The sequence below is a fragment of the Streptomyces sp. NPDC045998 genome (assembly GCF_056430285.1).
Map to the genome: position 1 here is coordinate 1 of NZ_JBWKLJ010000012.1, position 57,671 is coordinate 57,671.

A 57,671-nucleotide genomic window follows, 5' to 3' on the forward strand; every position below is an offset into this window, starting at 1 on the left:
ACGCCCGGTTACATTCCGAACCCGGAAGCTAAGCCTTTCAGCGCCGATGGTACTGCAGGGGGGACCCTGTGGGAGAGTAGGACGCCGCCGAACAAATATTGAGCCCCGGCCCCCGCACTTTGTGCGGGGGCCGGGGCTTTTTTGCGTTCGATCGGAAGTCGGCAGCGTGCATGACCGGCCGGTGAATGCCGACCGGTCACGGTGCTGTTAGAGGCGGCCTGCAGCCTTCAGCGCCAGGTAGGCATCGGCGAGGGCGGGGGCGAGGTTGTCCGGGGTCGCGTCCACGACGGTGACGCCGTGGCGCTGGAGCTGTTCTGCGGTGCGCTGGCGCTGAGCTTGGGCCTGGGCGCCGGCTGCGGCCTCGTATACGGCGTCGACGGAGCCTCGGGCGCGGGCCATCTGTTCCGTATGCGGGTCGGAGACGGAGGCGACCAGAACGGTGTGGCGCTGGGTGAGCTGGGGCAGTACGGGCAGCAGTCCTTCTTCGATGGGTGCCGCTTCCAGACCCGTCAGAAGAACGATGAGCGAACGGCGGGGCGCGGTTGCCAGGGCCGTGGAGCTGAGGCCGCGGGCGTCGGTTTCGACGAGTTCGGGCTCCACAGGGGCCAGGGCGTTCACCACGGCGGGCAGGATGTCGCCCGCGGAACGACCCTGGACGCGCGCGCGGACAGCGCGGTCGTACGCCAGGAGGTCCACACGGTCGCCCGCCCTGGTAGCCAGCGCGGTGAGGAGCAGTGCGGCATCCATGGCGGCGTCGAGGCGGGGTACGTCGCCGACGCGGCCTGCTGACGTGCGGCCGGTGTCGAGGACGATGAGGATGTGGCGGTCGCGTTCGGGGCGCCACGTTCGCACGGCGACGCTGGAGTGGCGGGCTGTTGCGCGCCAGTCGATGGATCGGGTGTCGTCGCCTGGGACGTACTCGCGGAGACTGTCGAACTCGGTGCCCTGGCCGCGAATGAGCACGCTCGTGCGGCCGTCGAGCTCACGCAGGCGGGCGAGCCTGGACGGCAGGTGCTTGCGGCTGGTGAAGGGCGGGAGGACGCGGACCGTCCAGGGGACCTTGTGACTCCCTTGGCGGGCGGCGAGACCGAGCGGACCGTAGGACCGCACGGTGATGCGCTCGGCATGGCGATCGCCGCGGCGCGTCGGGCGCAGAACCGTAGTGAGGCGTCGACGTTCGCCGGCCGGGATCGTCAGCTTGTGCCGGGACGCGGGCTGCTCCGTGCCCGGCAGCCAGCTGCTGGGCGGCCAGGCGTCGCGGAGCTGGGCCCGGAGGCGGCGCCGGGAGGGGTTGGTGACCGTCAGCTGGACTTCCGCGCTGTCACCGAGCCGAACGTTTGTGTCACCGCTTCGGGTGAATCGGAGCGTTCGCACTGGCGCGGCGAGCGCGTAGTCGCACAGAATTGCGAGTGAAAGGGGCGCGTTGACGGCCAGCATCCCCGTCCAACTGGGGGCGAGGATGCCGACGGGGAGAGAGCCGAGGGCCGCGAGCAGCGCGGTTCGTCCGGTGAGGGCCACGGGTCACTGCCTCATCGGGGGACGGGGACGTGGGCGAGGATCGAGGTGATCACGGAGTCGGCGGTGACTCCCTCCATCTCGGCCTCGGGCCGCAGCTGGATGCGGTGGCGGAGGGTGGGGAGGGCGAGGGCCTTCACATCGTCCGGGATCACGTAGTCGCGGCCGGTGAGCCAGGCCCAGGCGCGAGCGGTGGAGAGCAGGGCGGTGGCGCCTCGGGGTGAGACGCCAAGGGTGAGTGAGGGGGATTCACGGGTGGCACGGCAGATATCGACGACGTAGCCCGCGATTTCGGGGGATACCGACGTCTTGGCGACGGCCGCGCGGGCGGCCTCGAGGTCAGCGGGGCCGGCTACGGGGCGTACTCCGGCGGCCTGGAGGTCGCGAGGGTTGAAGCCTTCCGCGTGGCGGGTCAGGACGTTGATCTCGTCCTCGCGTGAGGGCAGCGGGACCGTCAGCTTCAGGAGGAAGCGGTCGAGTTGGGCTTCCGGAAGCGGATAGGTGCCCTCGTACTCGACGGGGTTCTGTGTGGCTGCGACGAGGAAGGGCTCCGGCAGCGGGCGGGGGGTGCCGTCGACGGTGACCTGACGCTCCTCCATCGCCTCCAGGAGGGAGGACTGGGTCTTGGGCGGTGTGCGGTTGATTTCGTCGGCCAGGAGGAGGTTGGTGAAGACGGGGCCGGGCTGGAAGGAGAACTCGGCGGTGCGGGCGTCGTAGATCAGCGAGCCCGTGACGTCACTCGGCATCAGGTCAGGGGTGAACTGCACGCGCTTCGTGTCGAGTTCGAGGGATGCGGCGAGGGCGCGGACGAGCAGCGTCTTGGCGACGCCGGGGACGCCTTCCAGCAGCACATGGCCCCGGCAGAGCAGCGCGACCACAAGACCGGTGACAGCGGGGTCCTGCCCGACCACGGCCTTCGCGATCTCGGTGCGCAGGGCTTCCAGGGAAGCGCGGGCGCTGTCCGAGTTCTCAGGGGTCTCGGGGGTCGGGGCACTCATGAGGTGCGTACCTCTCTTTCGAGGGCGTCGAGTTGGTCTGCCAGAAGGATCAGAGTGGTGTCGTCCGTGGGGGCCGGGCCGAAGAGAAGGGTGCGCAGGTCCGTCTCGCCGGAAGCGCCTTGGCCGGCGCCGGAGAGGCGGGCGGAGACGGCGGGCAGCAGGGAGTCGGGGGCGTGGGCTTCCGTCGGTGGGACACCCAGGAGGGGAGCGAGGCGGGTTCGGGTCGCCGTACGCAGGACGGTGGCCGCGCGGTCACGGGCGTTGGCCTTGCGGTAGAGGCGGGCGCGGCCTTCGGTGGATTCGGAGGCGCGGATGGCCACGGGAAGGCGTTCGGTCACGAGGGGACCGAGGCGGCGGGCGCGCCAGATGGCGGCGAGGACGGCGGCGAGGGCGAGTTGGAGGGTGCCCCAGAGCCAGCCGGACGGAATCAGGCTGAGGAACGACGTCTTGCCGGCGCCCCGGCCGTCCTCACGGTCACCGCCGCCTTCGGTGGCAGAGGGGTCACTCAGCGAGGGGAGGTACCAGACGAGATGGGTCCGGGAACCGAGGAGCTGGAGAGCGAGCGAGGCGTTGCCCCGCTTGTCGAGGCGGTCGTTGTACAGGATGTCGGGGGCGCCGAGGAGGACGGTGTCGTCTCCGGCGCGGCCTTGGGTGCGGAGGAGCGTGGGCAGGCCGTCGCTGCGGTAGCAGGCGTCCGTGTCGGGGAGCGTGGTGACATAGCGCTCGCCGCCCATGTCGGCGTCGCCGGCGCGCTCGGCGGCGGGAAAGGAGCACTGAGGAGACAGGGCCTCGGTCTCAGCGGGTGTTTCCGTGCTGACCCCGGGAGCCAGGGTCTCAAGGGAGGCGGGGCCGGCGGAAACCAGAACCGTGCGGCCGCCGGACGTGTCCATGGAGGCCCGGAGGGTTGTCTGCTGATGGTCGGTCAGCAGGTCCGGGGTGGCGACGAGGAGGGTGGAGTCGGGGCCCGTTGCGGCGACCGCTTCGTCGAGGGTGGTCACCACGCGGGTGGTGACTCCATGGCCCTTGAGGAGTTCGGCCACGGCGCGGCTGCCGTAGCGGTCGGCGGAGCGGGGGTCGAGGCGGCCGTGCTGCTCGCCGGAGCGGAGGAGGGCCATGAGGATTCCGGCCACGATGAGGATGGCGAGCGCGATCAGCAGTCCGCGGGCCCTGTTCCAGACGTGGCGCGGTGTCAGTGCGAGCGAGGTGGGTGTGCCGGTCATTCGGCGGCTCCTCCGCCCGCTGGTCCTGCTCCTGCCGGGGCCGCTTCATTCAGCTGTGGCTTCGTCCGCTCCAAGGCGCCGTCCAGCTCCTTGAGGCGCTGGTACACGCGCTGGTCGGCGGTGCGGCCACCGTATGTGACGTCGTCGAAGGCGCGGGCCGCCGCGCGCAGTTCGTCCGCGTGCGCCGGCAAGGGGCGGCCCGCCTCGGCCGCGGCCTCGTCCGCGGTGCGGCCGGGGCGCGGCTCCAGGAGGGCGCGTTCCTCCAAGGAGCGGACGATGGCGCGCATCCGTTCCTGGGTGGCCTCGTTCCAGCGGCCGGCGGTGGCGTGGGCCTCGGCGGCGGCGCGGTGTTCGGCGGCGCTGCGGGGGCGGTCGTCGAAGAGGGAATCCGACGACACGGCGGCGCGCTGGGGAGTTCCCAGGCGCCACCACAAGGCGCCGACGAGCGCCACGACGATCAGCGCGATGACCACGATGCCGAGCAGCCCTCCCGGGGTGGCCGCGGAGGCGGAGGCGAAGAGGTCGCCCACCCACTCCCAGAACCGGTCGAGACCCCGCTGCAGGAGGTTCGGATCGTCCTCGTGGTACATCGGCTTGGACAGTTCCCGCTCGGCCGCCTCGCGGGCGGGCACGCGTGGGATGTCCACCGGTACGTCGTCAGTGGCGCGGTTCAGCGCCCATGCCGTCGTCGGTCCCCCCGTGACGAGCACCGCATCAGCTCCTGGACGTGGTGTCGTCGGGCGCGGAGCCGTAGCCGGGGATGCCGGCGGCGCGGGCGAGTTCCAGGTCGAGGGCCTCGCGGCGGATGCGCTGGTCCACGTAGAGCAGGACGGTGACCCCGGAGGAGATCGGGTACGTGATCGACGCGCCGATCACGGAGCCGATGCCGGTGATGATCAGGAACGGCCATCCGTATTCCGGAGGAGTTCCGGTGAGCAGGCCGCTGAACCCGTCGCCGTCGACGGCCAGGGCGATGATGCTGAACGGGATCGCGATGATCATCATGACCAGGAAGAGCAGCAGAGCGGTCAGCAGCAGGATGCCGAAGATCCGCCACCACGCGCCCCGGACCAGCTTGGCGGAGCGGCGCAGGGAGGGGATGACCCCCTGCCGCTCCAGCATCAGCGCCGGCGAGGCGAGGCTGAAGCGCACCATCAGCCAGACGACGACCAGGACGGCACCGAGACCGCCGAAGACGGCGAGGGCGACTCCGGCGGCGGAACCGAGGAGTATCCCGGGCAGTACGCCCACCAGCATGATCGTCACGCTTATCAGCGGCAGCAGCAGGGTCAGCCCGAAGAGCTGGGGCAGCCGGGGGCGGGCCTCGCGCCAGGCGTCGGAGAGGTTCACCTGACGACCCAGCACCGAACGGCTGATCACGACGGTGAGCAGCGCGGTCGTGAAGAGCGTGCCGATGAGGCTGATGAGCATGGTCGGGGCCAGGGACACCATGCTCGCCTGGGTGGCCTCGACGGACTGGTTCAGGGCCTCCGACGGCGTCGCGTTGGGGTCGACCGTCGGCGGGGCCGGAAGCAGGAAGCGCTGGACGAGGATGTCGGCGATCTGCGTGACCACGGCGACGGTGATCGTGATGCCGAGGACGGTGCGCCAATGGGCCCGCAGGGTGGAGACCGCGCCGTCGAGGATCTCACCGACGCCGAGGGGGCGCAGCGGGATCACGCCGGGCTTGGCGGCCGGCGGCCGACCCCATCCGCCCTGGTGCTGGCCGCCGCCCCACTGCGGGGCGGGGGGCGGAACGGGTCCGGTGGGATGGGGCGAGCCCGGTGGGGACCACTGGGCGCCGGGCGGCTGCTCCTTGGACCACTTGGAAGCGGCGCCGTCCCCGTCGGAGGGCCCGGCGGGGCGCGGGACGCCGGCGCCCTGGCCGTCGGAGGGTGCGGACCCGGGCGAGGCCCAGCCCGGAGTGTCGTTCACGGTCGTCCACCTCGTGAATCTGTCGCGGGGCCGGCTCGTCGAGCCGGCTCGGTCGGGGTGCCGGGCCGCTCGGCTTGGCGGCAGGTTGGCAGCCATCGTGCCACGCGCCGCCCCTGGCCGGGCCAGGGCCTGTATCTCATCGGCACCTTCATTGTCGGTCGTTCAGCGGGCAGACTGGGCGGATGGCTGATCAGTACGCACACACGCCGTCCGGTACCGAGCCGTCCGCGTTGCCCGCACTGCGGTGGGAAGAGCCACCGGAAGGACCGGTGGTCGTACTCCTCGACCAGACGCGGCTGCCCGCCGAGGAGGTCGAGCTCGTCTGCACGGACGTGCCGGCGCTGGTGCGGGCGATACAGACCCTCGCCGTGCGGGGCGCGCCGCTGCTGGGCATCGCCGGCGCCTACGGGGTCGCGCTGGCCGCCGCGCGCGGCTACGACGTACAGGAGGCGGCCGCCCTGCTGGCGGGGGCGCGGCCCACCGCGGTGAACCTCGGGTACGGGGTGCGGCGCGCGGAAGCCGCCTACCGGGTGGCTCTGGAGAAGGGCGCGGGCCGGGACGAGGCGGCCGGTGTCGTCCTCGCGGAGGCGCGGGCGCTGCACCGCGAGGACGCCGAGGCGAGCGCGAGCATGGCGCGGCACGGGCTGACGTTCCTCGACGAGCTGCTGCCGGGCGGTGGGCACCGCGTCCTGACGCACTGCAACACCGGGGCGCTCGTCTCCGGAGGCGAGGGCACCGCCTTCGCGGTGGCGCTCGCGGCGCACCGGGCGGGTCGGCTGCGGCGGCTGTGGGTGGACGAGACACGCCCGCTGTTGCAGGGCGCCAGGCTCACCGCGTACGAGGCGGCCCGGCACGGGCTGGCGTACACGCTGCTCACCGACAACGCCGCGGGTTCGCTGTTCGCGGCCGGGGAGGTCGACGCCGTCCTGATCGGGGCCGACCGGATCGCCGCCGACGGATCGGTGGCCAACAAGGTGGGAAGCTATCCGCTCGCGGTGCTCGCCAAGTACCACCACGTGCCGTTCATCGTGGTCGCGCCCGTCACGACGATCGATTTGAACACCCCGGACGGGGCGTCCATCGAGGTGGAGCAGCGTTCCGGGCAGGAGGTGACGGAGCTCACGGCGCCGCCGCAGGTCATGCTGGCGCATGGTGGATCGGGTGGAGGGCTGCCGGTGGCCCCGCTCGGAACGCAGGCGTACAACCCCGCCTTCGACGTCACGCCGCCGGAGCTGGTGACGGCGATCGTCACCGAGGAGGGCGTACTCTCGCCCGTCACCGCAACAGGAATCGCCGAGCTGTGTGCCAGGTCACGCCAGGTAACGATTAGCTAATGGGATGATGTCGATTATGAAGGGACGCGTCCTTGTCGTCGACGACGACTCCGCACTGGCCGAGATGCTCGGGATTGTGCTGCGTGGTGAGGGTTTCGAGCCGTCGTTCGTAGCGGACGGCGACAAGGCCCTTGCCGCATTCCGGGAGGTCAAGCCGGACCTGGTGCTGCTGGACCTCATGCTTCCCGGACGGGACGGCATCGAGGTGTGCCGGCTGATCAGGGCCGAGTCCGGGGTGCCGATCGTGATGCTCACCGCCAAGAGCGACACGGTCGATGTGGTGGTCGGGCTGGAGTCCGGTGCCGATGACTACATCGTCAAGCCGTTCAAGCCGAAGGAGCTGGTGGCCCGGATCCGGGCCAGGCTGCGGAGGTCGGAGGAGCCCGCGCCGGAGCAGCTGACCATCGGTGACCTGGTCATCGACGTGGCCGGCCACTCGGTCAAGCGGGACGGTCAGTCGATCGCGCTGACGCCGCTCGAGTTCGACCTGCTCGTCGCGCTGGCCCGCAAGCCGTGGCAGGTGTTCACCCGCGAGGTGCTGCTGGAGCAGGTCTGGGGCTACCGCCACGCCGCCGACACGCGGCTGGTGAACGTGCATGTCCAGCGGCTGCGCTCCAAGGTCGAGAAGGACCCGGAGCGGCCGGAGATCGTCGTGACCGTCCGTGGTGTCGGTTACAAGGCCGGACCGAGCTGACATGTCCCGCGGCAGTGCTGCTCCGAAGCCCGGGAAGCCGGGAGTCCGTGCGGGGCGGGCTGCCGGTCCGGGGCGTGCCCCCTCGCGCGTCGGCCGCCTGTTCCACGGCGGCCCGCTGCTCCAGGACGGGGCGCCCGGTGGCCGGGTGCTCCGGCTCCTGGCGCGCTGGGTGCGCCGTCCGCTGCTGCCCGCCGTACGGCTGTGGCGGCGCAACATCCAGCTGCGGGTGGTCGCCGGCACGCTGCTGATGTCACTCGGCGTGGTGCTGCTGCTCGGCATCGTCGTCATCGGGCAGATGCGCAACGGTCTGCTGGACGCCAAGGAGAGGGCGGCGCAGAGCCAGGCCTCCGGTGGTTTCTCCGCGGCACAGGACCAGGCCAGTGCGCCGCGGCCCGGGCAGGTCGGCGGCGGCAGCCCGACGGCGCCCTCGTCGCTGAACTGGCGCTCCGACCTGGTCGTGCAACTCGCCAGTGGCGGGCAGAGCGCGTTCAACGTGGTGGCGCTGAGCTCCGACTCGGCGGGCACGGCCCCCAGCCGCGGCGCCCGGGCCTCCGGGGGCGTGGAGCCGGCGACCAGCATCCCGGCCGCGCTCCGCGACTCGGTCGCACAGGGGACCGGGACCTTCCAGACGTACACCCGCATCCACTACACCGACGGCAAGGCGTCCGAGGCCGGGCTGGTGATCGGCAAGCGGCTCAACGACGTCGAGGGCAATTCCTACGAGCTGTACTACCTCTTCCCGCTGACGCAGGAGGAGGACTCGCTCTCCCTGGTCAAGACGACGCTGGCGACGGCCGGGCTGTTCGTCGTCGTCCTGCTGGGCGCCATCGCGTGGCTGGTGGTGCGGCAGGTCGTCACGCCGGTACGGATGGCGGCGGGCATCGCCGAGCGGCTGTCGGCGGGCCGGCTGCAGGAGCGGATGAAGGTCACCGGCGAGGATGACATCGCCCGCCTCGGCGAGGCCTTCAACAAGATGGCGCAGAACCTCCAGCTGAAGATCCAGCAGCTGGAGGACCTGTCGCGGATGCAGCGCCGGTTCGTGTCCGACGTCTCGCACGAGCTGCGTACGCCGCTGACGACCGTGCGGATGGCCGCCGATGTGATCCACGAGGCGCGTGGGGACTTCGACCCGGTGACGGCACGCTCCGCGGAGCTGCTGGGCGACCAGCTGGACCGGTTCGAGTCGCTGCTCGCCGACCTGCTGGAGATCAGCCGGTTCGACGCGGGCGCGGCGGCGCTCGAGGCGGAGCCGATAGACCTGCGGGAGGTCGTGCGCCGCGTCATCGGCGGCGCCGAGCCGCTCGCGGAGCGCAAGGGCGGCCGGATCCTGGTCGTCGGCGACGAGCAGCCGGTGGTCGCCGAGGCCGACCCGCGGCGCGTCGAGCGCATCCTGCGCAACCTCGTCGTCAACGCCGTGGAGCACGGCGAGGGCCGTGACGTGGTGGTCCGGATGGCCGCCGCGGGCGGCGCCGTGGCCATCGCCGTACGCGACTACGGAGTCGGCCTCAAGCCCGGCGAGGCGACGCGGGTGTTCAACCGGTTCTGGCGCGCCGACCCCGCGCGGGCCAGGACGACCGGCGGGACCGGCCTCGGCCTGTCGATCGCGCTGGAGGACGCCCGGCTGCACGGCGGCTGGCTGCAGGCCTGGGGCGAGCCCGGCGGCGGCTCGCAGTTCCGGCTGACGCTGCCGCGCACGGCGGACGAGCCGCTGCGCGGTTCCCCGATACCCCTGGAGCCGGAGGACTCGCGGCGCAACCGCGAGCGGGCCGCCGCCGAGGGGCCGGAAGGCCCCCGGCCGGCGACCGTGCCGGGACAAGGGGGCGCGGGCCAGCCGCCGATACCGCCGCGCCACGCACCGGCACAGGCGACAGCGGACCCCACGGCCCTGCCCGGTACTGGAGCCCGGGTGGTGGCACGACAGACCGGGGAGCGGACCGGCGAGGGCGCCGTACCGGCGCGGGAAGCGGATCGCGAAGCGGATACCGGCGGGGACGCGGGCGGGGCCACAGGCGGGCACGGGGGCTGGGACACGGAGCGGGAGGGCATGGCTCGTGGGCGCTGAGCGTCATCGGTACGGGCGGGGACGTACGGCGCGGAGGGCCGCGCTGCTCGGCTGCGCCACACTGGTCGCCGGGTGCGCCTCGATGCCGGACAGCGGAGACGTATCCGCGGTGAAGGCCTCCAAGCCGGGCGATTCGCAGGTGCGGGTCTACCCGGTGACACCCCGGGACAACGCCGCGCCGGACGAGATCGTCGACGGTTTCCTGGAGGCGATGACCGGCGACGACCCAGGCTTCGCGACCGCCCGGAAGTACCTGACCAAGCAGGCGGCGCAGACCTGGAAGCCCGAGGAGCGCACCACGGTCCTCGCCGCCGCGCCCGAACCGCAGCCCGAGCGCACCGCCGGGCAGGAGGGTCCCGGGCTGCTCTACCGGCTGTACGGGCAGCCGGTCGCGGCCGTGGACGCCCATCAGGCCTATCAGCCGCTCGGCCCGTCCAACTACAACGGCACGATCCATCTGGTGCAGGTCGCCGGTCCGGAGGGGAAGGGCAAGGAGTGGCGTATCGACAGTCTGCCGCCGGGCCTCGTCCTCGGTGAGTCGGACTTTCTGCGCAACTACCGGTCGGTCAACAAGTACTACTTCGCGAGCGGGCGGGTCGTGGCCGACCCCGTGTACATCCGGCAGCGGCAGGATCCGGTGACCCGGATGGACCCGGTGGCGCAGACCGTCAAGGCGCTGCTGGAAGGGCCGACGAACTGGCTGAAGCCGGTGGTCGATTCGCGTTTTCCCACGGGTACGGCGTTGAAGGAGGACGTGAAGTCGCTGACGCCGGACGACCAGAACTCGCTGAAGGTGCCGCTGAACGAGAAGGCCGACAATGTCGGCCAGGACCAGTGCCGAAAGATGGCGGTCCAATTGTTGTTCACCGTGGGGGATTTGGCGTCCACCAGGGTCGAGCAGGTGGAGTTGCAGCGGTCGGACGGTTCGCGGCTCTGCGTGCTGGGTGAGGGCCAGAAGGAGGACTTCATGGCCGTCCCGACCGCCGTCGCCCCGAAGAATCCGTACTTCATCGACGCGAACGGACAGCTGGCCGAGCTCGACGCCACGGCGAAGGACGTCGGGGGGCCGCGGCATGTGCGGGGACCGTTCGGCAACGGCGCGGCGAAGGTGGGTTCCGTCGCGGTGTCGCGGGACGAGCGGTACGCGGCCGGTGTGTCGCAGGACGGCCGGTACCTGAGGGTGGCGTCGATCACCTCGGAGGGGCAGCTGCCGGCGCCGATCCTGCGCAGCGACGGCGGCACGCCCGAGGACGGCCTGTCGGCGCCGAGCTGGGACGGGCGCGGCGATCTGTGGGTGGCCGACCGCAATCCGGCCAAGCCGCGGCTGCTGCTGATCCCGGGCGGTTCCGGCGCGCCACTGCCCGTGACGGCGCCGTGGCTGACCGACGGCGTGCGGATCAAGGCGCTGCGGGTCTCCGAGGACGGCGTGCGCATGGCGCTGCTGCTGGAGAAGAACGGCAAGACCACGCTGCACATCGGCCGGGTCCAGAGGGACGGGGCGGGCACGCAGCAGACGGCCGCCGTGGTGGAACTGCAGTCGGCCGCGCCGCGCATGGACTCGGTGAGCTCGGTGTCCTGGGCCGGGCCGAGCCGGCTGGTGGTGCTCGGCAAGCTGGCCGGAGGCGTGCAGCAGGTGCGCTACATCCAGACGGACGGCTCCACCTCGGCCGCCGGGATTCCGGGGCTCAACCAGGTGAAGGCGGTCGCGGCGGCCAGCGACGAGCGGGCGCCGCTGGTGGCGGCCTCGGCCGACGACGGCATCGTGCGGCTGCAGGCCGGCGGCAACTGGCAGCCGATGGCCGAGAAGGGCACGTCACCGGTCTACCCCGGCTGATGCCGGCCCCGCCCTTCCGTCCGTGTGCACGGTTGTCCACAGGGGTGGCGGGGGCGCCGTGCCGGTCGGCACAGTGGGGGCATGCGGGGATGGTGGCGGGAGATCGCCGGGCTCGTGCTGCCCGTCGCCTGCGGAGGCTGCGGCCGTGCCCGTACGCAGCTGTGCGAGGAGTGCGGGCGCGCCCTGTACGGGCGTCCGCCCGGCCGGGTGCGACCCGTGCCCGAGCCCGCGGGCCTGCCCGTGGTGCATGCCGCCGCGCCGTACGGCGATGCGGTACGCGCGGTGCTGCTGGGGCACAAGGAGCGCGGCGTGCTGGGACTGGCCCGGCCGCTCGGTCTGGCCCTGGCAGGGGCCGTCAGAGCGGCCGCTGCGCCCTCGGCGGGGCTCGGGGCCGGGCCGCTGCTGCTGGTACCGGTGCCGTCGTCACGGCGCGCGGTGCGGGCGCGCGGGCACGACGCGGCGCGGCGGATCGCGTGGGCGGCGGCGGCCGAGTTGCGGCGTACGGGAACGGCGGCGCGGGTCCTGCCCGTGTTGCGGCAGCGGCGGTCGGTGTCGGACCAGTCGCGGCTGGACGCCCGGCAGCGGCTGGTGAACATGGCGGGGGCGCTGGAGGTGGTGGCGGGCGGCGGCCGGGTACTGGCGGGAGGCAGGGCCGTACTCGTCGACGATCTCATGACGACTGGGGCCTCGCTCGTCGAGGCGGCCAGGGCCGTGCCCGGACACGTGGGGGCCGCGGTGGTGGCCGCCCCGCCGTCGTCCTTCACCGCGCCGCCGTCGTAAGCGCGTGGCCGTCGAGGCCGTCGTGTCCGCCACCGTCGTCCTCCGGCATCCGTTCGACGTATGCGAAATAACGTGGAACTCAGCCGTGGCCTGCTTCGTTGCAGTCAGTGACGGAGTAAAAGCACTCGATCGGACGTACGTGCTGGTATCGGGTGCCGACATCCGTCCGAGCGAGCTATGTTCGGTTGTGAGGAATGGCGAAGGCCGCGCTTCACCGAATGCACTGCCACGCTTCCGGGTGTTTACCGGAATCCGGTCAGGACATGAAATCGGTTGGGGTGGGGATCTTGTCCACTGGGGAGGAGGAGGTGAACGTCGCCAAGTCCGAGGCTCCGGTGCTCACCGGGGTCTGGTGCAAAAGGGAGATGCTCGCCGGCCGGTGAGCCGGCGGGGCGATCCGGGAACGGAGTTCTGCGTGGACATCGTCGTCAAGGGCCGCAAGACCGAGGTGCCCGAGCGGTTCCGCAAGCACGTGGCCGAGAAGCTGAATCCGGAGAAGATCCAGAAGCTCGACAGCAAGGTGATCAGCCTCGACGTCGAGGTGTCCAAGGAGCCCAACCCGCGGCAGGCCGACCGGTCCGACCGCGTGGAGATCACCCTCCACTCCCGCGGTCCGGTGATCCGGGCGGAAGCAGCGGCAGGCGACCCGTACGCAGCGCTTGATCTAGCGACGAGCAAGCTGGAGGCGCGGCTGCGCAAGCAGCACGACAAGCGCTTCACCCGCCGGGGCAGCGGCCGGCTGTCGGCAGCCGAGGTGCCCGCGGCGATTCCGGGCGTGGCCAGGATGAACGGAAACGGCGCCACCGCGACCGAGGAGCAGCAGGACGACATCCCGACCACCAAGGTCGGCCCGCTCGAAGTCCGCGGCGAAGGACCGCTGGTGGTGCGTGAGAAGACGCACAAGGCCGCCCCGATGTCGCTCGACCAGGCGCTCTACGAAATGGAGCTGGTCGGCCACGACTTCTATCTCTTCGTCGACTCCGAGAACAAACTGCCCGCCGTGGTCTACCGCCGTCACGCCTACGACTACGGCGTGATCCACCTGGAGACCGACCCGCTGGCCGGTTCCGAAGCGGGCGGCGCCGGTGGTGCGCTCGGCGGCTGACCGTAGCCGACCCCGTCCCGAGACGGTGCCCCTGGAGCGCCTCGTGCGCCCCCAGGGGCACCACCGTGCGACCGGAGGAGCACCGCTCCGCCGCGCGGGCATGAAATCATGGCGTCTCACGCCAACCGGTGCTTTGCGACCTGCGGTTGGCGCACGGAACAGGGACCTCAGGCCAGGCCTTCAGGGGGAGGAACGATGGCGGACAGCTTCGGCCCGGTGCACCACCGGGGCGGCTCCGACGCCCCGGTGGGCGGGGCGGATGCAGGTGACGGCCGGGACGGCGGCGCCGACGGCACGGACGGCGGCGCGTCCCCGTACCGCAAGGAGCCCATCCGGGTCCTGGTGGTGGACGACCACGCGCTCTTCCGGCGCGGCCTGGAGATCGTCCTCGCGCAGGAGGAGGACATCCAGGTGGTGGGCGAGGCGGGCGACGGCGCGGAAGCCGTCGACAAGGCCGCCGACCTGCTGCCCGACATCATCCTCATGGATGTGCGGATGCCCAAGCGGGGCGGCATCGAGGCCTGCACCTCCATCAAGGAGGTCGCTCCCAGCGCCAAGATCATCATGCTGACGATCAGCGACGAGGAGGCCGACCTCTACGACGCGATCAAGGCGGGTGCGACCGGCTACCTCCTCAAGGAGATCTCCACCGACGAGGTCGCGACCGCCATCCGCGCCGTCGCCGACGGGCAGTCGCAGATCAGCCCCTCCATGGCGTCCAAGCTGCTCACCGAGTTCAAGTCGATGATCCAGCGCACCGACGAGCGCAGGCTGGTGCCCGCGCCCCGGCTGACCGACCGCGAGCTCGAGGTCCTCAAGCTGGTCGCCACCGGGATGAACAACCGGGACATCGCCAAGGAGTTGTTCATCTCCGAGAACACCGTGAAGAACCACGTGCGCAACATCCTGGAGAAGCTCCAGCTCCACTCCAGGATGGAGGCCGTGGTGTACGCGATGAGGGAGAAGATCCTCGAGATCAGGTGAGCCGGGCCAGGGCGGTGGTCAGCTCGGGCGCGAGCTCCGGGCGGTCGACGCGCTCGATCCGCACCGCGTCGCAGCCCACCCACTCGGCGGCCTCGCGCAGCGCCTCGGCCATCGGGGCCACCGCCTTGGGGGAGAGCAGCGACACCTGCTTGGCCACCAGGGTCGTCCCCTCGCGGGCGGGATCCACCCGCCCCACCAGCTGCCCGCCCGCCAGCAACGGCATCGCGAAGTAGCCGTGTATCCGTTTCTGCTTGGGGACGTACGCCTCCAGGCGGTGCGTGAAGCCGAAGATCCGCTCCGTACGGGCCCGCTCCCAGATCAGCGAGTCGAACGGCGACAGCAGGGTCGTGCGGTGGCGGCCGCGCGGCACGGTCGCCAGGGCCTCGGGGGCCGCCCAGGCGGGCTTGGACCAGCCCTGCACCCGCACCGGCACCAGCCCCGAGTCGGCGATCACCGCGTCGAACTGCTCGCCCTTGAGCCGGTGGTAGTCGGCGATGTCCGCGCGCGTGCCCACGCCCAGCGCCTCCCCCGCCAGCCGCACCAGGCGGCGCAGGCACTCCGTGTCGTCCAGCTCGTCGTGCAGGAGGTGGCCCGGGACGGCGCGCTCGGCCAGGTCGTACACCCGCTTCCAGCCGCGCCGCTCGGTGCACACCACCTCGCCGTACATCAGGGCGCGCTCGACGGCGACCTTCGATGCGGACCAGTCCCACCACTCGCCGCCGTTCTTCGCGCCGCCCAGCTCCGTCGCGGTCAGCGGCCCCTGGGCGCGCAGCTGCTCGATCACCGTTTCGTACGCGCCGTCCGGCAGGTCGTGGTGCCACTGCGGGCGGGCGCGGTAGGCGCGGCGGCGGAAGGCGAAGTGCGGCCACTCCTCGATGGGCAGGACGCACGCCGCGTGCGACCAGTACTCGAAGGCGTGGGTCTGCGACCAGTACGCCGTGTCGACGGTCTTGCGGCCGACGGCGCCCAGGCGCGCGTACGGAACCAGCTCGTGGGAGCGGGCCAGCACCGAGATGGTGTCGAGCTGGACGGCCCCGAGACGGCGCAGGACGCCGCGCACCCCCGCGCGGCGGTCCGGCGCACCCAGGAAGCCCTGGGCGCGCAGCGCGATACGACGGGCCTCGTCGGCGGAGAGTTCGGCGGTCGGGCGCGGCATCGTGGTCATGCTCGGCACGATAGAGGGCGGCACTGACAGTCCGGCCGGCGCTCGGACCGGAGCGGGCTGGTGACGGCGGCGGGGCGGGGCAGGAAGGCGCCGGCCGCCCGGGGCGAAGCACTTTTCGGGTTCAGCGGCACCTTCGGCGCACCCCGTGCGTTGTCCTTGCGGGCGGCATGTCGGCGCGGCGGTCGGCTCAGGTGGGCGCGGACCTCCCAGCCCGGCGGCGTCCTCGCTTACGATGGCCGTTGCGGTGGGGCCCACCTGCCGTGCCCGTGCCAGTGTCCATGACAAGACCCAGTGCCAGGCCCGACCGGCAAGGAGACCAACCTCAGTGTCCGTCTTCAACAAGCTCATGCGTGCAGGCGAAGGCAAGATCCTGCGCAAACTGCACCGCATCGCGGACCAGGTCAACTCCATCGAAGAGGACTTCGTCAACCTCTCCGACGCCGAGTTGAGGGCGCTCACCGAGGAGTACAAGCAGCGGTACGCCGACGGCGAGAGCCTCGACGACCTGCTTCCGGAGGCGTTCGCCACCGTACGCGAGGCGGCCAAGCGCGTCCTCGGGCAGCGCCACTACGACGTCCAGCTGATGGGCGGCGCCGCGCTGCACCTCGGTTACGTCGCCGAGATGAAGACCGGTGAGGGCAAGACCCTCGTCGGCACGCTCCCGGCGTACCTCAACGCGCTCTCCGGCAAGGGCGTGCACCTGATCACGGTCAACGACTACCTGGCGCAGCGCGACTCCGAGATGATGGGCCGCGTCCACAAGTTCCTGGGTCTGTCGGTCGGCTGCATCCTCGCCAACATGTCGCCCGCGCAGCGCCGCGAGCAGTACGGCTGCGACATCACGTACGGCACGAACAACGAGTTCGGCTTCGACTACCTCCGCGACAACATGGCGTGGTCCAAGGACGAGCTCGTCCAGCGCGGCCACAACTACGCCATCGTCGACGAGGTCGACTCCATCCTGGTCGACGAGGCCCGTACGCCGCTGATCATCTCCGGCCCGGCGGACCAGGCCACCAAGTGGTACGGCGACTTCGCCAAGCTCGTCACCCGCCTCAAGCGCGGCGAGCCCGGCAACCCCCTCAAGGGCATCGAGGAGACCGGCGACTACGAGGTCGACGAGAAGAAGCGCACCGTCGCCATCCACGAGTCCGGCGTCGCCAAGGTCGAGGACTGGCTCGGCATCGACAACCTCTACGAGTCGGTCAACACCCCGCTCGTCGGGTACCTGAACAACGCCATCAAGGCCAAGGAACTGTTCAAGAAGGACAAGGACTACGTCGTCATCGACGGCGAAGTCATGATCGTCGACGAGCACACCGGCCGTATCCTCGCCGGCCGCCGCTACAACGAGGGCATGCACCAGGCGATCGAGGCGAAGGAAGGGGTGGACATCAAGGACGAGAACCAGACCCTCGCCACGATCACCCTGCAGAACTTCTTCCGCCTCTACGACAAGCTCTCCGGCATGACCGGTACGGCCATGACCGAGGCCGCCGAGTTCCACCAGATCTACAAGCTGGGCGTCGTCCCGATCCCGACGAACAGGCCGATGGTCCGCAAGGACCAGTCGGACCTGATCTACCGCACCGAGGTCGCCAAGTTCGCCGCGGTCGTCGACGACATCGAGGAGAAGCACAAGAAGGGCCAGCCGATCCTCGTCGGTACGACGTCGGTCGAGAAGTCCGAGTACCTGTCGCAGCAGCTGTCCAAGCGCGGCATCCCGCACGAGGTGCTCAACGCCAAGCAGCACGACCGGGAGGCGACGATCGTCGCCCAGGCCGGCCGCAAGGGCGCCGTCACCGTCGCCACCAACATGGCCGGCCGCGGTACCGACATCAAGCTCGGCGGCAACCCCGACGACCTCGCCGAGGCGGAGCTGCGCCAGCGCGGCCTCGACCCGGTCGAGCACGCGGAGGAGTGGGCCGCGGCGCTGCCCGCCGCCCTGGAGAAGGCCGAGCTCGCGGTCAAGGCCGAGAACGAAGAGGTCAAGCGGCTCGGCGGGCTCTACGTGCTGGGCACCGAGCGGCACGAGTCGCGGCGTATCGACAACCAGCTGCGCGGCCGCTCCGGCCGTCAGGGCGACCCCGGCGAGTCCCGGTTCTACCTGTCGCTGGGCGACGACCTGATGCGGCTGTTCAAGGCGCAGATGGTCGAGCGCGTGATGGCGATGGCCAACGTCCCCGACGACGTACCGATCGAGAACAAGATGGTCACGCGCGCCATCGCCTCCGCGCAGTCCCAGGTCGAGCAGCAGAACTTCGAGACGCGTAAGAACGTCCTGAAGTACGACGAGGTGCTCAACCGGCAGCGCGAGGTCATCTACGGCGAGCGCCGCCGCGTCCTGGAGGGCGAGGACCTGCACGAGCAGATCCGCCACTTCATGGACGACACGATCGACGCGTACATCCAGGCGGAGACCGTCGAGGGCTTCGCGGAGGAGTGGGACCTGGACCGGCTGTGGGGCGCCTTCAAGCAGCTCTACCCGTGCAAGGTCACCGTCGACGAGCTGGAGGAGGCGGCCGGCGACCGTGCCGGGATCACCGCCGAGTTCATCGCCGAGATGGTCAAGGAAGACATCCACCGGCAGTACGACGAGCGCGAGAAGCAGCTCGGCTCCGAGATCATGCGCGAGCTGGAGCGGCGCGTGGTCCTCTCCGTGCTGGACCGCAAGTGGCGCGAGCACCTCTACGAGATGGACTACCTCCAGGAGGGCATCGGCCTGCGCGCCATGGCGCAGAAGGACCCGCTGGTCGAGTACCAGCGCGAGGGCTTCGACATGTTCACCGCCATGATGGAGGGCATCAAGGAGGAGTCCGTCGGCTACCTGTTCAACCTGGAGGTCCAGGTCGAGCAGCAGGTCGAGGAGGTCCCGGTGCAGGACGCGGTCGCCGCCGAGAAGACCTCGCTGACCAAGGAGGACGCCGTCCCGGCGCAGGCGGGTGCCGCGCGCCCGGAGATCCGCGCCAAGGGGCTGGAGGCACCGAGGCGGCCGGACCGGCTGCACTTCACGGCGCCGAAGGTCGACGGCGAGGGCGACATCATCGAGGGCGACTTCGAGACCGCCGACGGTGGCGCTCGGGACGGTGACGGCATGACCCGTGCGGAGCGGCGCAAGGCCCAGAAGGGCGGGCGTCGCCGCAAGAAGTAGCGGCGGTTCCCGCAAGGCGTTGTCGGCGGGGCCGGGTACGCGCGCGTGGCGCGTGTCCCGGCCCCGCCGTGCGTTTCAGGTGTGGTTCCCGTTCGTGGGGCTCCCGATGCCCTTCCCGTTCCCGTTCCCGTTCCCGCCGAGTTCCACGGCCGCGCAGCGCCACCTGCGGTCCTCGCCCTGCTCCAGGCGGAACGCCATCGCCCGGAACCGGTCGCCGGTCGCGATCGTCGCGAACGCCTCCACCACGCCCGGACGCAGCGGGAAGACGCCGCAGCGCCGGATCACGGGGCGGACGGCGTGCGCGCCGCGGGCGCGCAGGGGTGCGTGGGGCGCGAGGCGGATCAGCTGGTCGTACGCCTCCCCGACCGTCTGGCCCAGCATCCAGTGGACCGGGCGTTCACCGCTGAGGACGGCCAGCAGGCGCTCGGCGAACACCGCGTGGGGCTGCTGCGGGCGGCGGGGCCGGGCCTGCCGGGCCGTGCCGGCGTCCCCCGGCCCCCGCTGGTCGCGGCGGCCGACCGGGCGGGGCGTCTGCGGGCGCGTCGTCGTACGGCTCGTCTGCGTGCGCGTGGCGGCGGTGGTCATGGCGGCCCCGTTCCAGTCGGACCCGGCTTTCTACCGGGCGGTAACTTCGGTTGGGGATCTTGTACGGGGGCGGGGCGGGCCGCCGCAATCGCTCCCGGCGGCGGGGGAGGAGCCCGAGAGGTTCACCTATCCGGGTGACGGGGGCGGTGTGCGGCCTGGGCGGGGACGGGTTCGCGGAGTCCGCCGGTGGACGTGTGGGGCGGGTGGCCGCAGGGCCCGAAAAGGGGACCGCGCACGTATCCTGAGGGCGTCTCCGACTACGAAAGCGGCCTGCCATGCGCGTGTACGTCCCCCTGACGCTCCCCGGCCTCGCAGAGGCGCACAAGGCGGGCGCGCTCGGGCCCGGTCCGCTCACCGCCTACGCCGTGACGCCCGGACTGCGCGAGTGGTACGTCTCCGACGACATCGAGGAGCTCGAGTACGCCGCGCTGAGCCGCGCCGCGGCGGGGTCGCTGCGGCTCATCGCCGGTGATCCGCGGGCCGCGCGGCGGCGGGTGGTCGTCGCCCTCGACGTACCGGACGCGGCCGTGACCGCCGACCCCGACGCGGGTCCCGACCCGGCGTCGGTGGGCGAGGTACGCGTCGCCGGGCCGGTGCCGCTGGCCAAGGCGGCCGCGGTGCACGCCGACGCCGACGACGCGGTGGCGGACGTCTCCGCGGCGGCGGACGCGCTGGGCGCGGCGGACCAGGGGGACGAGGACGCGCAGTTCACCGTGGACGGGGCCGAGGACCACGAGCTGCTGTGGTTCGGGGTGCAGGAGATCCCCGCGCTGCTGGGCTGAGGGCCGTCCGGGTCGATTGTCGGTGGGTGCCGGTACCGTTTTCGCATGGGGAAGCGCGGCACTCACCTGGTGTGGGACTGGAACGGCACGTTGCTCGACGACATCGACGCGGTCATCGGGGCGACGAACGCCGCGTTCGAGGAGATAGGCCTGGAGCCGATCACCCTCGCGCGGTACCGCGAGCTGTACTGCGTGCCGGTGCCCCTGTTCTACGAGCGGCTGATGGGCCGGATGCCCACGGAGGCGGAGTGGGCCGTCATGGACGGCGCCTTCCACCGGCACTACTGGGTGCGCGCGGAGGCGTGCGGGCTGACGGCCGGGGCGACGGAGCTGCTGGCGACGCGGCAGGCCGAGGGGTTCACGCAGTCGCTGCTGTCGCTGGCGCCGCATGAGCGGCTGCTGCCGATCGTGCGGCGGTACGGCATCGAGTCGCGGTTCGTCCGCGTGGACGGGCGCATCGGCGCGTCGACGGCGGGCAAGGCCGAGCACATGGTGCGGCACCTGCTGGCGCTGGACGGGACCGTGGCGTCGTCGCCGGAGCGCGTGGTCGTCATCGGCGACGCGGCGGACGACGCGGTGGCGGCGGCGCACGTGGGCGCGAAGGCGGTGCTGTACACCGGGGGGTCGCACAGCCGGGCGAGCCTGGAGGCGGTGGGGGTACCGGTGGTGGACTCGCTGGAGGAAGCGGTGGCGGTGGCGGAGGAGCTGGTGGCGTAGCCGCGGGGTCGCTGGTGCGCGGTCGCTGGCGCGGGGCCGGTTGTGGGGCTTTGCGCCGTCGGCGGCTGCCGGGCCGTGGGTGTGCGCCCGGCCTGCGGCCGGGCTGGGGCCACCCGCACCGCCCGTGCGGGTGCGTGGTCGGGTGCGGGGCCCCTGGTGGGGTGTTGCTCGCCGTCGGCGGGTGCGGGTCGGGTGCAGGGCGCGGGGCCGGTCGTGAGTGGCGCCTCGCCTGCCCCTGCGGGTGCGGGCGCTGGTGCGTGAGCGGTGCCTCGCCCGGCGTGGGGCCGCGCGCTGTGTTCGGCGCACCGCCGGTGGGGGCGCGCCCGGCCTGCGGCCGGGCTGGGGGTTCCCACCCGCTCCACCCGTGCGGGTGCGTTGTCGGGTGCGGGGCCCCTGGAGGGGTGTGGCCGCCGTCGGCGAGTGCGGCTGGTTGTGGGCGCGCCCGGCCTGCGGCCGGGCTGGGGTTTCCACCCGCACCGCCCGTGCGGGTGCCGGGCCCCTGGTGGGGCGTGCCCGCCTCGGCGGGTGCGCGTGCGGGCGCACTGCGCGACGCGCCTGGCCGGTCGTCGGGCCTTCCGCCGTCGGCGGGTGCGGCCGGTCGTGGGCTTCCGCACGTACCACCCGTGTGGGTGCGTTGGTGAGGTGTCCGGTGCGGGTACCCGGTGGCGTGTTCCCGCCCTCGGCGGGCGGGAGGCCCCGCGGGGCGGCTTCCGGGACAGGGTTGCCGCGGGGCATCTGTCGCTGTCCAGAGTGTCAAACTTCCGCACCGGGATTTGTACACATACGGCTCATGACGGGCCCGGGGGGAAGAGCGATAGCCTGGACCCGTGATCAGCGCTATACGCCGAGGGGGCAGCGAGGCCCCCGGCCTGCGCCCGGGATGCCATCGTGCCCGGGCTAGCGCTGATTTTTCGTTTCCGGGGCGCTCGCCGAATGTGGCCGATAACGGCCCGGAGATCTCTCATCGCGGCATAACGTCACCTCAGACCGGAAACCCCGCGTCGTGGCGTTGTGTCACCTTTTCTTTCACCTACGTCACGCAACGGCGCGCGACAGGAGCCAGAGGACATGCAGACCAAGCTGGACGAAGCCAAGGCCGAGCTGCTCGAACGGGCTGCCCGGGTAGCTGAGAACAGCCCGGTCGGGGGGCGACTCGCGATCGGGACCGAGGACGGGGAGCGACCGGACCGGGACACCGTCCTCGACTACCTCCAGCGCTACTACCTCCACACGGCTCCGGAGGACCTCGCGGACCGCGACCCCGTCGACGTCTTCGGCGCCGCGCTCTCCCATTACCGGCTGGCCGAGAACCGGCCCCAGGGCACCGCGAACGTCCGCGTGCACACGCCCACCGTGGAAGAGAACGGGTGGACGTGCAGCCACTCCGTCGTCGAGGTCGTGACGGACGACATGCCGTTCCTCGTCGACTCGGTGACCAACGAGCTGTCCCGCCAGGGGCGCGGCATCCACGTCGTCATCCACCCCCAGGTCGTCGTCCGCCGTGACGTGACCGGCAAGCTGATCGAGATCCTCCCCGCCGAGTCCCACACCCGCAGCGGTCTGCCGCACGACGCCCTCACCGAGTCGTGGATCCACGTCGAGATCGACCGCGAGACCGACCGCGGCGACCTCAAGCAGATCACCTCCGACCTGCTGCGCGTCCTGTCCGACGTCCGCGAGGCCGTCGAGGACTGGGAGAAGATGCGCGACGCCGCGCTGCGCATCGCCGAGGACCTGCCGCAGGAACCGATCGCCGACGACCTGCGCTCCACGGAGGTCGAGGAGGCCCGCGAGCTGCTGCGCTGGCTGGCCGACGACCACTTCACCTTCCTCGGCTACCGCGAGTACAGCCTCACCGAGGACGACGCCCTCGCCGCCGTCCCCGGCACCGGGCTCGGGATACTGCGTTCGGACCCGCACCACAGCGGCGACGAGGCCCACCCCGTCTCGCCGTCCTTCAACCGCCTGCCGCGCGACGCCCGGGCCAAGGCCCGCGAGCACAAGCTGCTGGTCCTGACGAAGGCGAACAGCCGCGCCACAGTGCACCGGCCCTCGTACCTCGACTACGTCGGCGTGAAGAAGTTCGACACCAACGGGAACGTGATCGGGGAGCGGCGCTTCCTGGGCCTGTTCTCGTCCGCCGCGTACACCGAGTCCGTGCGCCGCGTGCCGGTCATCCGCCGCAAGGTGGAGGAGGTCCTCGACCTCGCGGGCTTCGCGCCGAGCAGCCACGACGGCCGCGACCTGCTCCAGATCATGGAGACGTACCCGCGCGACGAGCTCTTCCAGACGCCCGTCGACCAGCTCGAGGCGATCGCCACGAGCGTGCTCTACCTCCAGGAGCGGCGCCGGCTGCGCCTCTACCTGCGCCAGGACGAGTACGGGCGCTACTACTCCGCCCTCGTCTACCTGCCGCGCGACCGCTTCAACACCACCGTCCGCGAGCGCCTGACCGACATCCTCAAGGAGGAGCTCGGCGGCACCAGCGCCGACTTCACCCTGATGAGCACCGAGTCGGTGCTGACCCGGCTGCACTTCGTCATCCGCGTCCCGCAGGGCAGCGAGCTGACCCCGCTCACCGACGCCGACGTCGAGCGCATCGAGGGCCGGCTCGTCGAGGCCGCCCGCTCCTGGGACGACGGCTTCGCCGAGGCGCTCAACGCCGAGACCGGCGAGGAGCGCGCCGCCGAGCTGCTGCGCCGGTACGCGGGCGCCTTCCCCGAGGGCTACAAGGCCGACCACTCGCCGCGCTCCGCCGTCTCCGACCTGGTCCACCTGGAGCAGCTGATCAAGGGCGAGAAGGAGTTCGCCCTCTCCCTCTACGAGCCGGTAGGCGCGGGCCCCGGCGAGCGCCGCTTCAAGATCTACAAGACGGGCGCGCAGGTCTCCCTCTCCGCCGTCCTGCCGGTCCTCAACCGCCTCGGCGTCGAGGTCGTCGACGAGCGCCCGTACGAGCTGCGCTGCGCGGACCGCACGAGCGCGTGGGTGTACGACTTCGGTCTGCGCATGCCGCACACCGCCGGCGGCGCCGCCGGTGCCAACGGCGCCGACTACCTCGCCGACGACGCCCGCGAGCGCTTCCAGGAGGCGTTCGCCGCGACCTGGACCGGCCGCGCCGAGAACGACGGCTTCAACGCCCTCGTCCTGAGCGCCGGCCTGAACTGGCGCGAGGCGATGGTGCTGCGCGCGTACGCGAAGTACCTGCGCCAGGCCGGTTCGACCTTCAGCCAGGACTACATGGAGGACACCCTCCGCAACAACGTCCACACCACCCGGCTGCTGGTCTCCCTCTTCGAGGCGCGCATGGCGCCCGAGCGGCAGCGCGCCGGCACCGAGCTGATCGACGGTCTGATGGAGGAGCTGGACGGCGCGCTCGACCAGGTCGCGAGCCTGGACGAGGACCGCATCCTGCGCTCCTTCCTCACCGTCATCAAGGCGACCCTGCGCACCAACTTCTTCCAGAAGACGGAGAGCGGCGAGCCGCACGCGTACGTCTCGATGAAGTTCGACCCGCAGGCCATCCCGGACCTGCCCGCGCCGCGCCCGGCGTTCGAGATCTGGGTGTACTCGCCGCGCGTCGAGGGCGTCCACCTGCGCTTCGGCAAGGTCGCCCGAGGCGGTCTGCGCTGGTCCGACCGGCGCGAGGACTTCCGTACCGAGATCCTCGGCCTGGTCAAGGCGCAGATGGTGAAGAACACCGTCATCGTGCCCGTCGGCGCCAAGGGCGGCTTCGTCGCCAAGCAGCTGCCGGACCCGGCCGTCGACCGCGACGCCTGGCTGGCGGAGGGCATCGCCTGCTACCGCACCTTCATCTCGGCGCTGCTCGACATCACCGACAACCTGGTGGGCGGCGAGGTCGTGCCGCCGGCCGACGTCGTCCGCCACGACGAGGACGACACGTACCTCGTCGTCGCCGCCGACAAGGGCACCGCGACCTTCTCCGACATCGCCAACGAGGTCGCCGTCGCGTACGGCTTCTGGCTCGGTGACGCCTTCGCCTCCGGCGGCTCCGCCGGCTACGACCACAAGGGCATGGGCATCACGGCCCGCGGCGCCTGGGAGTCCGTCAAGCGGCACTTCCGCGAGCTGGGCCACGACACCCAGACGCAGGACTTCACGGTCGTCGGCGTCGGCGACATGTCCGGTGACGTGTTCGGCAACGGCATGCTGCTCTCCGAGCACATCCGGCTCGTGGCCGCGTTCGACCACCGCCACATCTTCATCGACCCGAATCCCGACGCGGCCGTCTCGTACGCCGAGCGGCGCCGCCTCTTCGAGCTGCCGCGCAGCTCCTGGGCCGACTACGACAAGGAGCTGCTGTCCCCGGGCGGCGGCATCCACCCCCGTACGGCCAAGTCGATCCCGGTCAACGCGCACATGCGGGCCGCCCTCGGCATCGAGGCGGGCGTCACCAAGCTGACCCCGGCCGAGCTGATGAAGGCGATCCTCCAGGCGCCCGTCGACCTGCTGTGGAACGGCGGCATCGGTACGTACGCCAAGGCCTCCACCGAGTCGCACGCCGACGTCGGCGACAAGGCCAACGACGCCATCCGCGTCAACGGCGAGGACCTGCGCGTCAAGGTCGTCGGCGAGGGCGGCAACCTCGGCCTGACCCAGCTCGGCCGCATCGAGTTCGCCCGCAAGGGCGGCCCCGAGGGCACCGGCGGCAAGATCAACACCGACGCCATCGACAACAGCGCCGGCGTGGACACCTCCGACCACGAGGTGAACATCAAGATCCTGCTCAACGCCCTGGTGACCGACGGCGACATGACCGTCAAGCAGCGCAACAAGATCCTCGCCGAGATGACGGACGAGGTCGGCGCGCTCGTGCTGCGCAACAACTACGCGCAGAACGTCGCCCTGGCCAACGCCGTCGCGCAGTCCCCGTCGCTCCTCCACGCCCACCAGCGCTTCATGCGCCGGCTCAGCCGCGAGGGCCACCTGGACCGGGCGCTGGAGTTCCTGCCGACCGACCGCCAGATCCGCGAGCTGCTCAACAACAAGCAGGGCCTCAGCCAGCCCGAGCTGGCCGTGCTGCTCGCCTACACCAAGATCACGGTCGCGGAGGAGCTGATCCACACGGATCTGCCCGACGACCCGTACTTCCGCGAGCTGCTGCACGCGTACTTCCCGTCGAAGCTGCGCGAGGAGTTCCCGGCGCAGATCGACGGCCACGCGCTGCGCCGCGAGATCATCACCACGGTGCTGGTCAACGACACCGTCAACACCGGTGGCTCGACCTTCCTGCACCGGCTGCGCGAGGAGACGGGCGCCTCGACCGAGGAGATCGTGCGCGCGCAGACCGCCGCCCGCGCGATCTTCGGCCTGAGCGAGGTGTGGGACGCCGTCGAGGCCCTCGACAACAAGGTCCCGGCCGACGTCCAGACCCGCATCCGGCTCCACTCGCGCCGCCTGGTCGAGCGCGGCACGCGCTGGCTGCTGAACAACCGGCCGCAGCCGCTCAAGCTCGCCGAGACCATCGAGTTCTTCGCCGAGCGCGTCGAGCTGGTCTGGGCACAGCTGCCGAAGATGCTGCGCGGCGCCGACCTGGAGTGGTACGAGTCGCTGGTCGAGGAGCTCACCGGGGCGGGCGTCCCGGACGAGCTGGCGCTGCGGGTGGCCGGGTTCTCCTCCGCCTTCCCGACGCTCGACATCGTCGCGATCGCGGACCGGACGGGCAAGGACCCGATGGCGGTCGCCGAGGTCTACTACGACCTGGCCGACCGGCTGGCCATCACCCAGCTGATGGACCGGATCATCGAGCTGCCGCGCGCCGACCGCTGGCAGTCCATGGCCCGCGCCTCCATCCGCGAGGACCTGTACGCCGCGCACGCCGCGCTCACGGCCGACGTGCTGTCGGCGGGCAACGGCACCTCGACGCCCGAGGAGCGGTTCCAGGCCTGGGAGCAGAAGAACGCCGCGATCCTGGGCCGGGCGCGTACGACGCTCGACGAGATCCAGAGCTCGGACGACTTCGACCTGGCCAACCTGTCGGTGGCGATGCGGACGATGCGGACGCTGCTGCGTACGCACAGCTGAGCCGTCTGACGTGCGATGAAGGCGCCTCCCGCATCAGCGGGGGGCGCCTTCGCCATATGCGCCGCTTATACGCGCCGCTCATGCGTGCCGCTCATGCGTGCCGCTCATGCGCGCCGCTTCACGCGGTCGCGCGCCACAGCCGCCGGCAGGACAGCACGGTCGCCGCGAGCAGCAGCGCGTTCCGGAGGGCCACGACGGCGACGCCCGTCGGGGTGACGTTGATGACCTCGTCGTACAGCCCCGGGTACGCCAGCGAGCTGAGCGCCGCCGCGGGCAGCAGCAGGAGCGCGACGGGCCGCTGGGTGGTGTGCCGGGAGGTGAGGCAGACCGCCGCCAGGCCCAGCAGCCACACCATGTACTGGGGGCTGATCACCCGGCTGGTGACGGTGAAGAGGAGGACGGCGGCGAGGCCCGCGTCCAGCGGGGTGGCGGCGTTCCAGCGGCGGGAGCGCAGCCGCCACACCAGCAGCCAGCACAGCGCGGCGGCGGTGAGCAGCAGCGCGAGGCGGGCGACGCTCGACACGTACGGACCGGTCAGCTCGAAGGCGCCGTAGCGGTACTCGACCGCGCCCGGCCAGCCGGCGAGCAGCCGGGCCAGCGACAGCGCGCTGCCGCCGAGCGACTCGATCTGCACGCCCCGGTCGCCCTGCTGGCGCAGGAAGTCGAGCGGGTGCGCGAAGGAGAGGACCAGGACGCCGAGGAGCGCGCCCGCCGCGACGGCGGCGGAGGTCCAGGCGCGGCGGGTGGCCGGCCCCCGGGGCGTACCGAGCAGGGTGAGCAGCGGCCACACCTTGACCATGGCGCCGAGCCCGGCCAGCGCCCCGCCGAGCCGGGCCCGGGGGCGGCGGGCGCCCAGCGCCAGCAGCGCGAGCACCGCGAAGGCCGTGACCTGGACGTCGTAGCGGGCGAGCGGCAGGTGCAGCAGGAGCGGCAGCCCGCCGGTCCACAGCCAGGCCCCCGCGCTGCTGCCGGTCCGCCCGGCGCGGGCGAGCGCTACCGCCACCACGGCGTCGGCGAGGAGCGTCAGCGCCACGAACGCCTGGTAGTACGTCAGCCACGGCACGGCCCCCGGGGCGAGGAGCACCAGCCCGGCGCCCGGCGGGTACTGCCAGGTGACGTCGCCCACGGGGAAGGTCCCGAGGGCGAGCAGCTCGTACCAGTGCCGGTAGAGCACGTACACCTCGCGCCCGACGCCGCCGATGCCGAGGGTGTCGCGCCACAGCAGCAGGAGCATGCCGGCGCGGGTGAGGGCCCAGACGGCGGTGAGGGCGAGTACGGCGGAGAGGGGCAGGCGGGCGGCGGCGGTGCGGTGGGCCGTGCGGCGCGGTGTGGTGCGGCGGAGCGCGGTGCGGCGGAGGGCGGTGCGGCGGAGGGCGGGGGCCGTGCGGTGGGCGCGGCAGCCGCCGCTGAGCCGGTAGCGGGAGGTCGTCGTCATCTCAGCGCACTTTATGTTCCTTATGCGCGAGTTTTGACTATTTACCGCCCACCGTCCGACCGTTTCGCGCTACTTCTTGTTCGTGTGCGCCTCGTACGCGTCCACGACCTCGTTCGCCGGCCCGTCCATCAGGATGGTCCCCGCCTCCAGCCAGATCGCCCGGTCGCACGTCTCCCGGATCGTGCCGTTGCTGTGGCTGACCAGGAACACCGTGCCCGCCTCGGCGCGCAGCTCGTTGATCCGCTCCTGGCTGCGCCTGCGGAACTTCGCGTCGCCGGTCGCCAGCGCCTCGTCGATGAGCAGCACCTCGTGGCTCTTGGCCGCGGCGATGGCGAACCGCAGGCGGGCGCCCATGCCGGAGGAGTACGTCCGCATCGGGAGCGAGATGAAGTCGCCCTTCTCGTTGATCCCGGAGAAGTCGACGATGTCCTGGTAGCGGGCGTGGATCTCCTCGCGCGTCATGCCCATCGCCAGACCGCCGAGGATGACGTTGCGCTCGCCGGTCAGGTCGCCCATCAGCGCCGCGTTCACGCCCAGGAGGGACGGCTGGCCCTGGGTGTAGATGTGCCCCTTGTTGGTGGGCAGCAGCCCCGCGATGGCCTTGAGCAGGGTGGACTTGCCGGAGCCGTTGGTGCCGATGAGGCCGATGGCCTCGCCCTTGTACGCGACGAAGCTGACGCCCTTGACGGCGTGCACCTTGCGGGTGGCGGCCCGCGCCTTGCGGCGGTTCAGGATGCGGGCGAGGGGCGGGCCCTGGGGCTTGCCGCCCGCGCCCTGGACGGTGTACGTGACGTGGGCGTCGTCCACGATGACGGTCGGGACGCGCTCGGTGGGGGTGGTGGTGGGCGCGGTCTCGGTGGGTGCGGTCTCGGTGGATGCGGTCAGGGTGTCAGCCACGGCCGTAGGTCTCCTCTGCCTTCCAGAAGTAGATGAAGCCGCCCGCGAAGGCGAGCAGTGCCCAGCCGGACGCCGCGGCCCACACGTGGGGCGGCAGCCGGTCGGCGGTGAAGCTGTCGATGAACGCGAAGCGCACGAGGTCGATGTAGAGGGCCGCCGGGTTGTACTCCAGGGCCAGGCCGACGAGGTGCGGGACGCGGTTGTCCGCCAGCACCTTGTCGATGCTCCACATCACGCCGGACACGTACATCCAGGTGCGCAGCACGAACGGCATCACCTGGGCGATGTCCGGCGTACGGGCCGCCAGGCGGGCCATCACCAGCGAGACGCCCGCGTTGAACAGGGACTGGAGGAACAGGGCGGGCACCGCGAGCAGCCAGGACAAGCCGGGCCGGACGCCGAAGCAGAACAGGATGACGATGAGCGCGCCCAGCGAGAAGGCGAGCTGCTGGAGCTGCTGCAGCGCCAGCGACACGGGCAGGCTCGCGCGCGGGAAGTGCAGGGCGCGGACCAGGCCGATGTTGCCGCTGATGGCGCGGGTGCCGACGGCGATGGAGGAGGACGTGAAGGTCCAGATGAAGACGCCGGTGACGAGGAAGGGGACGTAGTCCGCGATGTCCTGCCGAGTGTTCATCAGCACGCCGAAGATGAAGAAGTAGACGGCCGCGTTGAGCAGCGGGTTCATCAGCTGCCAGACCTGCCCGAGCTTCGCCTGGCTGTACTGGGCGGTGAGGCGGGCGGTGGCGAAGGCGGTGATGAAGTGGCGCCGCGACCAGAGCCGCCGGGCGTACTCGGTCAGGGGCGGGCGGGCGTTGCTGACCGACAGCCCGTGGCGCAGGGCGAGCTGCCGGAGGTCTTCCCCGGCCCCGTGGGCGCTCGCCGGCGCACTCGTACTGGCACTCGTACTCACTGCAGCCCTTCAGCCCTTCGAGTCATGCTCCATGGTCGGAACGGGACCGTATCGTCGTTACGGCGAGAGTAAGACGCGGTGACGTCGGAACGCAACCGTGCCGTCGTGACGCGGTCGTCGCGCTATGATCCGGGGCATGACTGCACCGCCGACCCCGCCCTCCGGGAGCACGCGCCGCCGCGCCCCCGCCGGAGCCGCCGTGCTGCGGGAGGACGTCACCGATGCGATCAGGGCCGCCGTCTTCGACGAGCTCGCGGCCGTCGGTTTCGCCCGCATGTCCATCGAGGGCATCGCGCGCCGCGCCGGTGTCGGCAAGACGGCGGTCTACCGGCGCTGGAAGTCCAAGCTGTCGCTCGTCCTGGACCTGCTGACCGCCTTCGCGACCCAGGGCCTCCCCGCCCCCGCGACCGGCTCGCTGTACGGCGACGTCCGCGCGCTGCTGGAGGTCGCGGCCCACGCGCTGCGCCACCCCGTCGCCTCCCAGGTCATCCCGGACCTCCTGGTGGAGGCGGCCCGCCACCCCGAGATCGCCGACGCGGTCCGCGCCGCGCTGCTCGACAGCCAGCAGGGCGTGGCGGCGGTCGTCGTCCGCGAGGCCGTCGAGCGCGGCGAACTCCCCGAGGGCGCGGACCCGGAGCGGGCGCTGGACCTCATCATCGGGCCGCTGTACTGGCGGCTCGTGGTCGTCCGCTCGCCCCTGCCGAAGGGCTACCTCGACGACCTGGCGCGCTCGGCGGTCGCGGCGCTGCGCGTCTGAGCCCCCTGTCACCTGGTTGGGCGCCGGGTGAGTGACGGTTGCGGCCCCCGGGGGTTGAGCCTGCCGTTCGTATTCCGTTTCCGTTTCCGTGCAGCGGTGAGGACGGTGGGCCGACAGTGCGTGCGCTCGGTATCGACGGTGCGTGGGTCATGGAACCCCGCGTGTTCCACGACAGCAGGGGCAGCTTCCACGAGTGGTTCCGGGCCCCGGACCTCACCGAGGCCGCCGGGTACGGGCTCGGGCTCGCCCAGGCGAACTGCTCGGTGTCCAGCCGCGGCACCCTGCGCGGCATCCACTTCGCGGACGTACCGCCCGGCCAGGCCAAGTACGTGACGTGCGTGCGCGGCGCCGTCCTCGACGTCATCGTGGACCTGCGCACCGGCTCGCCCACCTACCGCGCCTGGGAGGCGGTCCGGCTCGACGACCGGGACCACCGCGCCGTCCACCTCGCCGAGGGACTCGGCCACGCCTTCATGGCCCTCACCGACGACGCCACGGTCGTCTACCTCTGCTCGCGCGGGTACGCCCCCGCCCGCGAGCACGGCGTCCACCCCCTCGACCCGGACCTCGCCATCGCCTGGCCGGCCGACCTCACCCCCGTACTCTCCGACAAGGACGCCGCCGCGCCCCCGCTCGCCGAGGCGGAACGTGCCGGCCTGCTGCCGTCGTACGAGGCGTGTACGGAGTGGTACGCGAGGCTGCGGACGGCGACGCAGGCCGCCGACGGGGCGCCGCGCATCCCGGCCGGGCGGTGACGCCCCACGAGGCGGGAATTGGCGCGTAGTTCACTTCCTCGTTCGATCTTGCCGTCTCAGACTGCTGTACGACCGCGCGATGACGGACCGTGAACCGGGGGCCATCATGATGACGACGGTGCTGGACACGCGGGCCCGGGCGGCGCCACCGCGAGGCAGCCTCGCTTGACGTCGTCCACCCCGTCGTCGTCCTCGAACCTGTCGTCGCAGACCACGACCCAGGAGCGGGCGCTGTCGTTGCCGCCCAGCCCCGACTTGAGGGACTGGTACGCCGGGTTGGCGTACTGCTTGCCCTCGCCGTTGACGTACGTCGAGTCGTCGACGATGAGCTTGACGTCGACACCGCGCCGATGGGCGGCGAGCAGCGCGTCCGCGACGGCCTGGTCGCCGAACTCGAACATGGAACCGCGAATCGACTGCCCCGCCGGGGTCGCGTCGATGAGGGCGATCAGCTGCGTGAAGACCGCCTTCTGCTGGTCCGCCGTACCGAAGGGGTCGTTGAAGACGGGCCCGTTGACGACGGGCTTGGTCACGGCGGCCGCCTGAGGCGCGCCGCCGACGACGAGGGCGCAGGCCAGCGCCAGAGCCATGGTGAGGGCCCTGGTGAGGGGCCTGGTGAGGGGCCTGGTGAGGGGCCTGGTGAAGCCGCGCCCGCGTGTTCGGTGCAGGGGTGAGGTCATGGGCATGCGTCCCCCGAGTCCGCGCACCGCGTCCAGCCCGGGTGCGCATGACGGAAATGGTCGGTCGACATCCTTGTCGGGGGATACGGCTCCGTCGTTGGCAGCGGGCGCCACGTCGTTGGCGTCCAGCGCCAGGACGCGCGACGAGCGCGGCAGCCGGTGTCAGTGCCCGCCGACCTGTTCGGCGATGAGCCGCTGGTACTCCGGGCACTCGGTGACGTCCTCGTGCTTGCAGTTCAGGCCGCCCTCGATGAGCTGCAACGAGGCGCGGGCCGCGGCGATTGTGGAGCGGAGTTCTTCGGCCTCGGTGCGCAGGACGTCGTGCCGGGTGGCTCGGTCGACGCCGGCCGACAGAGTCCTGATGGTGCCCAGGCCGAGGCCCGCCTGCTTGAAGACGAGGATCGTCGCCACGCGGGTGACGTCGCCCGGGCCGTAGCGGCGGCGCCCGCCCGCGTCCCGTACGGGGTGCAGCAGGCCCATCGACTCCCAGTGCCGCAGGACGTGCGTGGCCAGGCCGAACCGGGCCGCGAGGGCGCCGATGCTCATCGTGCTCGCGCCGCTGTCTCCGCTTGACTTCATGTCGACATTAAGTCGCAGCCTGGCAGCCATGGACAAGAACCAGGAAGCGGTGGAGAAAAACCGCGACACCGAGGCCCTGCTGGCCGTCCTCGACGCGGCGGACCGGCAGCCGAGCGCCGGTCGACTGCGGGCGCGCTCCTATGAGTTGCTGTCCCTCGTCCCGGGCTCGACCGTCGTGGACGTCGGCTGCGGCGCCGGACGCGCCGTCGCCGAGCTGGGCGAACGCGGGGTCCGGGCCGTGGGCGTGGACCCCGACCCGTGGATGCTGGCCGCGGCCCGCGAGCGGTGGCCGGCGGGCGCGTTCCGGGAGGCGGGGGCGGAGGACCTGCCGTTCGCCGACGGAAGCGTGCGCGGCTACCGTGCCGACAAGGTCTTCCACGTACTCCGGGAGCCGGCGCGCGCGGTGGCGGAAGCGCGACGCGTCCTGTGCCCGGGCGGCAGGATCGTCCTCGTCGGGCAGGACTGGGACGCCATCATGATCGCGTCCGATGACGCGGAGCTCACCCGCACGATCGTGCACGCCCGCGCCGACCTCCTGGGCGCGCCCCACGTCGGCCGCCAGTACCGCAACCTGCTCCTGGACGGCGGCTTCGACGACGTCACCGTCGAGGTGCACACCAGCGTGTTCACCGACCCCGCGATGCTGTCGCTGCTCACCCGGCTCACCGAGCCGGCCTGCGCGAGCGGCGCCGTCGGCCGTGACCGGGCCGACGGGTGGCTCGCCGAGCAGCGCCGACGGGCCGAGACCGACCGCCTCCTCATCGCCGTTCCGTTCTTCGTGGTCGCCGCCTCCGCGGGGCGCGCAGCGGGGTAGGCGCGGAGTTCACCGCGCAGGGGTGAGCAGCGCGGGGAGCGCCGCCCGCAGCGCCTCCCGCCAGTCGCGCAGCGGCGTCAGCCCCGCCTCGCGCCAGCGGGCGTGGCTCAGGACGCTGTACGCGGGCCGGGGCGCCGGGCGCGGGAAGGCCGCGCTCGTCGTCGGGCGGACGCGCTCCGGGTCGGCGCCCAGCAGGCGGAAGGTCTCGCGGGCGAGGTCGTGCCAGGTGCCGTCGCCCGCGTTCGTGGCGTGGTAGACGCCCGGCGGTGCGTCCGCGCGGCCCAGCGCGACGAGGAGTCCGGCGACGTCGGCGCTCCACGTGGGCTGGCCGCGCTGGTCCGCGACGACGTCCACGGAGGGGCGTTCCGCCTCCAGGCGGGTCATGGTGCGGACGAAGTTGGCGCCGCCCGCGCCGTACAGCCAGGCCGTCCGGATCACGTAGCCGCGCTCGGGGAGCAGCTCCAGGACGGCGCGTTCGCCCGCGAGCTTGGTGCGGCCGTACGCGGTGCGGGGCGCGGGCGTCGCGTCCTCGGCGTACGGCGCCGAGGCCCGGCCGTCGAAGACGTAGTCCGTCGAGACGTGCAGCAGCCGGGCGCCGACCTCCGCGCAGGCCTCCGCCAGCGACCGGACCGCCGTGCCGTTGACCGCCAGGGCCTCGGCCTCCCTCGTCTCGGCGTCGTCCACGGCCGTCCAGGCCGCGCAGTTGAGGACGACCGAGGGGCGCAGCGCCGACACCGCCGCGCGGACCGCGTGCGCGTCGCACACGTCCAGGTCGCCCCGGGTGAGGCCCACGGCGTCGCCGCCGAGGCGGTGAAGCACGTCCTGGGCGAGCATGCCGCCCGCCCCGGTCACCAGCCAGGGCCCCCTCACAGCGCCGCCCGGTTCAGCAGCGGCTGCCACCAGGAGCGGTTCTCGCGGTACCAGGCGACCGTCTCGGCGAGGCCCGTCGCGAAGTCCTTGGCCGGGCGGTAGCCGAGCTCGTCGCGGATCTTGGTCCAGTCGACCGAGTACCTGCGGTCGTGGCCCTTGCGGTCCTCGACCTCCTCCACGTGGGACCAGTCCGCCCCGCACGCGTCCAGCAGATAGGACGTCAGCTTGCGGTTGGACAGCTCCGTCCCGCCGCCGATGTTGTAGATCTCGCCCGCCCGGCCCCGCGTCCGTACGAGCTCGATCGCGCGCACGTGGTCGTCGACGTGCAGCCAGTCCCGCACGTGGGAGCCGTCCCCGTACAGCGGCACCCTTCCTCCGTCCAGCAGCCGGGTGATGAAGAGGGGGACGACCTTCTCGGGGAAGTGGTGGGGGCCGTAGTTGTTCGAGCAGCGGGTGACCCGGACGTCCAGGCCGTGCGTCCGGTGGTAGGAGAGCGCGATGAGGTCGGCCGACGCTTTGGACGCGGCGTACGGCGAGTTGGGCCGCACCGGCTCGTCCTCCGTCCAGGAGCCGGTCTCGATCGAGCCGTACACCTCGTCCGTCGAGATGTGGACGAAGGGCGCGGTGCGGTGGCGGAGGCAGGCGTCCAGCAGCGTCTGCGTGCCCAGCACGTTCGTACGGACGAACTCGGCCGCGCCCAGGATGGAGCGGTCCACGTGCGACTCGGCGGCGAAGTGGACGATCTGGTCGTGTTCGGAGACCAGCTTGTCCACCAGGTCGGCGTCCCGGATGTCGCCGTGGAGGAAGGCGAAGCGGGGGTGGTCGCGGACGGCGGCGAGGTTGGCGGGGTTTCCGGCGTAGGTGAGGCGGTCCAGGACCGTGACCTCGGTGTGGGCGGCCCCGTCGGGGCCCAGCAGCGTACGGACGTAGTGCGAGCCGATGAAACCGGCGCCGCCGGTCACCAGGATCCGCGTGACGGGAACGGTCATGACGAGATCTGCACCTTGCTGTGATCGCCGAGCACCAGGCGGTGGGCGGCCGGGATGGGCGGGGCGGGGGTGATTTCGACGTTACGGCCGATGAGGGACGCCTCCACGCGACCCACGCCGTGGAGCGAGGAGCCGCTGAGCACGATGGAGTACTCGATCTCGCTGTCCGTCACCCGGCAGTTCTCGGCGATGGAGGTGGAGGGGCCGATGTAGGAGTTCTCGACGACCGTGCCCGCGCCGATGACGGCCGGGCCGACGATCCGCGAGCCGCGCACGGTCGCGCCGCCGCCGATGCGGACGCGGCCGATGATCTCGGTGGCGGCGTCGACCGTGCCTTCGTTCGCCGGGGTGAGGATCTCCAGGACGGAACGGTTCACCTCCAGCATGTCGGCGACGTTCCCGGTGTCCTTCCAGTACCCGGAGATGATCGTGGAGGTGACCGTGCGGCGCTCGTCGATGAGCCACTGGAGGGCGTGCGTGATCTCCAGCTCGCCGCGCGCCGACGGCGTGATGGCGCGCACGGCGTCGTGGACGGCGGGGGAGAAGAGGTACACCCCCACCAGGGCGAGGTCGCTGCGCGGATGCGCCGGCTTCTCCTCCAGGCGCGCCACCCGCCCGTCGACGTCGAGCTCGGCGACGCCGAAGGCGCGCGGGTCGGGAACCTTGGTCAGCAGGATCTGGGCGTCGGGGCGGCTCGTGCGGAACTCCTCGACGAGGTCCGTGATGCCGCCGACGATGAAGTTGTCGCCCAGGTACATCACGAAGTCGTCGTCGCCGAGGAAGTCGCGGGCGATCAGCACCGCGTGCGCGAGGCCGAGCGGCGCGTGCTGCGGGATGTACGTGACGTCGAGGCCGAAGCGCGAGCCGTCGCCGACGGCGGCGCGGATCTCGTCGGCGGTGTCCGGGGCGACGACGAGACCGGTGTCCCGGATTCCGGCGGCGGCGAGGGACTCGAGCCCGTAGAAGAGCACCGGCTTGTTGGCGACCGGCACGAGCTGTTTCGCGGACGTGTGCGTGATGGGGCGCAGCCGGGTGCCGGCCCCTCCGGAGAGTACGAGTGCTTTCACTGGGCCTACCTTGAACGAGAGTTGACGCCGCGCCTTGCGTACGGCCGTGAGCCATACGTGTGATTCGTCAAGTCGGTTTTGTAGCGATAATGCACGTACAGTGAACTGTATTGCGTTTACACCGGTTTAAGTGTGTTTATCGGTGCTTCGCTTCGTACCGTCCGTATTGCTACGTTCGTCAACATGAACGTCCGAATGTCGTCCCTCTCGTGGGACGTGCGGAAAGCCCGGATCGTCGTCCTCGTCGTCGCGGCGGTCGCGTTCGTCTCGAAAGTCGCGCTCGCGGCCTCCACCCGGGGGCCCGCCGACGTGCGCTTCTTCTGGGGCTTCGCGCGGGCCATCGCCCGGACGGACCCGATTCGCGTCTACGCGGAGCCGCTGCCCTGGCTGCCCGTCTACAACCACCCGCCGCTGGCGAGCTGGATGCTGCTCGTCATGGAGTGGCTGGCCCAGCAGGGGGTGCCGTGGCGGCCGCTGATCCGGTTCCCCGCGTGCCTGGCCGACCTCATCACCGTGCTGCTGGTGTTCGAGATCGTACGGAGGCGGGGCCGGCTGCGGACGGCCGTCGCCTGCGCGCTGGGCGCGGCGCTGTGCCCGGTGCTCGTCGCCACCTCCGGGTACCACGGCAACACCGACTCGGTGGCGGTGATGTTCGCCTTCGCGGCCGCGTACCTGCTCGTCGACCGGAAGATGCCGAGGGTGGCGGGGGTCGCGGCGGCGCTCTGCATCAGTGTGAAGATCGTCCCGGTGGTGGCGGTTCCGCTGCTGTTCGTCGCCGCGTGGCGCGCCGGACGGCCCGCACTGCTGCGGTTCGGCGGTGGCTTCGCGGTGGTGTTCCTCGCCGTGTGGGGGCCGGTCATCGCCACGGTGCCCGGCGCGCTCAAGGCGAACGTGCTCGAGTACGCGGGCGGCAACTTCAGCTTCTGGGGCATCATCCGCTTCGCCCGCTGGGCCGGGGTGCCGGAGCCGTACGTGGCGCTGGTGCGCGGTGACGGGCACTTCCTCATCGTCGCGGCGATCATGGCGGTGGGGGTGTGGCTGGCCTGGCGCCGCCCCGCCGACGCGCCGGTGGCCGTCGCCACCACGCTGGGGCTGCTGCTCCTGCTGAGCACCGCGTCCGGGGTGCAGTACCTCGCGTGGCCGGCGGCCGGGCTCTTCGTCATCGGCCTGTGGCAGGGGATCGCGTACGGCGTCGTCGTCGGCGGCGTGGCCGTGTCGGTCTACGCGGGGCAGCGGCCCGTCCACTGGACGGACACGGAGATGGCGTTCGGCGCGCTGGGGTGGGCGGTGCTGGCGGTGTGCGTGGCGACCGGTGTCCACCGCGCCGTGGGCTCTGCGGCGAGGGGCCGCGATCCGGGGGCGCCCGCCGTGGACATCGCCCGCCCGCGCACGGAGTCGCGACCGGCCCGGTCGGCCAACTGACCCGTTCCCCGACCCTCGGGCCCGCCCCCGGGCCCCGAGACACCCGAGAGTGGAGAAGTCCCATGACTCCCGACAGTCCCGCAGGCCCCGAAGCCCCCGCGAGTCCCGCCGGGCTGCCGAGCCCCGCCGGCCCCCCGAGCCCGGCCGGTCCCGCAAGCCCAGCGAGCACCCCAAGTCACGCAGGCCCCGCTAGCCCCGCCAGTCCCGCAAGCCCCGCAGGTCCCGGGGCCCTCGCGAGTCCCGCCGGGCTGGCGAGTCCCACAGGCCCCGCGAGTCACGCCGGGGTGCCGGGAGTCGCCGCGTCGACCCGCCCCGCCGGGGCCGCCGGTCCCCGCATCGGCGTCCTCGTCGTCGCGTACAACGCCGAGTCGACCCTCGAGAAGACCCTCGACCGCATCCCCGCCGACTTCCGGTCCCGCATCGCCGAGATCCTCATCCTCGACGACGCCAGCCACGACGCCACCTTCACCGCCGGCTGCCGCTGGTCGCAGCTCGACGGCATGCCGCCCACCGTCGTCATGCGGCACACCAAGAACCTCGGCTACGGCGGCAACCAGAAGGCCGGTTACGCCCTCGCCGCCGAGCGCGGCCTCGACATCGTCGTCCTCCTCCACGGCGACGGCCAGTACGCCCCCGAGCTGCTCCCGCAGATGGTCGAGCCCCTCGTGCGCGGCGAGTGCGAAGCCGTCTTCGGCTCCCGCATGATGCGGCCCCGCGACGCCCTGCGCGGCGGCATGCCCGCCTACAAGTGGCTGGGCAACCGCATCCTGACCCGGCTGGAGAACGCCCTCCTGGGCTCGGCCCTCACCGAGTTCCACTCCGGCTACCGGGCCTACAAGGTGGACGCCCTGCGGCGCCTGCCCATCGACCGCAACACCGACGCCTTCGACTTCGACACCCAGATCATCGTCCAGCTCGTCGACGCCGGCATGCGCATCAACGAGATCCCCATCCCCACCTACTACGGGGACGAGATCTGCTACGTCAACGGCCTGCGCTACGCCAAGGACGTCGTCAAGGACGTCCTCGAATACCGCCTCGCGCGCAAGGGCTTCGGCACCTGCGACTGGATCCCCAAGCCCGTCGCGTACGCCTTCAAGGAGGGCGACGGCTCCTCGCACGCCGTCATCCTGGACCGGATGCGCGACCTGCCCCCCGGGCGCGTCCTCGACGTCGGCTGCTCCGGCGGCCTGTTCGCCGAGCGCCTCGAAGCCCTCGGACACACGGTCACCGGCATCGACTGCGTCGAGGTGGAGGGCGTACGCGCGCGCTGCTCCGGCGGGTTCCACCTGGCCGACCTGGAGGAGGGCCTGCCCGACGCCGTCCACGAGGGCGACGGCTACGACTACGTCGTCGCCGGCGACGTCGTCGAGCACCTCTCCCGCCCCGAGCGCCTCCTCGCCGAGCTGCGCGACGTGCTCCGCCCCGACGGACACGTCCTGCTGTCCGTACCGAACTTCGGCCACTGGTACTCGCGGCTGCGCGTCGCACTCGGCATCTTCGACTACGACCGGCGCGGCATCCTCGACGAGACGCACCTGCGCTTCTTCAGCCGCGCCAGTCTGCGCCGCACCGTGCGCTCCGCCGGTTACGACGTGCTGTCCCTCCGCGCCACCGGAGCGCCCTTCTGGTCCGTCCTCGGCGGCGGACCGGCCGCCAGGGCGCTCGGCGCGCTGTCGAAGCTGCTGACCCGGATCCGGCCGACCCTCTTCGGCTACCAGTACGTCGCCGTGCTCACCCCGCACGCGGCGCGGACGATCATCGCTGGGGAGCACATCGATGTCCAGGACATCCTCAACCGCCAGTACGTGCCGACCGACGTCCCCGCCGATGCCCCGGCCCACCGCGTGGGCGTCTGAGGGGCGGACGTTGACCCTCGCCAGCTTCTCCCTGCTGCTCTTCGCGGTGTTCTCCTCCGCCGCCGGGCAGATCATGCTCAAGCACGGGATGCGGGCCGCCGCCACCGCCGTCGAGAAGGGCGGTGGCTCCCTCGCCGCGCACGCCGCGACCACGCCCTGGGTGGTGGTCGGCCTCGCCGTCTTCGCGGTCTCCGCCGTCGCCTGGATGTCCACCCTCGCGCGGGTGCCGCTGTCGGTCGCGTACCCCTTCAACGCCCTTGGCTACCTGCTCATCGTGCTCGCCGGCTCGACCCTCCTGCACGAGCGGACCTCGCCGTGGACCTGGGCCGGGTCGCTGCTGGTGGTCATCGGGCTCGTCACCGTCTTCGCCGGCCAACGTTCCTAGGGGGACCGCCATGACCCAGCTCAGCGTCATCGTCTCCGGCCGCGCCTCCCTCAGCCGGCTGCGCGAGTGCCTGGAGAGCGTCACCGCCCAGCCGTACGCGCGCCTCGACGTCGTGGTGACCGTGCCGCTCGACGACCCGGCCGCCCGCGCGCTCGCCGAGACCCACGAGACGCGCGACCCGCGCGTCACCGTCGTCCCCGTCTCCCCGCACGCGTCGACGGCCACCGCCCGGGCCGCCGCCGTGGGCGCCGCGCGCGGTGCGTACGTGCAGTTCGTCCACCCCGACGACCGGCTGCCCGAGGGCGCGGCGGCCGCCGTGGCCGCCCGGCTCGACGCCCTGCCGGCGGCCGCGGCCGTCGACGTCCTGCTGTGCGACCACCGGGTGGCGCACTGGTGGGACGACGCCGCCCCCAGCGGCGACACCGAGCTCCTCACCCGCCTGCCCCGGCTCACCAGCCTCGACGAGCGGCCCGCGCTGCTGGACCTCGCGCCCGTCCTCGGCGCCCGCGTCATCAGCGCCCGGCTCCTCGACCACCACCCCGGGCTCCTCGCCGTCGACGGCGACCTGTACCCCGCGTACGCCGCACTCCTCCTGGCCCGGCGCGTCGCCTGCTGCGACACCGTGGCCGTCGTCCACCGCCGCGACCGGCCCGTGCAGCGGCGCGCCGCCGAGCCCGAGCGGCACTTCGCCGCCTTCGGCCCGTACGAGCGGCTGCACGAGCTGTACGCCGGCCGCGGGAACCCCGCCGTACGCGCCCGCCTGTACGACCGGATGACCGCCGACTACCTCGCCACCCTCGCCCGCCGCGACGAGCTGCCGCCCGCGCTCGTCGCCGAGTACTTCCGCCGCGCCGCCCGCCACGCGGCCCGCTTCCGCCCCGAGGGTCACCGCGCCCCCGGGGGCCTCGACGGCGTACGCCACCACCTCCTCGTGCACGGGGCCTACCTCGGCTACCGGGCCCTGCGCGGCGCCAACGACAAGCGCCGCACCCTCCAGACGGCCGTCGGGGCGCGCGCCGGGCAGGTCGCGGCCGTCCGCACCCGGCGCCGCTACCGCGCGGCCCTGCGCCGCCGCGTCGACGAGGACCTCGCCGTCTTCTCCGCGTACTGGGGGCGCGGCGTCCACTGCAACCCCGCCGCCCTCGCCGCCGAGCTCGCCGAGCTCGCGCCCGACATCCGCCGCGTGTGGGTGGTGGAGGAGGACCGCGTCCCGCTGCTGCCGCCCGGCACCGACCACGTCGTCCCCGGCACGCCCCGCTACTGGGACGTCCTGGCCCGCGCCAAGTACCTCGTCAACAACGTCAACTTCCCCAACGACGTCGCCAAGAGGCCCGGCTCCGTCCACCTGCAGACCCACCACGGCACCCCGCTCAAGCGCATGGGCGTCGACCAGCGCCACCACCCGGCCGCCGCCCAGGGCCTCAACTTCGACGCCCTCCTGGAGCGCATCGACCGCTGGGACTACAGCCTCTCCGCCAACAGCCACTCCACCGAGACCTGGGCCCGCGCCTACCCCTCCGGCTACCGCTCCCTCGACTACGGCTATCCCCGCAACGACGTCTACTACCGGGCCACCGCCGAGGACGTCCTCGCCGCCCGCGCCCGCCTCGGCATCGCACCCGGCCGCCGGGCCGTCCTGTACGCCCCCACGCACCGCGACCACGAGGCCCGCTGGACGCCCCGCCTGGACCTGCCGCGCCTCGCCGAGCGGCTCGGCGAGGACACCGTGCTGCTGGTGCGCGGCCACTACTTCCACGACCGGCTGCCCGGGCCCCGCCACCCCCGCGTCCTCGACGTCACCGGCTGGGACCCGGTCGAGGAGCTCGCGCTCGCCGCCGACGTCCTCGTCACGGACTACTCGTCCCTCATGTTCGACTACGCCAACCTCGACCGGCCGATCGTGATCCACGCCGATGACTGGGAGACGTACACCCGCGTCCGCGGCGTCTACTTCGACCTGACGGCCGAGGCCCCCGGACCCGTCACCCGCGGCCAGGGCGAACTGGCCGAGGTCCTCACCTCCACCGCCTGGTGCGACGAGACCGCCCGCAAACAGCGCCACGACTTCCGGCTGCGCTTCTGCGAGTACGACGACGGGCACGCCGCCGAGCGGGTCGTGCGCCGCGTCTTCCTCGGCGAGGGGGAGGAGGGCCTGCCGCCCGTGCTGCCCCTCGGCCGGCGCACCCCCGCACCCACCCCCGAGGAGGCCGCGCGCCGATGACCACCTTCCCCGACGTCACCGTGACGGTGATCGTCCACAACGACGCGGCACGGCTGCCGCGCGCCGTCGCCTCCGTACGCGCCCAGACCCACCGCGCCCTCGAGATCGTCATCAGCGACGACCACTCCACGGACGACACCCCGAAGGTCGCCGCCGCGCTCGCCGCCAAGGACGACCGGATCCGGCTGCTGCGGCTGGAACGCAACAGCGGCGGCTGCGGCGCGCCCCGCAACCGGGCCATCGAGATCGCCCGCGCGCCGTTCCTGATGTTCCTCGACAGCGACGACGAACTCCCGCCGAAAGCCGTGGAACTGCTGCTCGCCGCACACCGGGAGGCGGACGTCGACTTCACCATGGGCGCGGTGGAACGCGTGCGCGCCGACACCGGCGCCACCTCCACCTGGATGGCGTCGCTCTTCGGCCGGCGCCGCACGGTGCGGGGCATCGAGGACGAGCCGCGGCTGCTCTTCGAGCCGCTGTCGACCAACAAGATGTACCGCAGGGAGTTCCTCGACCGGCACGGGCTGCGCTTCCCCGAGAACCTGCACTACGAGGACCAGCTGTTCTCGGCCCAGGCGTACACCCTCGCCCGCGCCTTCACCGTCCTCACCGAGCCCGTCTACCGCTGGTACATCGCCCCCTACGCCGCCGCCGACGCCGCCACCATCTCCAACCGGCGGCACCTGATGTCCAACGTCCGCGACCGGATCGCCATCGCGCGGCTCATCGACGCGTTCCTGGCGGAGCACGGCGTCTCGGCGGCGGTCCGGGAGGAGAAGGACTTCAAGTTCCTCTCCCACGACGTGCGGCTGTACGCGGGCGACCTGCCGTACCGGGAGGTGGAGTGGGTCGCGGAGTTCGCCGCCGAGACCCTGCCGTACCTGGACGGGCTGGCCCCGGCCGCGTACGAACGGCTGGGCTGGGTCGAGCGGGCCGTGATCGGGCTGCTGCGCGAGGGCCGGTACGACGAGGCGCGGCTCGCCGCGCGCGGGCTGGTGCACGGGGTCGGCCCGCGGGGGACGACGGTGGCGGACGGGCGTACGTACTGGGGCGGGGCGGAGCCCGCGACCGAGGCGGGCCGCCGCGACCTGGACCTGACGGAACTCGACCTGGAGGGGTGCCCGTTCGGCGCGGCGCGCTTCCGGCACGAGATCACGGACCTCGCGCACACCGGATCGGTCGTCGAGCTCGCGGTACGGACGTACGACCCCGGGCGCCGCCTGTCGCTCGCCCCCCAGCCGGCCCGGCTCCACCTCGCGCCCGGCGGGCGGCGGACCACCCTGCCGGTGCGCCTCGACCCGGCCGGGAGCGGCGTCTTCGAAGGCGCCGTACGCCTCGACCTGGCGGCGGTGGCGCTGCCCCCTCACGGCTTCTGGGGCGTGCGCCACCCGGTGCTGGAGGTCACCCGCGGGGACGCCGTGAACGCGGGCGTGCTGCTGGCGCCGCTGGACTTCCCGCCCTTCGAGGTCGCCGGGCCCGCCCGGCACCGGATCACCGTCGAGCCGGAGGGGCGGGACGCGGGGCGCCTCCAGGTGCGGTGGCGGCCGGGCGGGGCGGCGGGGCGGCTGCTCGTGCCGATGGCCCGGCGGGGCGTCGTCCGCCGCCTCGCCAAAGCCCTGCTCGTACGTGCCTGATCAGCGCGGCGCCGGGAACAGCGCCGACACCGCCTGCCCCATCGACGGCGCCGGGCGCCGCTCCTCCAGCGGGACGACGGGCGCCAGCCGCTCCGGGTCCTCGCCCAGGAACACGTGGCGCACGACCCGCTCGGCGGCGTGCCCGTCGTCGTACGGGCAGAACCGCGCCCGGAACGCGGCCCGCAGCTGCGCCGAACGCGAGCCCCGCCAGTGCCCGGTGACGAAGATGTCGATCAGCTCGTCCTCGGAGCGCGCCACCGCGCCGGGCGGGAAGGCCTGCAGGTCGAAGTAGGTGCCCCGGGCCGCGTCGTACACCGCCCAGTCCTCGGTGTGGACGACGATCGGCCGGTCCAGGTTGGCGTAGTCGAACATCAGCGACGAGTAGTCCGTCAGCAGCGCGTCCGACGCCAGGCACAGCTGCTCGACGGACGGGTGCGCCGAGACGTCGATCACGCGCGGGTTGGCGGCCGGGGCCAGGGGCGCGCCGTCGCCGTGCGTGGGGTGGGCGCGCGCCAGGATCACGAAGCGGGGGCCGAGCGCCACCGCCAGCCGGTCCAGGTCCAGCAGGTGCGGCTGCGGGCGGACGTAGTCGCGGTGGGTGGGCGCGTACAGGATCGCCGTGTGCCCCTCGGGGATGCCGAGCGTCTCGCGCAGCCGGGCGACGTCGGCGGCGCCGGCCCGCTGGAAGACGTCGTTGCGCGGGCTGCCGTACTCGAGCGTGCGGTACGCGGCCGGGTAGACCCGCTCCCACACGAGGGTGGCGTGGCGGTTGGGGGAGATCAGGTAGTCCCAGGTGTCGACGGCGCGCAGCAGCCCGGCGAAGTCCATGCCCCGGGCGGCGGCCGGCCGGTGCATCAGGTCCAGGCCCATGTGCTTGAGCGGCGTGCCGTGCTGGGTCTGGACGACGACCTGGCCGCGCCGCTTCACCAGCCGGCGGTCGAAGTTCACGTTGTTGACCAGGTACTTGGAGCGGGCCAGGGCCGTCCAGTACGCCGCCGAGCCCGGACGCACCCGGCGCGTACCGGGTGGCACGGTGTGGGCGTACGCCGGCGCGCAGATCCACGCGGTGCGGATGTGCGGCGCGAGCTCCCGCACGCGCTCCTCGATGGCGGCCGGGCTGCACGCGTAACCCCGGCTCCAGTACGCGCCGAAGACGGCGAGGTCGTCGCGGACGGGCAGGCAGCGCTGGACCCGGTAGTGCAGCTGGAGCAGCACGCCGCGCACCCTGCCCGCGGCCGACCGCAGGGCGGCGGTCAGGCGCTTCCTCGCCGTACGGGCGGCCATGAGCGTGCGGTACGTACGGTGGCTGCCGCACCGCACCAGGGCGTGGCGCAGGCGCGTGGTGACCCTCGGGGCGGCGAACTTCGGGGCGGCGCCCGGCGCGCGGTAGCGGCGGTAGTGCGCGCGGGCGCGGCGGAAGAAGCGGGCGCGCGTGCCGCGCGGCAGACGCCCCGGGGCCATGAACACGGACGTGAAGTGGTCGGCCATGCGGCGGCACAGCACCGGACGCCAGTGCGCCAGCTCGGGGCGGGTGTCGAGGAACGCGAACAGCCGCTCGTACTGGTCGAACAGGTCGAAGTGGCGCAGGCTCGTGGTGCTCAGGATCGAGCCGGAGCGGCGCTGGCGGTAGTGCACGCAGACCCGGTCGAGCGTGGCGATCGACCCGGCGGCCAGCAGCGCCGGGTACGTCCAGGGAGTGTCCTCGTAGAACCCGGGCGGGAAAGTGAAGCCCTCGCGCTGGACGAATTCCCGCTTGTACGCCTTGTTCCACACCACCATCAGCACCTTGAGCAGCCCCGGCCGGTCGGCGAGGGTGAACGGCGCGGGGCCCTCCTGGCCGAGGTGGGCGTGGAACTCGTTGCGGACGGTCTCGCCGGTGGCGTACGTACGGGCGTAGTCGTAGACCAGGACGTCCGGGTCGCCGGTCTCCTTGAGGCGGTCGGCGACGGCCTGGAGGGCGCCCGGTACGAGCGTGTCGTCGCCGTCGAGGAAGACGAGGTAGTCCCCGGTGGCGTGGGCGAGCCCGGCGTTGCGGGCCGGGCCGAGGCCGGAGTTCTCGGGCAGGTGCACGGCGACGACCCGGCGGTCGCGGGCGGCGAACTCGTCGACGATCGCACCGCAGCCGTCGGGCGAGCAGTCGTCCACGGCGATCAGTTCGAGGTCGTCGCAGGACTGGGAGAGCACCGACTCCAGGCACGCGTGCAGGTAGGGCCGGACGTTGTACGCGGGGACGATGACGCTGAACCGGGGCATGGCCCGGGAACTTCCGATGGACCGACCGGGTTACGCGCCCCGTGGCATACGGGGGACCCGCGGGTGTACGTCCGCTGACCTGTACGTCATTTCACCGCTCCGGCCATCACCCCCGAGACGAACTGCCGCTGGAAGGCGAAGAAGACGGCGAGCGGGATCACCATCGAGACGAACGCGCCGGGCGCGAGCACGTCGATGTTGTTGCCGAACTGCCGGACCTGCTGCTGGAGCGCGACCGTGATCGGCGGGGACTCGGAGTCCGCGAAGATCAGCGCGATCAGCATGTCGTTCCAGACCCAGAGGAACTGGAAGATGCCGAGCGAGGCGATGGCCGGCCCGCCGAGCGGCATGACCACGCGCGTGAACAGCCGTATCTCGCCCGCTCCGTCGAGGCGGGCCGCCTCCAGCAGCTCGCGCGGGATCTCGGCGAAGAAGTTGCGCAGGAGGAAGATCGCGAAGGGCAGGCCGAAGGCGACGTGGAAGAGGACGACGCCGAAGGTCGTCTCGAAGATCCCGACCTCGCCGAAGAGCTTCGACACGGGCACGAGCGCGACCTGGACGGGGACGACGAGCAGGCCGACCACCACCAGGAACCACCAGTCGCGGCCGGGGAAGTCCATCCAGGCGAAGGCGTAGCCGGCGAGCGAGCCGATGACGATGACGAGGACCGTCGCCGGGACGGTGATGAGGAGGGTGGAGAGGAGGGAGCGGGTGAAGGTGTCGTTGTCGAGGATGCTCGCGTAGTTGGCGGTGGTCAGCTCGGCGGGCGCGGTGAACACCGTCCACCAGCCGGAGGCGTTGATGTCGGTGGGGTCGCGCAGCGAGGACAGCAGCAGGCCGACGGTCGGCATCAGCCAGAAGAGCGCGACGAGGACGAGGAAGACGCGCAGGGCGCCGCCCCCGGCACGGGCGGCGAGGCGGGCCGCGAACGACGGCTTGGTTGCTGGGATCATCGCCGCGTCTCCTTCCGTATGCGCCGGATGTTGCTGTGCCTGCCCGGGGGGCGACCCCCGGACCCCCGGCAGGGAGGCGCGTCGGGGCGGAGCCCACTGCTCATCGCCGGGCCTCCTTCCTGATGCGCCGAATGTTGAAGAGCATCACCGGGATCACCAGCAGCAGGAGCAGCACCGAGATGGCGCTGCCGACGCCGAGGTGGGCGTCCGTGCCGAAGGAGGAGCGGTAAAGCTGGAGCGCCAGGACGTTGGCGTCGTCCTGGACCGAGCCGGGCGCGATGATGAAGACCAGGTCGAAGATCTTCAGTACGTTGATCATCAGGGTGACGAGGACGACCGCCAGGACCGGCGCGAGGAGCGGGACCGTCACCCGGCGGAAGACCTGCCATTCGTTGGCGCCGTCCACCCGGGCCGCTTCCAGCAGCTCGCGGGGCAGGCCCGCCAGCCCGGCCGCGATCAGCACCATCGCGAACCCCGCCCACATCCACACGTAACTGCCGATGATGGCGGGCGTGACGAGGGACGGGCCGAGCCAGTCGACGCCGTTGTAGCGCTCGCGGAAGTTCGACTCGGGCAGGCGCAGGTGCGCGCCGTCGGCCGCGGCGGGAAGAGTGAAGGTGCCGTCGGCCGCCGCCGTCGCGGTGGCGACGACCCTGCCGTCCTTGACCGCCTCGACCTTCAGGCCCTTGAGGCCGAGCTCCTTGGCGTCGACGGTGTTGGGCGTGCCGCCGCCGCCCCGGGTGAAGTCCAGCCAGGCGGTGCCGGTGATGTCGTCGCCGCGCGGCGGCGGCGCCTTCGCGGGCGCGGCGTCGCCGGGCATGTCGGCCGGGGCCACGCCGATCAGCGGCAGCTTCGCCGGCGTGCCCGCCCGTACCGGCTCCTTGGTGACGAACGCGCCGCCGCCCGCCGCCTTGAGCGGGTGGACCGGGAGGGGACGGGCCTTGGGGTAGCCGGCCGACTCGGCGAACGTGTCGTGCACGCCGACCCAGACGGCGTTGGCGACCCCGCGGTCGGGGTCCTGCTCGTACACCAGCCGGAAGATGATGCCCGCGGCGAGCATCGAGATCGCCATCGGCATGAAGACGACCAGCTTGAACGCCGTGCCCCAGCGGATCCGCTCGGTGAGCACCGCGAAGATCAGCCCGAGGGCGGTGGCGACGGTCGGCGCCACCACCACCCAGACGGCGTTGTTCTTGACGGCCGTGAGGATCGTGTCGTCGGTGAAGATCTCGGTGTAGTTGGCCAGTCCGGCGAAGGTGTCGCCGGACTGGTCGAAGAAGGACCGGTAGACCGAGTACCCGATCGGATAGACCACGAGCGCGCCGAGCAACACGAGCGCCGGCAGCAGGAAGGCCGCGGCCATCAGCCTGCGGGTGCCGGTCACGCGCGTGCGCGGGGGCGCGGGCGCGGGCGTCTTCGACAGGGGCGGGGTGGCGGCGGGGGCTGCCATGGCGTCAGCTCTTGCCGGTGAACGCCTTGGCCGCGTCGGCCTCCAGGCGTGCCTGGATGCCGGCGACATCCTTCGGGTTCTTCAGGAAGTCCTGGAGCGCCTTCCACTCGCCCTTGCCGGGCGTGCCGCCGAACGACTGCGGCATCTGGTCCGACATGTCGAAGCGGAAGTCGTCGCCCGCGGAGATCAGCGCCTTGGCGATGTCGCGCTGGACGTCGTTCGGGTACGCCGCCACGTCCATGGACTTGTTGGGCGAGATGAAGCCGCCCTCACCCGCCCAGATGCGCGCCGCGTCGGGCGAGGCCAGGAACGTCATCAGGGCCTGGGTGGCGGGCTTGTCGGTGAGCGCCACCGCCACGTCGCCGCCGGTGACCACCGGAGGCTCGGCACCGACCGCGGGGAACGGGAACACCTTCGCGTCCTTACCGATCTTGGCCTCGGTCTGACCGATGTTGATCGATACGAAGTCGCCCTCGAAGACCATCCCGGCCTTCGGCTGGTCGCCCCCGGTGAACGTCTGCGTGACGGACGCCGGGAACTCCGTCTGCAGCGCGCCCTGCGCGCCGCCCGCGATCAGGTTCGGCTTGCCGAAGAGCTCGGCGAGGGTGGTGAGCGCCTGCGTGACGGAGGGATCGGTCCACTTGATCTCGTGCTTCGCGAGCTGGTCGTACTTCTCCGGCCCCGCCTGGGAGAGGTAGACGTTCTCGAACCAGTCCGTGAGGGTCCAGCCGTCCGCGCCGCCGATCGAGACCGGCGTGACGCCGGACGCGGAGATCGTCTCGGCCGTGGACAGCAGCTCCTTCCACGTCTTCGGCTCGGACACGCCCGCGTTGTCGAAGACGGCGGTGTTGTACCAGATCAGCGACTTGTTGGCGGCCTTGAAGTACACGCCGTACTGGGTGCCGTCGACCGCGCCGAGCCGCTGCCAGCCCGGGGAGTAGTTCTTGGTCAGCTGGGCCTTGGCCTCCGGGCCGACGGGCTTGGCCCACGTGCGCGCGACGGCCTGGTGGAGCGCGCCGACCTGCTGGAGCATCGCCACGTCGGGCGGCGAGCCGCCCGCGATCTTCGTGCCGATGTAGTTGAGCATCGCGTCCTGCGTCGGGACGTACGCGACGTCGGCACCGGTGCGCTTCTCGAACTCGTCGAGAACCTTGGTGAACGCCTGCTGCTCGGGCCCGGTCCAGACGGCGACGACCTGGAGCTTCTGGCCGTCGAGCTTGGGGAGTTGGACGGTGGCGGCGGTTTCGCCCGGATCCTTGCTCCGGCCGGGGCTGCCGCCTTTGCCGCCGTCACCGCCGCCGCAGCCGGCGAGGGTGAGGGCGCCGACCGCCGCCAGCGCCATGGCCACCGTGCTCGTGCGAAGAGTAGTGCGCATCACTGCCCCGTCTCTTGCGTGCACTCTTCCGTGCGCGTACGCGTCCCGTGCGCTCAGGTCTACGCCGGGTGTACGGGGGTCGCAATACCGCCTTCCCTGTCAAGTGGGCGATCGTGATGGGCTCGTGACGTCACGTCAGTGATGGCTGGGAGTCGTCAGCGGCGGGACCGGGGCGGCGTCGACCGAGCGGGCCGCCCGCTCCAGCGCGCTCGCCAGCAGCGCCAGGTCGGTCGGGCCGTTGCCCAGCTCGCGGACCGGGCGGTGGGTCGGCGGGTCGCCCATCCGCTCCCAGTCGAGCTGCACCACGGTCGGCCGCAGCGTCGCCGTGCGCGGGATGCGCCCGGTGACCCGGCCCGACTGGAACGGCGTGACCCGGCCGTCCGGATGCCCCAGCCGGCCGCGCCCGGGCGCCGGATCGTCCGGTCCCGGCGAGGCGGGCGGCGCGTCCAGCACGACGCGCAGGCGCGCGGCGCGGGCGAGCTCCGTGTCGGCCGTACGGTCCGGGCGCGCGGACGTCGCCACCAGGTGCACGCCGAGCCGGTGGCCTTCGCGGGCCACCGCCTCCAGCGCGCGCACGACCGACCCGGCGGCGGGGCGGCCCGGGCTGCCGAGCGCGGGGGCGACCAGCGCGTCGTAGTCGTCGACGAGGACGACCAGGCGGGGGAGCGGGGTCGGGGCGTCGTCCTCCGGGCCGCCGGCGCCCGGGCCCGCGGCGGTGCGGTGGGCCGCCGGGCGCAGGCGGAGCGTGCTGCTGGGCGGGGTGTCGAGGTCTCCGCGGTGCGGCTGCTCGCCGTCGGCCGGGCGGCGCGGGCCGATCAGGCGGTCCGACACCTCCCGCTGCGTCTGCCACTCCGCGTACTCCTGGCGGCCCAGCAGCTCGGCCCGCCGCTTCAGCTCCGCACCGAGCGCCTGGGCGAACGCCCGCATCCGCACCGGGTCCGAGGCGACCAGGTGCTCCGTGGCGTGCGGCAGCTCCGTACAGGGCGCGAGGCCCTCGCCGCGCTCGCCGCCCGCGCCGTCGACCAGCAGCAGCGCCAGCCGGTCCGGGCGGGACGCGGCGGCCAGCGACGCCGCGACCGCGCGCAGCAGCTCCGTACGGCCGCTGCCCGCCGGGCCCTCGATCAGCAGGTGCGGTCCCTCGGCGGTGAGGTCGATGGCGAGCGGGCCGCGCGGACCGGTGCCCAGCACGGCCGAGCCGTCGGGGGCGGAGGCCCAGCGGGCCATCAGGGACGCGGGCGTGGCGCGGGCGAGGCCCAGCTCGTCGAGGAGCCGCGAGGACGGGGGCAGCGGCGCCATGGCCGCCACGCGGCCGCCGGGCGCGGCACCGGTCCCGGCCCCGGTGCCGTGGAGGCCGGCCCGGCTCTCGGCGCCGCCGTCGCAGCTCGGGCGCAGCGGCGCCAGGGCACGGGCGAAGCGCTCCGCCCACGCGGGCGAGACGGCGTCGACCGTGCCGACGGTCCCGTGCCCCGCGGGCTGCCCGCCCGCCGTACGCATCAGGCGCAGCGCCGTGGCCACATCGCCGGAGAGCAGCGCGACCGCCCCGCACTCGCGGAAGGCGAGCGACGCGGCGCACGCCGTCTCGTACGTCGCCGCGACCGGCGAGAGCGGCGAGGCCGCCGGGGCCTCGGCCAGGCAGATCAGGTGGATGCCCGCCGACGGGCCGGCCCCGGCGAGCCGGGCCATCGTCTCCCGCAGCTCCGCCGAGCCGGGGTCGCCGTCGACGACCACGACCGTGCGCGGCCCGTCGTACCGCGCGGCCGCCTCCGCGACGGCCCTCCGGTCGGCGGCGGCCCAGCCGGGGCCCAGCGGTCCGTCGTCCAACCGCCGCGTGAGCTCGGCGGCGCGGGCGGCCGCCTGGTCCCGGTCGTACGCCAGGAGCAGCCGGCAGTCCTGGCCGTGGGCGGGCCGCGTGTGCGGCAGCCAGCCGAGCCAGCCCCAGTCGCGCTTGGCGCGGGCGGCTCCGGCGAGCAGCACGAGCTCCAGGCCCCCGTCGGGCCCGGCGGGCGCGTGCAGCGCGGCGAGCTGCGCCACCACGGACCGGGCCAGGCCCATGAGGCGCGGGCGCGGCCCCGCGAGCGCCAGGGACCCCGCCTCGCGCAGGCCGACCGTGACCGGCACGGCGGGCAGGTTCGCCCGGTCGGTCGTGCCGAGCCGTACGACGAGGGACTCCGGGTGCGCGGGGCCGCGCTCCCAGAGCCGGGGCCCCGGCCCGAGCGCCGTGAGCAGCACGGCGGCCGGGTCCGGCCACGCCTCGCCCCCGACGCCAGTCGGGCCCGGCACCTCGGGCGCTCCGTACGCCACCGGGCCCTCGCCCTCGTCGCCGCGCCCGCCCGCGAGGCGCCGGGCCCAGGCGCCTATGCCGCGCCTGCGCGGCCCGCCTTTGGCCGCGGCGGCGGGGGACTCCTGGGTGGCGGCGCCGGCGCCGCCGGGGACGGACACGGCTCCGCCGGGGTGCGCGGCGTACGCAGCGCCCGAGGTGTCAGGGGCCGGGGCCGGGGCCGGAGCGTGGGCCGGGGCGTCGGCGCCGGACGCGTACCGGGCCTGGGCCGGGATCGAGGGCGGGACCGGGGGCGTGGCGGCCGGGCCGGGCCCGGCCCCCGCGCCCACCGCCCGCACCCGCAGGTGGCCCTCACCGTCCGGGGTCGTCGGCGCCGGCGGCTCCGGGGCGCCGCGGCTCAGCCGGAGGGTGGACTCGCCCAGGCGCAGCAGCGCGCCCGGGGGGAGCGGCACCGGGCGCGGGCCGACCTCCTCGCCGTCGAGGGTCGTGCCGTTCGTGGAGCCGAGGTCCGCGACCGTGACGCGCCCGTCGTCGGCGACCGTCACCGCGCAGTGCAGGCGCGAGACGTCGGGGTCGTCCAGCGGGACGTCGGCGTCGGTGGAGCGGCCGATGCGGATCTGGCCGCCGTGCAGCAGGTGGACGCCGCCCGCGTCGGGACCGGCGATCACATGGAGGCGCGCCGCCGCGCCGTCGAGGGGCGCGTGGTCCGCGCCCGGGACCTGGAGGGTGAGCACCGCGCCGTCCACCAGCGGCGGCTCGCCCAGCACGCGGCGCTGCGGGTCGAGCCGCTCGCCGCCCGCGTACAGCACCACCGTGCCCGAGACGTCGGGCCCGGCGACGGCCGCGGCGAGCCCGGAGGCCACGGCGGCCAGCGCGGTCCCCGCCGGGGCGGTGACCAGCACGTCACAGGCGCGTCCCGCCGCCTGGCCGACGGTCGGCGCGAGGACGGTCAGCCGGATCTGCATCGCCGTCAGCGGTCCCTTCTGCGCGGCGCGCCCGGCGGGCCGGGGGAAGGGCCCCGAGGACCCCGCGATTCCCCCACCACCGCGGACGCGTCGTCCGGTTCAGTGCTGAGGGCATCCTCGCACCTGCGACCGACAACACGCCCGGGACCCGGCAGTAAATGATCTTGGATGCTCGGCCCGGATCGCGGAAATGCCAGGTTGTGCCCACCTTGGGATCATGTGTGGCAACCATGGACCCGAAGGCTGCGTCTTCGGCTCCGTACGAGACCGGAAGACGACCAACCGGTGTCGTGCCCGTCGGCACTACAGTGGGGCGGACACCCGGGAGGCCCCCAGAGGGGGCGCGGGCCAGGCAAGGACCACGATCGCAGGGAGCGCATGACGTGCGGCCGGTAGGCAGTAAGTACCTGCTCGAGCAGCCGCTCGGACGCGGCGCCACGGGCACCGTCTGGCGGGCTCGTCAGAGGGAGACCGCGGGCGCCGAGGCGGCCGTACCGGGGCAGCCCGGCGAGACCGTCGCGATCAAGGTCCTCAAGGAGGAGCTCGCGAACGACGCGGACGTGGTGATGCGCTTCCTGCGCGAGCGCTCCGTCCTCCTCCGCCTCACCCACCCCAACATCGTCCGCACCCGCGACCTCGTCGTCGAGGGCGACCTGCTCGCCCTGGTCATGGACCTGGTCGAGGGCCCGGACCTGCACCGCTACCTCCGCGAGAACGGCCCGCTTACCCCGGTCGCCGCCGCCCTCCTCACCGCCCAGATCGCCGACGCGCTCGCCGCCAGCCACGCCGACGGCGTCGTCCACCGCGACCTGAAGCCCGCCAACGTCCTGCTCGACGAGCGGGACGGCCGGATGCACCCGATGCTGACCGACTTCGGCATCGCGCGCCTCGCCGACAGCCCCGGCCTGACCCGTACGCACGAATTCGTCGGCACGCCCGCGTACGTCGCGCCCGAGTCCGCCGAGGGCCGCCCGCAGACCTCCGCCGTGGATATCTACGGCGCCGGAATCCTGCTGTACGAGCTCGTCACCGGCCGCCCGCCGTTCTCCGGCGGCACCGCGCTGGAGGTCCTGCACCGCCACCTGAGCGAGGAGCCGCGCCGCCCCTCCACGGTCCCGGGCCCGCTGTGGACCGTCATCGAGCGCTGCCTGAGCAAGGACCCGGAGCGCCGCCCGAGCGCCGAGAACCTCGCCCGCGGCCTGCGCGTCGTCGCCGCCGGCATCGGCGTGCACGCCACGCCCGCCCAGATCGAGGCCGCCGAGGGCGTCGGCGCGCTGCTCGCGCCCGACCCCGCACCGGCCCCCGTCCCGGAGACGCCCGGCGCCGCGGATCCGACGCAGGTGCTGCCCAGCACCGCCGGGCAGGCCGGGCAGTACGACCCCAACGCCGCGACCAGCGTCATGCCCACCAGCGGCCCCGGCCGCCCCGGTGCCGGGGACGCCGACCCGACGGCGGTCATGCCGCCGGTGCCCCCGCGCCCCGACGGCCCGCCGCAGCCGGAGGAGCCGCACCCCTGGCAGACGCAGCTGCGCGCGGCCCGTGACCGCAACGAGCAGACGCAGATCCAGTACCTGGACCCGAGCGAGGACCCCCTGCGCCGCCGGCCGCCCCGCCGGCCCCAGCCCCAGGCCCCGCAGGCGCAGCAGCCCCAGCCGTACGCCGCCCCGCAGCCCCCGCAGCAGCGGCCCCCGCAGTACCGGCAGCCTCCGCAGCCGCCCCGGCACCAGCAGCAGTACGCGCCGCCGCCGCCCCCGCCGCAGCAGTACGCCCCCCAGCACCACCAGCCCCAGCAGCATCAGCCGCCGCCGCGCCAGCCGCAGCGGCAGCAGCCCCCGCAGCCCGCGCCGCGCCCGCCGCGCGAGCCGCGTCAGCCCCGGCAGCGCAGCGCCAACCCGATGCGGATCCCGGGCCTGGGCTGCCTCAAGGGGTGCCTGTTCACGGTCGTGCTGCTCGTCCTGGCGGGCTGGCTCATCTGGGAGCAGACCCCGCTCCAGGACTGGATCGCCCAGGGCAAGGGCTACTGGCAGGCCATCGGCGACGCCGTGTCCACGGTCTCCGACTGGATCTCCCAGCTCGGCGGCGACAACACGACCCCGCCCCCCGGGCAGTAGCCGGTAACCCTGTCGATTTGTCGACCTCCGGAGGCTGATTTCCCTCCGGAGGTGAATAACGGCGCCCGCACCCGCGTAACTTGGTCGGGAACGCCAGCCGCTGAGGGAGCAGTCTTGGCACGGAAAATCGGCAGCCGGTACACGGCCCACCAGATCCTGGGACGGGGAAGCGCCGGCACGGTGTGGCTCGGCGAGGGCCCCGAGGGTCCCGTCGCGATCAAGCTGCTGCGCGAGGACCTGGCATCCGACCAGGAGCTCGTCGGCCGCTTCGTCCAGGAGCGCACCGCCCTGCTCGGACTGGAGCACGCGCGCGTGGTGGCCGTCCGCGACCTGGTGGTCGACGGCAACGACCTCGCGCTCGTCATGGACCTCGTGCGCGGCACCGACCTGCGCACCCGCCTCGACCGCGAGCGCCGCCTCGCGCCCGAGGCCGCCGTCGCGATCGTCGCGGACGTCGCCGACGGACTGGCCGCCGCGCACGCCGCGGGCGTCGTCCACCGCGACGTCAAGCCGGAGAACATCCTGCTCGACATGGAGGGCCCCCTCGGCCCCGGCGGCGCCCACCCCGCCCTTCTCACCGACTTCGGCGTCGCCAAGCTCATCGACACGCCCGGCCGCACCAAGTCCACCCGCGTCATCGGCACCCCCGACTACGTGGCCCCGGAGATCGTCGAGGGCCTCCCGCCCCGCGCGGCCGTCGACATCTACGCCCTCGCCACCGTCCTGTACGAGCTCCTCGCCGGCTTCACGCCCTTCGGCGGCGGCCACCCCGGAGCCGTACTGCGCCGCCACGTCACCGAGACGGTCGTCCCGCTCCCCGGCATCCCGGACGAGCTGTGGAAGCTGATCGTGCAGTGCCTGGCCAAGGCCCCCGCCTCCCGCCTGCGCGCCTCGGAGCTGGCCGCCCGCCTCCACGACGTGCTCCCGCTCCTCGCGGGCATGCCGCCCCTGGACGTCGACGAGCCGGACACCGAGCCGTCCGCGGAGCCGTACGACGACGACCCGTACCCCACCGTCCCGAACGCGCCGCGCAGGGCGGCCGTCCCGCTGGTCCCCGGCTCGGCCCCGGACTCCAACCGGGACACCCACACCTCCATGCGCGTCCCGGCGCCCGACGAGCTCTCCGGCGGCCCCCTGGGCACCGCCCGCGCCCCCCGCCCCGCCGGCGGGCGCCGCCCCGGCTCCGCCCGCCACAAAGCGGACGCCCTCCGCAAGCGGCGCCTCACCCTCGGTATCGCCGCCGCCGCGCTGGTCGCCGCCGCGGGCGTCGGCGGATACGCCGTGACCAGCGCGGACGACGAACCCGCGCCGCCCGGCGACTCCCGGCAGTCGGCCCCCGCGCAGCCGTAGCGGGGCCGCGGGGGGTGCCGAGGGCCTCCTGCCGGGCGGGGATGCCGCGGTCAGCCGTTACGCTGGTGTCGTGGCAGTCGTCGATGTATCCGAAGAGCTGAAGTCCCTCTCCTCGACCATGGGGTCGATCGAGGCCGTCCTGGACCTCGACAAGCTGAGGGCAGACATCGCCGTGCTCGAGGAGCAGGCCGCGGCCCCGTCCCTGTGGGACGACCCGGAGGCGGCGCAGAAGATCACGAGCCGGCTTTCGCACCTCCAGGCCGAGGTGCGCAAGGCCGAGGCACTGCGCGGTCGCATCGACGACCTCGCCGTCCTCTTCGAGCTCGCCGAGGAGATGGACGACCCGGACACCCTCGCCGAGGCCGAGGCGGAGCTCGTCTCCGTCCGCAAGGCGCTCGACGAGATGGAGGTCCGCACCCTCCTCTCCGGCGAGTACGACGAGCGCGAGGCCCTGGTCAACATCCGCGCCGAGGCCGGCGGTGTCGACGCCTCCGACTTCGCCGAGCGCCTCCAGCGCATGTACCTGCGCTGGGCCGAGCGCCACGGCTACTCGACGGAGGTCTACGAGACGTCGTACGCCGAAGAGGCCGGCATCAAGTCGACCACCTTCGTCGTCAAGGCGCCGTACGCCTACGGCACGCTCTCCGTGGAGCAGGGCACGCACCGCCTGGTGCGCATCTCCCCGTTCGACAACCAGGGCCGCCGCCAGACCTCCTTCGCCGGTGTCGAGGTGCTCCCGGTCGTCGAGCAGTCCGACCA

The 57,671-nt window shown here is 72.8% G+C and carries 42 protein-coding genes and 1 rRNA gene (1 of these 43 running past the window's edge); 23 read left to right on the forward strand and 20 right to left on the reverse strand.

The window, feature by feature from the left end:
* Window positions 1-93: ribosomal RNA gene (gene rrf, locus AC07FJ_RS29485) — 5S ribosomal RNA — on the forward strand; the annotation flags it as partial.
* 114 nt (window positions 94-207) lie between these two features.
* Here rrf and AC07FJ_RS29490 read toward each other — a convergent pair.
* Genes AC07FJ_RS29490 through AC07FJ_RS29510 form a run of 5 tightly spaced genes read right to left on the reverse strand, consistent with a single transcriptional unit; the run spans window position 208 to window position 5,668 of the window.
* Window positions 208-1,518 carry a DUF58 domain-containing protein gene (locus tag AC07FJ_RS29490; protein ID WP_479052289.1) on the reverse strand — a complete coding sequence of 437 codons (1,311 nt, stop codon included), beginning with the start codon at window positions 1,516-1,518 and terminating at the stop codon, window positions 208-210.
* Between the two features lie 11 nt (window positions 1,519-1,529).
* Window positions 1,530-2,513 carry an AAA family ATPase gene (locus AC07FJ_RS29495; protein ID WP_355363578.1) on the reverse strand — a complete coding sequence of 328 codons (984 nt, stop codon included), beginning with the start codon at window positions 2,511-2,513 and terminating at the stop codon, window positions 1,530-1,532.
* Window positions 2,510-3,733 carry a DUF4350 domain-containing protein gene (locus AC07FJ_RS29500; protein ID WP_479052290.1) on the reverse strand — a complete coding sequence of 408 codons (1,224 nt, stop codon included), beginning with the start codon at window positions 3,731-3,733 and terminating at the stop codon, window positions 2,510-2,512. Before AC07FJ_RS29500 ends, AC07FJ_RS29495 begins: the two co-directional genes overlap by 4 nt.
* Window positions 3,730-4,443, reverse strand: a complete 714-nt coding sequence (locus AC07FJ_RS29505; RefSeq protein ID WP_479052291.1) for a DUF4129 domain-containing protein — start codon at window positions 4,441-4,443, stop codon at window positions 3,730-3,732. The genes AC07FJ_RS29500 and AC07FJ_RS29505 overlap by 4 nt, the downstream gene beginning before the upstream one ends.
* 4 nt (window positions 4,444-4,447) lie before the next feature.
* Window positions 4,448-5,668: a DUF7847 domain-containing protein gene (locus tag AC07FJ_RS29510; RefSeq protein ID WP_479052292.1), complete on the reverse strand. Its 1,221-nt coding sequence runs from the start codon at window positions 5,666-5,668 to the stop codon at window positions 4,448-4,450.
* A 182-nt stretch (window positions 5,669-5,850) separates the two neighbouring features.
* Here AC07FJ_RS29510 and mtnA point away from each other — a divergent pair, with 182 nt between their 5' ends.
* The 7 genes from mtnA to AC07FJ_RS29545 all read left to right on the forward strand — a co-directional run bounded on the left by mtnA (window position 5,851) and on the right by AC07FJ_RS29545 (window position 14,461).
* Window positions 5,851-7,002, forward strand: coding sequence for an S-methyl-5-thioribose-1-phosphate isomerase (gene mtnA / locus AC07FJ_RS29515; protein WP_479052293.1), 1,152 nt, complete (start codon window positions 5,851-5,853; stop codon window positions 7,000-7,002).
* 4 nt (window positions 7,003-7,006) lie between these two features.
* Entirely contained in the window at window positions 7,007-7,696 is a 690-nt protein-coding gene (mtrA, locus tag AC07FJ_RS29520; protein WP_355363568.1) for a two-component system response regulator MtrA, read from the forward strand.
* A 1-nt stretch (window position 7,697) separates the two neighbouring features.
* The gene (mtrB, locus tag AC07FJ_RS29525) at window positions 7,698-9,758 is read left to right on the forward strand and encodes an MtrAB system histidine kinase MtrB (protein ID WP_479052294.1); all 2,061 of its coding nucleotides are present in this window, start codon (window positions 7,698-7,700) and stop codon (window positions 9,756-9,758) included.
* Window positions 9,748-11,592 carry an LpqB family beta-propeller domain-containing protein gene (locus tag AC07FJ_RS29530; protein WP_479052295.1) on the forward strand — a complete coding sequence of 615 codons (1,845 nt, stop codon included), beginning with the start codon at window positions 9,748-9,750 and terminating at the stop codon, window positions 11,590-11,592. Before mtrB ends, AC07FJ_RS29530 begins: the two co-directional genes overlap by 11 nt.
* An 81-nt stretch (window positions 11,593-11,673) precedes the next feature.
* A complete protein-coding gene (locus AC07FJ_RS29535) occupies window positions 11,674-12,372 on the forward strand; it encodes a ComF family protein (protein WP_479052296.1) in 699 nt (232 codons plus the stop codon).
* 415 nt (window positions 12,373-12,787) lie between these two features.
* A complete protein-coding gene (gene hpf, locus AC07FJ_RS29540; protein ID WP_479052297.1) occupies window positions 12,788-13,477 on the forward strand; it encodes a ribosome hibernation-promoting factor, HPF/YfiA family in 690 nt (229 codons plus the stop codon).
* 195 nt (window positions 13,478-13,672) lie between these two features.
* Window positions 13,673-14,461, forward strand: a complete 789-nt coding sequence (locus AC07FJ_RS29545; RefSeq protein WP_479052298.1) for a response regulator — start codon at window positions 13,673-13,675, stop codon at window positions 14,459-14,461.
* Here the strand turns inward: AC07FJ_RS29545 and AC07FJ_RS29550 are convergent.
* Window positions 14,454-15,626, reverse strand: coding sequence for a winged helix-turn-helix domain-containing protein (locus AC07FJ_RS29550; RefSeq protein WP_479052299.1), 1,173 nt, complete (start codon window positions 15,624-15,626; stop codon window positions 14,454-14,456). The two genes, AC07FJ_RS29545 and AC07FJ_RS29550, sit on opposite strands and share 8 nt — an antisense overlap.
* 325 nt (window positions 15,627-15,951) lie before the next feature.
* Between AC07FJ_RS29550 and secA the strand changes: the two genes are divergently transcribed.
* Window positions 15,952-18,777, forward strand: a complete 2,826-nt coding sequence (secA, locus tag AC07FJ_RS29555) for a preprotein translocase subunit SecA (protein WP_468290228.1) — start codon at window positions 15,952-15,954, stop codon at window positions 18,775-18,777.
* 75 nt (window positions 18,778-18,852) lie between these two features.
* Here secA and AC07FJ_RS29560 read toward each other — a convergent pair whose 3' ends face one another.
* On the reverse strand, window positions 18,853-19,362 hold the full coding sequence (locus tag AC07FJ_RS29560; RefSeq protein ID WP_479052300.1) for an Rv3235 family protein: 510 nt from the start codon (window positions 19,360-19,362) through the stop codon (window positions 18,853-18,855).
* A 275-nt stretch (window positions 19,363-19,637) separates the two neighbouring features.
* On the opposite strand from AC07FJ_RS29560, the gene AC07FJ_RS29565 reads away from it, so the two are divergent.
* The 3 genes from AC07FJ_RS29565 (at window position 19,638) to AC07FJ_RS29575 (ending at window position 26,903) form a co-directional block, all read left to right on the forward strand.
* Window positions 19,638-20,144: a DUF6912 family protein gene (locus AC07FJ_RS29565; RefSeq protein ID WP_479052301.1), complete on the forward strand. Its 507-nt coding sequence runs from the start codon at window positions 19,638-19,640 to the stop codon at window positions 20,142-20,144.
* A 45-nt stretch (window positions 20,145-20,189) separates the two neighbouring features.
* Window positions 20,190-20,861: an HAD family hydrolase gene (locus AC07FJ_RS29570; protein ID WP_479052302.1), complete on the forward strand. Its 672-nt coding sequence runs from the start codon at window positions 20,190-20,192 to the stop codon at window positions 20,859-20,861.
* A 1,068-nt stretch (window positions 20,862-21,929) separates the two neighbouring features.
* The gene (locus AC07FJ_RS29575; RefSeq protein ID WP_479052303.1) at window positions 21,930-26,903 is read left to right on the forward strand and encodes an NAD-glutamate dehydrogenase; all 4,974 of its coding nucleotides are present in this window, start codon (window positions 21,930-21,932) and stop codon (window positions 26,901-26,903) included.
* 118 nt (window positions 26,904-27,021) lie between these two features.
* On the opposite strand, the gene AC07FJ_RS29580 is transcribed toward AC07FJ_RS29575, so the two are convergent.
* From AC07FJ_RS29580 to AC07FJ_RS29590, 3 genes are all read right to left on the reverse strand, one after another.
* On the reverse strand, window positions 27,022-28,338 hold the full coding sequence (locus AC07FJ_RS29580) for a glycosyltransferase 87 family protein (RefSeq protein WP_479052304.1): 1,317 nt from the start codon (window positions 28,336-28,338) through the stop codon (window positions 27,022-27,024).
* A gap of 69 nt (window positions 28,339-28,407) precedes the next feature.
* Window positions 28,408-29,223 (reverse strand): ABC transporter ATP-binding protein, encoded by an 816-nt coding sequence (locus AC07FJ_RS29585; protein WP_479052404.1) that lies wholly within the window; start codon window positions 29,221-29,223, stop codon window positions 28,408-28,410.
* A 4-nt stretch (window positions 29,224-29,227) separates the two neighbouring features.
* Complete coding sequence (locus AC07FJ_RS29590; RefSeq protein ID WP_479052305.1) at window positions 29,228-30,145, reverse strand: ABC transporter permease; 918 nt, start codon at window positions 30,143-30,145, stop codon at window positions 29,228-29,230.
* A 124-nt stretch (window positions 30,146-30,269) separates the two neighbouring features.
* On the opposite strand from AC07FJ_RS29590, the gene AC07FJ_RS29595 reads away from it, so the two are divergent.
* Both AC07FJ_RS29595 and AC07FJ_RS29600 read left to right on the forward strand, forming a co-directional pair.
* Window positions 30,270-30,902 carry a TetR/AcrR family transcriptional regulator gene (locus AC07FJ_RS29595; RefSeq protein ID WP_479052306.1) on the forward strand — a complete coding sequence of 211 codons (633 nt, stop codon included), beginning with the start codon at window positions 30,270-30,272 and terminating at the stop codon, window positions 30,900-30,902.
* Window positions 30,903-31,018: 116 nt separating this feature from the next.
* A complete protein-coding gene (locus tag AC07FJ_RS29600) occupies window positions 31,019-31,657 on the forward strand; it encodes a dTDP-4-dehydrorhamnose 3,5-epimerase family protein (protein ID WP_479052307.1) in 639 nt (212 codons plus the stop codon).
* Between the two features lie 104 nt (window positions 31,658-31,761).
* Here the strand turns inward: AC07FJ_RS29600 and AC07FJ_RS29605 are convergent, their stop codons facing one another.
* Together AC07FJ_RS29605 and AC07FJ_RS29610 are read right to left on the reverse strand one after the other, a co-directional pair.
* Window positions 31,762-32,337 carry a phospholipase D-like domain-containing protein gene (locus tag AC07FJ_RS29605; protein ID WP_479052308.1) on the reverse strand — a complete coding sequence of 192 codons (576 nt, stop codon included), beginning with the start codon at window positions 32,335-32,337 and terminating at the stop codon, window positions 31,762-31,764.
* 162 nt (window positions 32,338-32,499) lie between these two features.
* Window positions 32,500-32,916 carry a MerR family transcriptional regulator gene (locus AC07FJ_RS29610; protein ID WP_479052309.1) on the reverse strand — a complete coding sequence of 139 codons (417 nt, stop codon included), beginning with the start codon at window positions 32,914-32,916 and terminating at the stop codon, window positions 32,500-32,502.
* Window positions 32,917-32,944: 28 nt separating this feature from the next.
* On the opposite strand from AC07FJ_RS29610, the gene AC07FJ_RS29615 reads away from it, so the two are divergent.
* Entirely contained in the window at window positions 32,945-33,730 is a 786-nt protein-coding gene (locus AC07FJ_RS29615; RefSeq protein WP_479052310.1) for a methyltransferase domain-containing protein, read from the forward strand.
* Window positions 33,731-33,739: 9 nt separating this feature from the next.
* Here the strand turns inward: AC07FJ_RS29615 and rfbD are convergent, their stop codons facing one another.
* Genes rfbD through AC07FJ_RS29630 form a run of 3 tightly spaced genes read right to left on the reverse strand, consistent with a single transcriptional unit; the run spans window position 33,740 to window position 36,656 of the window.
* On the reverse strand, window positions 33,740-34,600 hold the full coding sequence (gene rfbD, locus AC07FJ_RS29620; RefSeq protein ID WP_479052311.1) for a dTDP-4-dehydrorhamnose reductase: 861 nt from the start codon (window positions 34,598-34,600) through the stop codon (window positions 33,740-33,742).
* On the reverse strand, window positions 34,597-35,589 hold the full coding sequence (gene rfbB, locus AC07FJ_RS29625; protein ID WP_479052312.1) for a dTDP-glucose 4,6-dehydratase: 993 nt from the start codon (window positions 35,587-35,589) through the stop codon (window positions 34,597-34,599). Before rfbB ends, rfbD begins: the two co-directional genes overlap by 4 nt.
* The gene (locus AC07FJ_RS29630) at window positions 35,586-36,656 is read right to left on the reverse strand and encodes a glucose-1-phosphate thymidylyltransferase (RefSeq protein ID WP_479052313.1); all 1,071 of its coding nucleotides are present in this window, start codon (window positions 36,654-36,656) and stop codon (window positions 35,586-35,588) included. Before AC07FJ_RS29630 ends, rfbB begins: the two co-directional genes overlap by 4 nt.
* Before the next feature lie 183 nt (window positions 36,657-36,839).
* Here AC07FJ_RS29630 and AC07FJ_RS29635 point away from each other — a divergent pair, with 183 nt between their 5' ends.
* The 5 genes from AC07FJ_RS29635 (at window position 36,840) to AC07FJ_RS29655 (ending at window position 44,177) form a co-directional block, all read left to right on the forward strand.
* Window positions 36,840-38,078, forward strand: a complete 1,239-nt coding sequence (locus AC07FJ_RS29635; protein ID WP_479052314.1) for a glycosyltransferase family 39 protein — start codon at window positions 36,840-36,842, stop codon at window positions 38,076-38,078.
* A 62-nt stretch (window positions 38,079-38,140) separates the two neighbouring features.
* Window positions 38,141-39,937 carry a methyltransferase domain-containing protein gene (locus AC07FJ_RS29640; protein WP_479052315.1) on the forward strand — a complete coding sequence of 599 codons (1,797 nt, stop codon included), beginning with the start codon at window positions 38,141-38,143 and terminating at the stop codon, window positions 39,935-39,937.
* Between the two features lie 10 nt (window positions 39,938-39,947).
* A complete protein-coding gene (locus AC07FJ_RS29645) occupies window positions 39,948-40,322 on the forward strand; it encodes an SMR family transporter (protein ID WP_479052316.1) in 375 nt (124 codons plus the stop codon).
* A gap of 10 nt (window positions 40,323-40,332) precedes the next feature.
* Window positions 40,333-42,543, forward strand: a complete 2,211-nt coding sequence (locus tag AC07FJ_RS29650) for a CDP-glycerol glycerophosphotransferase family protein (RefSeq protein WP_479052317.1) — start codon at window positions 40,333-40,335, stop codon at window positions 42,541-42,543.
* Entirely contained in the window at window positions 42,540-44,177 is a 1,638-nt protein-coding gene (locus tag AC07FJ_RS29655; protein WP_479052318.1) for a glycosyltransferase family 2 protein, read from the forward strand. Before AC07FJ_RS29650 ends, AC07FJ_RS29655 begins: the two co-directional genes overlap by 4 nt.
* Here the strand turns inward: AC07FJ_RS29655 and AC07FJ_RS29660 are convergent, their stop codons facing one another.
* From AC07FJ_RS29660 to AC07FJ_RS29680, 5 genes are all read right to left on the reverse strand, one after another.
* Window positions 44,178-46,430: a bifunctional glycosyltransferase/CDP-glycerol:glycerophosphate glycerophosphotransferase gene (locus tag AC07FJ_RS29660; protein WP_479052319.1), complete on the reverse strand. Its 2,253-nt coding sequence runs from the start codon at window positions 46,428-46,430 to the stop codon at window positions 44,178-44,180.
* A gap of 86 nt (window positions 46,431-46,516) precedes the next feature.
* On the reverse strand, window positions 46,517-47,383 hold the full coding sequence (locus AC07FJ_RS29665; RefSeq protein WP_479052320.1) for a carbohydrate ABC transporter permease: 867 nt from the start codon (window positions 47,381-47,383) through the stop codon (window positions 46,517-46,519).
* Window positions 47,384-47,483: 100 nt separating this feature from the next.
* Window positions 47,484-48,833, reverse strand: coding sequence for a carbohydrate ABC transporter permease (locus AC07FJ_RS29670; protein ID WP_479052321.1), 1,350 nt, complete (start codon window positions 48,831-48,833; stop codon window positions 47,484-47,486).
* 4 nt (window positions 48,834-48,837) lie between these two features.
* The gene (locus AC07FJ_RS29675) at window positions 48,838-50,208 is read right to left on the reverse strand and encodes an ABC transporter substrate-binding protein (RefSeq protein WP_479052322.1); all 1,371 of its coding nucleotides are present in this window, start codon (window positions 50,206-50,208) and stop codon (window positions 48,838-48,840) included.
* A gap of 135 nt (window positions 50,209-50,343) precedes the next feature.
* Window positions 50,344-53,451, reverse strand: a complete 3,108-nt coding sequence (locus AC07FJ_RS29680) for an FHA domain-containing protein (RefSeq protein WP_479052323.1) — start codon at window positions 53,449-53,451, stop codon at window positions 50,344-50,346.
* 383 nt (window positions 53,452-53,834) lie between these two features.
* Between AC07FJ_RS29680 and AC07FJ_RS29685 the strand changes: the two genes are divergently transcribed.
* The 3 genes from AC07FJ_RS29685 to prfB all read left to right on the forward strand — a co-directional run.
* On the forward strand, window positions 53,835-55,562 hold the full coding sequence (locus AC07FJ_RS29685; protein ID WP_479052324.1) for a serine/threonine-protein kinase: 1,728 nt from the start codon (window positions 53,835-53,837) through the stop codon (window positions 55,560-55,562).
* A 114-nt stretch (window positions 55,563-55,676) separates the two neighbouring features.
* Window positions 55,677-56,912, forward strand: coding sequence for a serine/threonine-protein kinase (locus tag AC07FJ_RS29690; RefSeq protein WP_479052325.1), 1,236 nt, complete (start codon window positions 55,677-55,679; stop codon window positions 56,910-56,912).
* 70 nt (window positions 56,913-56,982) lie between these two features.
* Window positions 56,983-57,671 carry the 5' portion of a peptide chain release factor 2 gene (gene prfB / locus AC07FJ_RS29695; protein ID WP_479052326.1) on the forward strand. Its footprint extends 418 nt past the window's final position, so 689 of the gene's 1,107 nt are visible here — the first part of the coding sequence; the start codon lies at window positions 56,983-56,985; the stop codon falls past the right edge of the window.

Bases quoted from the DNA above. Each gene is read 5' to 3' on its own strand.
- AC07FJ_RS29495 (WP_355363578.1), bottom strand. From the start codon at position 2,513: ATGAGTGCCCCGACCCCCGAGACCCCTGAGAACTCGGACAGCGCCCGC.
- AC07FJ_RS29500 (WP_479052290.1), bottom strand. From the start codon at position 3,733: ATGACCGGCACACCCACCTCGCTCGCACTGACACCGCGCCACGTCTGG.
- mtnA (WP_479052293.1), top strand. From the start codon at position 5,851: ATGGCTGATCAGTACGCACACACGCCGTCCGGTACCGAGCCGTCCGCG.
- mtrA (WP_355363568.1), top strand. From the start codon at position 7,007: ATGATGTCGATTATGAAGGGACGCGTCCTTGTCGTCGACGACGACTCC.
- mtrB (WP_479052294.1), top strand. From the start codon at position 7,698: ATGTCCCGCGGCAGTGCTGCTCCGAAGCCCGGGAAGCCGGGAGTCCGT.
- AC07FJ_RS29535 (WP_479052296.1), top strand. From the start codon at position 11,674: ATGCGGGGATGGTGGCGGGAGATCGCCGGGCTCGTGCTGCCCGTCGCC.
- AC07FJ_RS29545 (WP_479052298.1), top strand. From the start codon at position 13,673: ATGGCGGACAGCTTCGGCCCGGTGCACCACCGGGGCGGCTCCGACGCC.
- AC07FJ_RS29550 (WP_479052299.1), bottom strand. From the start codon at position 15,626: ATGACCACGATGCCGCGCCCGACCGCCGAACTCTCCGCCGACGAGGCC.
- AC07FJ_RS29560 (WP_479052300.1), bottom strand. From the start codon at position 19,362: ATGACCACCGCCGCCACGCGCACGCAGACGAGCCGTACGACGACGCGC.
- AC07FJ_RS29565 (WP_479052301.1), top strand. From the start codon at position 19,638: ATGCGCGTGTACGTCCCCCTGACGCTCCCCGGCCTCGCAGAGGCGCAC.
- AC07FJ_RS29570 (WP_479052302.1), top strand. From the start codon at position 20,190: ATGGGGAAGCGCGGCACTCACCTGGTGTGGGACTGGAACGGCACGTTG.
- AC07FJ_RS29575 (WP_479052303.1), top strand. From the start codon at position 21,930: ATGCAGACCAAGCTGGACGAAGCCAAGGCCGAGCTGCTCGAACGGGCT.
- AC07FJ_RS29580 (WP_479052304.1), bottom strand. From the start codon at position 28,338: ATGACGACGACCTCCCGCTACCGGCTCAGCGGCGGCTGCCGCGCCCAC.
- AC07FJ_RS29595 (WP_479052306.1), top strand. From the start codon at position 30,270: ATGATCCGGGGCATGACTGCACCGCCGACCCCGCCCTCCGGGAGCACG.
- AC07FJ_RS29605 (WP_479052308.1), bottom strand. From the start codon at position 32,337: ATGACCTCACCCCTGCACCGAACACGCGGGCGCGGCTTCACCAGGCCC.
- AC07FJ_RS29610 (WP_479052309.1), bottom strand. From the start codon at position 32,916: ATGAAGTCAAGCGGAGACAGCGGCGCGAGCACGATGAGCATCGGCGCC.
- AC07FJ_RS29615 (WP_479052310.1), top strand. From the start codon at position 32,945: ATGGACAAGAACCAGGAAGCGGTGGAGAAAAACCGCGACACCGAGGCC.
- rfbB (WP_479052312.1), bottom strand. From the start codon at position 35,589: ATGACCGTTCCCGTCACGCGGATCCTGGTGACCGGCGGCGCCGGTTTC.
- AC07FJ_RS29635 (WP_479052314.1), top strand. From the start codon at position 36,840: ATGAACGTCCGAATGTCGTCCCTCTCGTGGGACGTGCGGAAAGCCCGG.
- AC07FJ_RS29640 (WP_479052315.1), top strand. From the start codon at position 38,141: ATGACTCCCGACAGTCCCGCAGGCCCCGAAGCCCCCGCGAGTCCCGCC.
- AC07FJ_RS29650 (WP_479052317.1), top strand. From the start codon at position 40,333: ATGACCCAGCTCAGCGTCATCGTCTCCGGCCGCGCCTCCCTCAGCCGG.
- AC07FJ_RS29655 (WP_479052318.1), top strand. From the start codon at position 42,540: ATGACCACCTTCCCCGACGTCACCGTGACGGTGATCGTCCACAACGAC.
- AC07FJ_RS29660 (WP_479052319.1), bottom strand. From the start codon at position 46,430: ATGCCCCGGTTCAGCGTCATCGTCCCCGCGTACAACGTCCGGCCCTAC.
- AC07FJ_RS29665 (WP_479052320.1), bottom strand. From the start codon at position 47,383: ATGATCCCAGCAACCAAGCCGTCGTTCGCGGCCCGCCTCGCCGCCCGT.
- AC07FJ_RS29670 (WP_479052321.1), bottom strand. From the start codon at position 48,833: ATGGCAGCCCCCGCCGCCACCCCGCCCCTGTCGAAGACGCCCGCGCCC.
- AC07FJ_RS29675 (WP_479052322.1), bottom strand. From the start codon at position 50,208: ATGCGCACTACTCTTCGCACGAGCACGGTGGCCATGGCGCTGGCGGCG.
- AC07FJ_RS29680 (WP_479052323.1), bottom strand. From the start codon at position 53,451: ATGCAGATCCGGCTGACCGTCCTCGCGCCGACCGTCGGCCAGGCGGCG.